The organism is Streptomyces barringtoniae, assembly GCF_020819595.1.
Classification (GTDB): Bacteria; Actinomycetota; Actinomycetes; order Streptomycetales; family Streptomycetaceae; genus Streptomyces; species Streptomyces barringtoniae.
The window spans coordinates 282,060-338,591 of record NZ_JAJHNP010000003.1; the positions used below are offsets into that span (position 1 = coordinate 282,060).

Consider the following 56,532-nt stretch of genomic DNA (forward strand, 5'->3'; position numbering starts at 1 on the left):
CGCGCTGCTGCTGGTCCCCGATGTGACACTGACCCCCGACGGCCCGCTGGAGCGGCACGCGGTGGTGGTGCGGGACGGCGTGTTCCGCGACGTCGGCCCGGTCGAGCGGATCGTCCGGACGCACCCGTCGCTGACCCCGCTGCGGCTGTCCGGGCACGCGCTGATGCCGGGCTTCGTCGACGCCCACCACCATCTGACGCAGAGCTTCGGCGGTGCCCTCGCCTTCGGGGAACCGTCGGAGATCTTCCGCCGGGTGTGGGTGCCGCTGGAGCGCGCCCTGGACGAGGAGTCGGTCTACGTCGCCGCGAAACTGGCCGCGCTGGAGTCCCTGCGGGGCGGTTTCACGACGGTGGCCGAGTCGGGGACCCGGGCCGCGGTGGACGTGGACGTGGTGGCCTCGGCCGTACGGGACGCGGGGATCCGCTGTGTGCTGGGCCTCGTCTGCAACGACGTCTCCGACGGCACCGGAGCGGACGCGGATCCGCAGACGGTGCTCGCCGGCGCCGAGAAGCACCTGGCGCGCTACGGCGATGACGACCTGGTCCGTCCCTCGCTCGCCGTGTCCGTGCCGGAGGCCGCGACGGCGCACACGCTGGCCGCGACGGCACGGCTCGCCGCCGACGCGGGCACGGTCGTACAGATCCATGCGAACGAACACCTCGTCGCCGTCGAGCGCTCGCTGGTCCGGCACGGGCTGCGGCCCCTGGAGTATCTGCACCATGTGGGCGCGCTGGGCCCGCAGTTGCTCGCCGCGCACGCGACGCTGCTCACCCCTGCCGAGGTCACGCTGCTCGCCGACAGCGGCACTGCGGTGAGCTACAACCCGGTGGCCAGCGCGTGGAAGGGCAACGCCGTCGCTCCGGCGACCGCCTTCGCCGAGCGCGGCATCCGGTTCGGGCTCGGCACCGACGGGACCCGCGGGGACGGCTTCCGGCTGACGGACGCGGCGGAGTTCGCCCAGCGGCTCACCTACGGCCTGGCCAGCGGGGACTCCTCCTGCGGCGCCGGCTGGACGTGGTGGGAGCGGGCCACTGCGGGCGGCGCGGACGCGGTCGGACTGGGCCGGCACACGGGACGGATCGCGCCCGGTGCCGCCGCGGACTTCCTCCTCGTCGACCTCGACCGGCCGGAGATGCGGCCGTCCTGGGACCTGCCGTGGGAACTGGTGCGACGCGGCAACCGGGACCAGCTCACCGCCGTGTTCGTCGCCGGACGCCTGCGCCTGTGGCGGGGCTGGCCGCCGGACTGGGACGGCCCGGCGCTGGTCCGCAGGGCCGCCGAGCTGGCCCCGCACGTGGTCCGGCGCGCCGGGGTGACGCGGGCCCATCCGACTTCGGTGGCGGCCCGGCAACGGACGGCGGCGCACGCCGAGGGGACGGCCGGGGACATGCCCCGTCCCGGTGACCGGCGATGAGCGGCGGCACGCTGGCGGTGCTGGCGGTGACCGTCGCGGCGGCCGCCTTCGTGCAGGGGGCCAGCGGCCTCGGGTTCGCGCTGATCGTGGCGCCGGTCGCGGGGCTGCTCGATCCGGGGCTCCTGCCCGTGTTCGTGCTGACCGCGATGATCCCGCTCAACCTGTACGTCACCTGGCGTGAACGGCACAGCCTCGACCTGCGCGGCGCCGGCTGGATCACGGCGGCGCGGCTTGCGGCGACACCGGCGGGGCTGGCGCTGCTGTGGGCGATCCCGGCAGGCTCTCTCGGAGCCGTGGTCGGCGCGGCGACGGTTCTGGCGGCCGTGGTGAGCCTCGTCGTGCCGTCGTTCGTGCCCGGGCGCGGTGCCTACCTGGGCGCCGGTGTCGTCACCGGGCTGACCGAGACCGCGACCGGTGTGGGCGGGCCGCCCCTCGCGCTCGTCTACCAGCACCGGCCGCCCGGCGAGCTGCGGGCCACGGTCGCCGCCTGCTTCCTAATAGGCGAAGTCGCCTCGCTGGCCCTGCTGTTCGTCACGGGACGGGGCCGTCCGGCGGACATGGGCTGGGCGCTCCTGCTGCTGCCCGCGCTCGCGGCGGGAGCCTGGCTCAGCCGCCTCGTGCACCGGCGCCTCGACGCGAAGAGGATGCGCGCCTTCGTTCTCGTCTTCGCCCTGGTGTCGGGGGTGGCGCTCATGGCGGGGACGTGACCCCGACGGCCCCCTCAGCCGTTTCCGAAGCGTCCCCTTCTACTCCGCTCCCGGGGGCCACTGCGCTCCCGGGGGCGTCCCCTCCAAGGCGGTCGGCGGACGCCGCAGGGACGAGGCGCGCGGGACGAGCCGGGGTACGGCGGCGGCCGGGGCCGCGCCCCCGGTTTCCGCCGGCCCGGTTTCCGTCCGCACGGCTGCCGCGTCCGCGGCCGGTCGCGCGCCCAGCCGGGCCAGCAGCAGTTCCACCGCGTCCGCGGCGGCCCGGTCCAGGCCCAAGTCGACGGCGGTGAGCGGGGGTTCGCAGGTGCGGGCGCGCAGCCCGTCGTACCGGGTGACGACCATGACGTCGTCGGGGATACGGCGGCCCGCGTCCCGCAGCGCCCGTACGGCACCGACCGCGAAGGCGTCGACGAGCACGCACAGCGCGTCGATGCCGGGGTGCTCGGCGAGCAGCCCGGCACACCGGTCGTACCCCGCCTGCTCGCCGCCGTCCTCCGGCGCGGTGGCGACGACGGCCGGCCGGCCCTGCGCGGCGGCGATCCGTTCGTAGGCGGCGCGGGCGTCGACCGCGGAGTGCCGGGTGCCCGCGCCGACGATGAGCGCCGGGCTGCGGGCGCCCTGGTCGCGCAGGTGTTCCATGAGCAGTTCGACCACCCTGCCGCCGTGCAGGTCCACATAGGGGGCGTCGTCGTCGGGTGCGGTGGGCCGGCCCAGCGCGACGTACGGCAGTCCGCGCTCGCGCAGTTGGGCCACGGCGGCGTCGTCCGCGGCGGGTTCGACGACGATCGCGCCGTCGATGTCGACGGAGTAGAGCGCGGAGCCCGACTGCACCGGCGGGATCAGCACCAGGGCGTAGCCGTGGACGAGGGCCCGCTCGGCCGCGGCGGCGGCCACCTCCATGTAGAAGCCGAGCCGCGAGGGGCCGCCGGCCACCGCGAACGGCATCGAGGAGGCCAGCGCGATGGCCTTGGCCTGGCCCCTGCGCAGCCGCTGGGCGCGCAGGTTGGGACGGTATCCCAGCTCGGTGGCGATCTTCTTGATGCGTTCGCGGGTCCGCGGGTCGACCTTGCCGATGCCGTTGAGGGCGTGGGACACCGTGGTGCGCGACACCGACGCCGCCGCGGCGACGTCGGCGATCGTGGGCCGACGAGCGCCGTGCGAGGTGGTCATGGGCCCATCTTCGCAACCTCCACCGCGTCGGGGCCAGCGGCCCCTGCCGCTGCCACCGGGACCTCTGCGCGGGTTCGGGCGCGGGTGCACCGGCGCTGCTCGCCGCGCGCTTTCAACGGCTGCGCTCCGCTCACCGGCCGCATCGGGTGCGGACACGCGCCGTGCACGGCCGTGTACACGGACCACGGCCCGGGGCGCCCCTGCCCGTGCGCCGCCGCGCCGGGGCACGGACCGGGGCGTTCCGGGGCGGCGTCGGCCCACAGGTGCCGGCCGTGCCTGGTGAGGCTCGCTTGTTGGTGCGACGCTGAATGAAGGAGGCTGCGACGAGGGGCATCATGGAGGGCCGATGGGACGCGACGTCCCGGCGCTCGTCTTCACCCGCGAGGACCGCCGCCGGTACCGGATCAAGATGCACGCGTGCCTGGACACCTTGGCGCAGATGCTGCGCGAGTCCCGGTTCGAGTCCGAGCGGCCGCAGGTCGGTCTGGAGATCGAGCTGAACCTGGTCGGCGACGACGCCGAGCCGGCGATGCGCAACACCGACGTGCTGAAGGCTATCTCCGACCCCGCCTGGTCCACCGAGCTGGGCCGCTTCAACCTGGAGATCAACGTGCCGCCCCGGCGGCTGACGGCGGGCGGTCCCAACGCGTGGGAGTCGGAGATCCGCGCCGCGCTGAACCACGCGGACGAGCGGGCGAGGTCGGTCGGCACCCGGCTGATCATGATCGGTATCCTGCCCACCCTGCGCCAGGAGGACATCGGCGAGGAGACCCTGTCGGAGAACCCGCGCTACCAGCTGCTCAACGACCAGATCTTCGCGGCCCGGGGCGAGGATCTGCGCATCGAGGTGGACGGCGTGGACCGGCTGCGCACCTACGCGGACACCATCACCCCGGAGGCCGCGTGCACGAGCACGCAGTTCCATCTCCAGGTGTCTCCCGAGGAGTTCGCCCCGTACTGGAACGCGGCGCAGGCCATCGCCGGGGTCCAGGTGGCGCTGGCGGCGAACTCACCGTTCCTGTTCGGCAAGGAGCTGTGGCACGAGACCCGTATCCCGCTGTTCGAACAGGCCACGGACACCCGCCCGGAGGAGATCAAGGTGCAGGGCGTACGGCCCCGGGTGTGGTTCGGGGAGCGGTGGATCAACAGCGTCTTCGACCTCTTCGAGGAGAACCTGCGCTACTTCCCCGCCCTCCTCCCGCTGTGCGACGAACAGGACCCGGAGGAGACCCTGGAGCGCGGCGACATCCCGGAACTCGGCGAACTGACCCTGCACAACGGCACGATCTACCGCTGGAACCGCCCGGTGTACGCCGTCTCCCACGACGTTCCGCACATCCGGGTGGAGAACCGGGTGCTGCCCGCCGGACCGACCGTCGCCGACACCCTCGCCAACGGTGCCTTCTACTACGGCCTCACCCGGGCCCTGGTGGAGGAGGACCGGCCGGTGTGGTCGCGGATGTCGTTCGCCGCCGCCGAGGACAATCTGCACGCCGCCGCCCGGCGCGGCATCGACGCCCTGTTGTACTGGCCCGGGATGGGCGAGGTGCCGGTCCCGGAGCTGGTGCTGCGCAGGCTGCTTCCGCTGGCGCACCGGGGACTCGAGCAGTCCGGGATGGACGAGGCGTGGCGGGAGCCGCTGCTCGGCATCGTCGAGCAGCGCTGTGTGGCGGCACGCAACGGCGCCGTGTGGCAGATGGAGATGTTCCACCACCTCGACGCCACCACGCGCGCCGGCCGCCACGAGGCCCTGCGCCAGATGACCCAGCTGTACATCGAGTACATGCACCTCAACGCCCCCGTCCACACCTGGCCGGTGGACTGAGCCGGCTCAGCGGCGCCCGCTCAGCAGGTTCACCGCGCGGTCGAAGGCCGAGTCGCGGTTCTTCGCGCACTCCGCCTCGGTGAAAACCGGTTCGGGCAGCCGCGGCGCTCACCGTCGCCTGCTCGTCCCGTCACCAGCCCATGTCCCTGGCGGCCTCCTGCTGAGCGGCGGCGATCTCTTCGGCGGTCGAGCCGGTCAGGTCGGTGTCGGTGTCCGACTCGAACCGGGCCGGCAGGTCCGCCGGCGCCTGCTCCTGGGCAGGTCGGTTGTCACGCACACATGTTCCCCCGGTGTCACATGACCGACCAGGAGCCGGGTCCTCTCGCAGGCGTCACCGGACTATCGCACCGGCCCGCACTCGTCGACCTGCACGGTCGGTTCCCCGAGGAACACGCCACGCTCGACCGGGCCGTAGGCGATGTTGAAGGTGTCGAGGGAGTACGACCAGTCCACCATCCCGGAGGCACTGCTGGAGCGGTGGTTGAGCTGCCGGCGGAGCCACTTGCCGGGCTGCAGCCACACCGCCGGCGGCCTGCGGGGCCGGAGCGGCACACCGAAGCCGTTGTGGGCGAACACCCGGAGGCCGCCGTCCCGTTCCCGCAGGCTCACGCCGATGCCGCCGAGATCCGTCCGGCTCTCCCTGGGCTCGAAGCCGTGCCGCTCGGCCACCCACACGATGTGCGCGCCGTCCAACGGCACCTGGGGCAACGGGAAACCGACCGGCACGGCGTTCCGCCGGGCAGCGGCCGCGCCGCCGCGGGACCGCTTGGTCCAGACGGTCCGCACCAACTGCACGGTGACGTCCATGGCCGGACCGCGCCCTACGCGAGCGATCCGGCCGGCCGGCCGCGCTCCTCGCCGGTGCATGGCGGTGCGTCCGGCAGGTGGGCCTTCGCCCACTCGCCCAGTTCCCGGAGCGCAGGCTCCAGGGCGGCACCCGCCGCGGTCAGCCGGTAGGACACGCGCAGCGGCGGGCCCTCGTCGACCTCGCGGAGGACGAGTCCGGCCGCGCCGAGCTCCGCGAGCCGGTCGGACAGCATGCGCTCGCTGATGCCGGGGACGGCCCGGCGCAGGTCGGCGAAGTGGGCGGGCTGTTCCACCAGGACGGCCACGATCGGGCCGCTCCAGCGCTTTCCGAGCAGCTGGAACACACGGGTGATGCCATCGTCCACCCGCTTGCACGCCGCGCTGTCATGAGTCACGTCCGCCGCCATGGGATCAGGGTACTACCTTGCCGTAGGGGGATGAAAAAAAGTAAGTTCCAGTGTTAGAGATAGTCCTGTACGAAAACTCAGCTCCTGCTGAACCGCGGGGACACCCCTGTCCCTTTTGTCTTCTTTTGGAGTCATCATGGCCACCCTGCTGCACATCGACTCGTCCGTGTTCCCGACCGAGGCCTCGGCCTCACGCGCCGTGGCGGAGGCCTTCCGCACGCACTGGCAGGAGCAGCACCCGGACGGCACGGTCGTCTACCGCGACCTCGCGGCACAGCCCGTCCCGCACATCAGCGCCGCCGCGCACACCGCCGGCTTCGCCGACCCGGCCTCGCACACCCCGGAGCAGGCCGCGGCCTTCGCCGAGCGTGTCCGGCTGATCGAGGAGCTGGAGCAGGCCGACGCGGTGCTGATCGGCGCCCCGATGTACAACTTCTCGATCCCCTCGACCCTCAAGGCCTGGCTGGACAACGTGATCCTCTTCGGCCGTACCGCGGGCGAGACCCAGTCCGCGAAGGGCACCCCGGTGACGGTCGTCGCCAGCCGGGGCGGCGCGTACGGGCCGGGCACCCCGCGCGAGGGATACGAATACGTGCAGAACTACCTCACGGCGGTCCTCGCCGACGCCCTCGGTCTGGACCTCGACTTCATCGTCCCGGAGCTGACCATGGCCCCGCAGAACCCGGCGATGACCGAGCTGGTCCCGCTGTACGAGGCCTCCCGCGACCGCGCCCTCGAGCAGGCCGCCACGAAGGCCAAGCAGCTCGCCGAGCGGCTGGCGGCCTGACCGGCCCACCCGCCCCGGCCCGGCGCCACCGTGTACCCGGCGCCGGGCCGGGCCGCTTCAGTCATGTTGAGCTGCCCGCAGGTGGGGCACCGGCGGAAGACCACCTCATGGGGTGAGGGATCCGGGGCGTTCGGCCCCAGCCGCGCCGAGCGCCGGCTCGCCGACCGCGGGTGCCGGAAGCCGTCCCCCTGGGCCGTCTCGACCGGAGTGCGCCGGGAAACCGCCGCCCGGGGGCACAGGCGGCGACCACGGCGCGCACGAGGTGCCGACGGTGACCCGGCTCCGCGCACAGGGGACGCGGCGGAGCTCGGTGCGCACCCGCCCACCACCCGGGCCGACCCGTCCCATCCGCGGGGACCATGGGGCGTGGCAGGCCACGGCCGACACCGGCGCACCACGCAACCACGCAACCACCCGAAGCCCCGGTCTGATGCTGCCGACCGGGCGCTCCTTCACTCCCGTGCGGGCTCCGTCGCATCGCTCAAGTCCTGCGTCCCGGCCGCCCCTTCCGTACGCGTCGCCCCCACCGAGGCCAGCCCCACCGCCACGACCCCCGCCCACTGGGCCACCGCGAGGTGCTGGCTCAGGAACAGCAGTCCGACGAGCGCGCCGATCGCCGGTTCCAGGCTGGTCAGTACCCCGAAGGTGCGCGGGGCCAGGCGGCGCAGCGCCTCCAGCTGGAACGTGTAGGGCACGACGCTGGAGAGCACGGCGACCACCGCGGCCACGGCGAGGGTGCCCGGGTCCAGGAGGCGGGTGCCCGCTTGTGCGATGCCGCAGGGAAGGCTGAGCAGCGCTCCCCAGGTCACGGCCAGCGCGAGGCCGCGGCCGTCGGGCACGCGTCCGGCCAGCCGCTTGCCGATGAGGATGTATCCGGCCCAGCAGCATCCGGCGACGGTGGCGCAGGCGATGCCGGTCGCGTCCAGGGCCGTACCGGTACGGCTGAGCAGGAGGACGCCGGTGGCGGCGAGGCCCGCCCACAGCAGGTCGGGGGCGCGGCGCGAACCGCACAGGGCGATGGCGAAGGGGCCGAGGAACTCCAGGGTGGTGGCGGCGCCGAGCGGCAGCCGGGCGACCGCCTCGTAGTACGCCAGGTGGTGCACGGCGAGAAGGGTTCCGGCGGCGGCCGCGATGCCGAGGCCGGACCGGTCGCCGCGGATCCGGGGCCGCCACAGCGCGGTGAGGGCGAGCGCGGCGATGCTCAGCCGCAGGGTCACGACTCCGGCCGGTCCCACGGCGGGGTAGAGACGGGTCGTCAGCGCCGCTCCGCCCTGCAGGCCGAGGATGCCGCCGAGGACGAGCCCCGGGGCCGGTACGGCGACGAGTCCCCGGCCCAGGGCGAGGGCGGCGCGCGCACGAGGGGTCAGGTACTGGCTGATGGTTATCGGCTCCCGGTACGGCTGTCCTCGCACCCTAGGGCGACGACCCGCCGGTGATCAACGGTGGACCGGGTGGCACGGCCCCGGGCGCCACCGCCTAGCGTGCTGTCATGCGCGTCGACTACTCGCCCGAGTCCATGACGACCGGGGCGTTCTACCGTCTGCTCACCGCCGTGGTCGTACCCCGGCCGATCGCCTGGGTCTCGACCCTCGCGCCGGACGGCGAGACGGCGAATCTCGCCCCGCACTCGTTCTTCACCGTCGCCTGCACCGATCCGCCGGTCGTGCAGTTCACGTCGGTGGGCCGGAAGGACTCGCTGCGCAATGTCGAGGAGACCGGCGAGTTCGTCGTCAACTTCGCCCCTGAGCCGCTCTTCGCCCAGGTCAACGCGACCGCGACCGACTTTCCGCGCGACCGGGGCGAGTTCGACGCCGTCGGCATCGAGCGGGAGCCCTCGCTGCGGGTGCGGCCGCCGCGGGTGGCCGCGTCTCCGGTCGCGCTCGAGTGCACGCTGCACTCGACGCTGCGCCTCGGCGATTCGACGGTGGTGTTCGGCCGGGTGGTGCACGCCGCCGTCCGTGAGGACGTGCTGGTGGGCGGCCGGCCCGACATCGGGCGGCTGCGGCCGCTGTCCCGGCTGGGCGGGAACGAGTGGGGCACGGTCGGCGAGGTCCACGAGCTGGCCCGCGTGCCGTACCGGGACCCCGAGCGCGACTGAGCCGCCCCGCTCGTCAGGCGAGCACCAGCACCAGTGGCACGCCCCGGCACGGCACCAGCCGCATGCCGTCGTGCGCGCCGGGCCGCGCGGCGCTGAGCAGTTCGCCGAAGTCCGGGCCCTTGGTGAGGGAGCCGGCCAGGTGGGCGGGGTCGGCGGAGGCGGCGACCCGGCCCCGGGCGTTGACCAGGTGAGCGGGGCGGGGCAGGCGGCGCAGGAGGGGGAGGACGGCCGTCTCGAAGTGCCGCAGGTAGACGTCGGCGGCGGCCACGCCGGCGAACCGGCCCTGGACGAGGACGGGTTCGGAGAGGGTGAGGCTGTACTCGTCGGAGCAGAGGTAGTCGACGTACGGTCCGGCCACCGCCCGGCGCCCGGTGTCGCGGGGCAGCGCGAACCAGTCCCAGTGCGTGTAGTCGGAGTACGCCGACTGGCCGGGATCGAGGTCGAGCAGGAGCGGGCGTACGTCGCCGTCGGCGCCGGACTGCCACCACTCCAGCCAGGCGGGCACGTCCGCCAGGAGGCCGGGCGCCGCGACGAAGCCGACGCCGGAGACGAGTGCCTCGCGGGTCAGGTGGACGTGCAGTCCGGGGCGCAGGGCGGCGAGGTCGGCGCTGACCGGCCGCCGGTCTTCGGCGACCACCCGGCCGAGCAGGGTTTCGGTGTCGGCGCGGGTGGCGGCGACCGTCTCGAAGACGGCCTCCAGCGCACCGCCGACCTGTGCGGCCACCCACGCCTCCGCTTCCGTGTCGAGGGTGGCGACCCCGGGGCTCCGGCCCATGGTGTCCTCCAGCGGACGGGAACCTGACGCGGCGCGGTCAGAGGGTGAGGCGTACGGCGACGAGCCGCGCCGTCGACTCCCTGACGCACCGCTCGGCCAGCGTGCCGGCCGTTTCGTGGGCCCCATCTTGCACGGCGGAGATCACGGAGCGGTGACAGTCCGCAACTTCTTCACGATATGCGTCGTCGGCCAGGACCAGGCACAGCAGTGCGCCGATCTCCCTCTGCAGGGCGACCTGTTCGCGGGTGAGCCGGGCGGACTGGGCGGCCGCCGCGAGTTCGACGTGGAAACGGCCGTACAGCCGGCTGCGCGCCGCCGCGTACTCGGCCCGGGTCAGCTCCTCTGCGGTACGGCGGAGTTGGCGGAGGTCCTCGGGTTCGGTGCGCTGGGCGGCGAGCCGGCCGGCGGCGCCGGACAGGGCGGCCCAGTGGTCGCCCAGGTCACGCAGTTCCTCGGTGCTCCAGCTGCGCAGCCGGGCCTTGAGGCGGTCGTCGGCGGGGACCTCGGGGAGGGAGACGAAGCTGCCGCCGCCGCGACCGCGGCGCGTGGTGACCAGGCCCTGTTGCCGCAGGGCCATGAGCGCCTCGCGCAGGGTGACCGTGGAGACGCCGAGCTGTCCGGCCAGCTCCGTCTCGCCGGGCAGCTGCTCGCCGTCGGCCAGGAGACCCAGTTCGATGGCATCGCCGATGCGGCGGACGACCGCGTCCACGCGGGCCCGGTTGTCCACCGGGCTGAAGACGGCCCTGCGGGCGCCGCCCTCGATCTCGTGCTGCCTCACGGTCACCACCTCGTGCATTGACTCAAGCTTTACCCTAAGGGGACCTTGAGCTTAGAACTATGACTTCATATGTTTACGGTCAAGCGTTTCGACGTACAGCGCGCCAGAAAGGTTCCCGTATGGAGGGAATTGCGATCCGGCTGCAGAACCTGCGGAAGTCGTTCGGCGAGACGACCGCCGTGGCCGGGGTCGACCTGGAGATCCGGGACGGGGAGTTCTTCTCGATGCTCGGCCCGTCCGGATCCGGCAAGACGACCGTCCTCCGGCTCCTGGCCGGCTTCGAGACACCGGACCAGGGCCGGATCGAACTCGCCGGCCAGGAGGTCACCGGCCTCGCCCCGTTCGAGCGGGACGTGCACACGGTCTTCCAGGACTACGCCCTCTTCCCGCACATGACGGTCGAGCAGAACGTCGCCTACGGACTCAAGGTCCGCAAGGTGCCGAAGGCCGAACGGCTCGTCCGCGCCCGCAAGGCCCTCGCCGAGGTCCGCCTGGAGGGCTACGGCCAGCGGCGTCCGGCCCAGCTCTCCGGCGGGCAGCGCCAGCGCGTCGCCCTCGCCCGCGCACTCGTCGGCCGGCCCCGGGTCCTGCTGCTGGACGAGCCGCTCGGCGCCCTCGACCTGAAGCTGCGCGAGCAGATGCAGGTCGAACTCAAGGCGATCCAGCGGGAGGTCGGCATCACCTTCGTCTTCGTCACCCACGACCAGGAGGAGGCCCTGACGATGAGCGACCGCATCGCCGTCTTCGACCAGGGCCGCATCGCCCAGGTCGGCACACCCGCGGAGATCTACGAGCGGCCGGCGACCCCCTTCGTCGCCTCCTTCGTCGGCACCTCCAACCTGCTCGACGGAGAGGTGGCCCACCGGATCGTCGGCGCCCCGGGCACGTACAACATCCGGCCGGAGAAGATCCGCGTGTTGAAGGAGTCCGCCGAGGCGGACGAGCCCGAGCACGCCACCGCGACCGGAACCGTCGCCGAGGTCGTCTATCTCGGCGACGCCACCCGCTTCCTGGTCGACCTCGACGGCGGCGGCCGGCTCACCGCGCTCCAGCAGAACCTGGAGACCTCCTCCGAGGACGTCGCCGCCTACCGCGGTACCCGGGTCCGCCTGACGTGGCACCGCCGGCACGCCGTCCGGCTGCCCTCCTGACCTCTCCCCCGCCTCTACGTCCCCATGGAGAACGCCGTGCGTCCCACCCGTACCCTGCGCACCGCGGCCTGCGCCGCCGCGCTGCTGCTCGCCGCCGCCTGTGACTCCTCCGGCTCGGGTGGCTCGTCCGCCACCGGGCTCAACCCGCCCGACCTCAAGGCCCCGACGAAGCTCGGCAAGACCGAGGGCCAGGTCAACCTGGTCGCCTGGGCCGGCTATGTCGAGGACGGCTCCAACGACCCCAAGGTGAACTGGGTCGGCGACTTCGAGAAGCAGACGGGCTGCCAGGTCCACTCCAAGGTCGCCGCCAGCTCGGACGAGATGGTCAAGCTGATGAAGACCGGCCAGTACGACGCCGTCTCCGCCTCCGGCGACGCCTCCCTGCGCCTGATCGCCTCCGGCGACGCGGCCCCGGTCAACACCGCCCTGGTCCCCAACTACAAGGACATCTTCACCGGGCTGAAGAACGGCGCCTGGAACTCGGTGAAGGGCCAGATGTACGGCATCCCGCACGGCCGGGGCGCCAACCTGCTGATGTACAACACCGAGAAGGTCAAGCCCGCTCCCACCTCCTGGTCCGCCGTCTTCGACGACGCCGTGAAGTACAAGGGCCATGTCACCGCGTACGACTCGCCGATCTACATCGCCGACGCGGCCCTCTATCTCAAGGCGACCAAGCCCGAGTTGAAGATCAAGGACCCGTACGCGCTCGACCAGAAGCAGTTCGACGCGGCCGTGGCCCTGCTCAAGCAGCAGAACAAGAACGTCGGCGAGTACTGGAGCGACTACCTCAAGGAGGTCTCCGCCTTCAAGAGCGGCGACTCGGTGGTCGGCACCACCTGGCAGGTCATCGCCAACCTCGCCGCCTCCGAGGGCGCCAAGGTCAAGGCAGTGGTGCCCAAGGAGGGTTCGACCGGCTGGTCCGACACCTGGATGGTGTACAGCAAGGCCAAGCACCCCAACTGCGCCTACAAGTGGCTGGACTGGATCGTCTCGCCCAAGGTCAACGCCCAGGTCGCCGAGTACTTCGGAGAGGCTCCGGCCAACTCCAAGGCCTGCGCCGAGACCAGCGACAAGAACTTCTGCACCGTGTACCACGCGGCCGACGAGAACTACTGGAAGCGGATCGCCTTCTGGAACACGCCCATCGAGCAGTGCCTCGACGGCCGCAAGGACGTCAAGTGCGTGCCGTACGCCAAGTGGGTGCAGGCCTGGACCGAGATCAAGGGCTGAGCCGTGGCGACCGACGTGACGACCGCCGCCGGCCGGGGAACCGTCCGGCGGCTGGCCGGAAGCCTGCACCGCAGGCCCCGGCTGCGGCTGACCCTGCTGCTCACCGCCCCGCTGCTCTGGCTCGCCGTCCTCTACCTCGGCTCGCTGGCGGTGTTGTTCGTCTCGGCGTTCTGGACCACGAACTCCTTCACCTCGCAGGTGGTCAAGGTCTGGTCGACGGACAACTTCCACGAGCTGTTCACCACGCCCGTCTTCCGTCAGGTGATCCTGCGCAGCGTGGGTGTGGCGCTCGCGGTGACCGTGCTGTGCGCGGTGATCGCCTTTCCGGTCGCCTTCTACACCGCACGGGTGGCCCGGCCGAGGTGGCGCCCGCTGCTCGTGGTCGCCATCCTGACTCCCCTGTGGGCGAGTTACCTGGTCAAGGTGTACGCCTGGCGGCTCATCCTGTCCGAGGGCGGCCTCGCCGACTGGATGCTCGCGCCGTTCGGGCTGAGCGGCCCCGGCTTCGGCCTGCCGGCCACCGTCCTCACCCTGACGTACCTGTGGCTGCCGTACATGATCCTGCCGATCCACACGGCCCTCGAACAGCTTCCGGCCAATCTGCTGGACGCCTCGGCCGACCTCGGGGCGCGGGCCGGGCGGACCTTCCGCTCGGTGGTGCTGCCGATGGTGCTGCCGTCGGTCGCGGCCGGTTCGGTGTTCACCTTCTCGCTGAGCCTCGGCGACTACATCACCGTGCAGATCGTCGGCGGCAAGACCCAGCTGATCGGCAACCTCGTGTACTCCAACATCGAGCTCAACCTGCCCATGGCCGCCGCGCTCGGCACCGTACCCGTCGTCGTGATCGTCCTGTACCTGCTGGCGATCCGCCGCACGGGTGCCCTGAACAGCCTGTAGGACCTGGAGGAGAACAGCGCCATGCATCTCAGCCGCACCGCGCGCATCGCCCTGCGCACCGGCGCCGGGCTCGGTTTCGCGGTGATCTACGTCCCGCTGCTGCTCGTCCTCGTCAACTCGCTCAATCCCGACCGCAGCGCGAGCTGGCCCCCGCCGGGGCTGACCGGGCGCTGGTGGTCGGTGGCGGTGCACAACTCCGGTGCCCGGCAGGCGCTGTGGGTCTCGGTGAAGGCGGGGCTGGGAGCGACCGCGATCGCGCTGGTCCTCGGCACGCTCATCGCGTTCGCCGTGGCCCGGCACCGCTTCTTCGGCCGTGACACGGTGTCGTTCATCGTGGTCCTGCCGATCGCGCTGCCCGGCATCGTCACCGGCATCGCCCTCAACTCGGCCTTCGGTACGGTCCTGGAACCGCTCGGCGTGGGGCTCGGACTGTTCACGGTGATCGTCGGGCACGCCACCTTCTGCATCGTGATCGTCTTCAACAACGTGGTGGCCCGGCTGCGCCGTACGGCCGCCTCGTACGAGGAGGCGGCCATGGACCTCGGCGCGACCACCTTCCGCGCCTTCGCCGACGTCACCTTCCCACTGGTCCGCTCCGCGCTGCTGGCCGGCGGTCTGCTCGCCTTCGCGCTGTCCTTCGACGAGATCGTGGTCACCACGTTCACCGCGGGACCCGGCATCGAGACGCTGCCGATCTGGATCTTCGACAACATGACCCGGCCGCAGCAGGCGCCGGTGGTGAACGTCGTGGCCGCGGTGCTCGTGCTGCTGTCGGTGATCCCGATCTACGTCGCCCAGCGGCTGTCGGCGGACACGGCGACGTCGAGCCGGGTGTGACACCCTGGACGGCGGACGATCAAGGGGAGACTCATGAGCACAGGGGATGCCTCCGGTCCGGCGCGGGCGGTGCGCGCGTCGTACGAGGCCGCCTCGGCGGTCGTCGCGGGACTGGGTGACGAGGAGTCGTGGCTGCCGACCGGCTGCACCGGCTGGGCGGTCCGCGACCTCGTGTTCCACTGCCTGACGGACGCTCAGCGCGCTCTGGTGGCCCTGCACACGCCGGCGCGGGAGCCGGCGGACCGGGACGCGGTGACGTACTGGCAGGACTGGCGGCCCGACACCGTGGGGGCGGCGAACGGCCGGCGCTGGGTGCGGGTCAACGCGAGCATGTTCCTCGACTTCGGTCAGCTCCAGGGCCTGTATCTGGAGACGCTGGCGGCGGTCGTGCGGGCGGCGGAGGCGGCCGACCCCGCGCGGCGCGTCGGCACGCAGGGTCATGTGCTGACGGCCGGGGATCTGCTGACCACCCTCGCGGTGGAGGCGACCGTCCATCACCTGGACCTGACCGTCCGCCTCCCGCACGCGCCGGGACCGGCACCCGTGGGGCTGGCCGCGGTGCGCACCACCCTGGACGGTCTGCTCGGCCGGCCCGCGCTCCCGGAGTGGAGCGACGCGCACTACGCGCGCGTGGGCACCGGCCGGGCCGCCCTCACCGAGGCCGAGCGCGCCGCGCTGGGCGCTGCGGCCGACCGGTTCCCGCTGTTCGGCTGAGGCGCGACCTGCACCCGTCCTCGGCGGCGGGCGCCGCTCACACGCCCAACACGGGGACACCCGCGGGCGACACCTGCGCGGTGCGGGGCTCGCCGCCCGCGTTGATGGAAGCCTGCGCCCCATGCACACCCCACCGAGCATCAACAGTTACGTCGACCGGGTCACCGCGGGCCCCGGCGGGGCGATGACCGACGAGATCGGCATCATCACCGGCGACCTGACCGTGGCCACCATCCTGCTGGCCGACGGCCACAGCGTGCGCGTGGCCATCCAGCACTCCGGCAGCGACACCTGGTACACGCTCGCCGGCAGCCCCGCCCCCGTGCCCGCCGGGCAACTCGCCGCCTATCACCGGGACCTGCTGGGCCGCATCCGCCGGGGAGGTGGCACCCGCGCCACCTGAGCCGCACACCGGCCGGCGCCCGGTTTCGACACGAGTCCCGGGGGGGAGTCGGTGCCCATGGTCTCGTACGGGCCGGAGCAGCGTGTGCACGTGCCCGAGCTGTGTGCCGCCTGGCGGGAGCAGACGTTCCTGCACTGGGCCTACGCCCCGGAGCGGGTGCAGCGCCTACTGCCGGACGGGCTCGTCGTGGACACGTACGAGGGGTCGGCGTGGGTGAGCCTCACGCCGTTCGTCATGGCCGGCGTGCGCCCGCCCGGGTGCCCGGCCGCGCTGCCCGACTTCGCGGAGACGAATCTGCGGACCTAGGTGCGCGGGCCGGACGGCCGGGACGGGCTGTGGTTCCTGTCCATCGAGGTGGCCTGCCCGGTGATGCTGGTCGCCCGCGCGACAGGGCTGCCGTACCACCCCGGGCGCCTGGCGCTGTCGCGACGCGGGGACCGCCAGATGTACAGCGGTACCCGGTGGCGCGGCGGTCCCCGGTACCGGGTGGCCGTCCGTACCGGCGAACCGGTCCGGCCCACCCACCGGGACGTGTGGCTGACCTCCCGCTGGCGGTGATACTCGCTCCGGCTCGGGATGCTGTGGGAGACGCCCGTCGAGCACGAGCCCTGGCCGCTGCGCGCGGCACGCCTCGACGGGGTCGAGGAGACCCTCACCCGGGCCGCCGGGCTGCCCCCACCCGGCGCGGAGCCGTTGCTGCATTTCTCGGAGGGCGTGCGCAGGGTGCGCTTCGGCCTCTCCCGCCCGGTCCGGCCCAAGCACGGCCGTTGAGGGGCCGTCCGTCCTTTCTGACGTACCTTCAACTCTCCCTGGGACGACTTGCGTTGACTCCCATGAACCGGCAAAGGGCCACTCCCGCACCTTGACCCGGGCGCTGGTCCAGACCAATTATGGACTAGACCATTAGGCCCGTCGGGCCGCACGCGCGCGCCACGTCCACCCAACCTCCGCCCGCCGGCCTGCCGTTCGCATCCGGGAGTTCGCATGACACGTCCGAGACCCGTACGCGCCCTGCTCGCGGGCCTGGCCACCCTGGCCGCCTCCGCGGGACTCGCCCTCGGGACAGGGGGCACCGCACATGCGGCGACCCCGCTGCCCACGCACGTCTTCGCGCCCTACTTCGAGGCCTACAACGGCGACAGCCCCGCCGCGCTCTCCCAGGCCTCCGGCGCCAAGTACCTGACCATGGCCTTCCTGCAGGCCGACACGAAGGGCTCCTGCACCCCGTACTGGAACGGCAACACCAGCACACCCGTCAACTCCTCCGTCTTCGGGGCCGACTTCACCACCATCCGCTCGCGCGGCGGCGACGTGATCCCGTCCCTCGGCGGCTACGCGGCGGACAACGGCGGCACCGAGATCGCCGACAGCTGCACGAACGTGGACTCCGTCGCCGCCGCCTACGAGAAGATCATCACCACCTACGACGTCTCCCGGCTCGACATGGACGTCGAGGACAACTCCCTCACGAACACCGCCGGCATCGACCGCCGCAACCAGGCCATCAAGAAGGTCCAGGACTGGGCCGCCGCGAACGGCCGCTCGGTGCAGTTCTCCTACACCCTGCCGACCACGACGACCGGCCTCGCCGACAGCGGCCTCGCCGTGCTGCGCAGCGCGAAGAGCGCCGGCGCCAAGGTCGACGTCGTCAACATCATGACGTTCGACTACTACGACGGCGCCACCCACCACATGGCGACCGACACCGAGACGGCCGCGAGCGGGCTGCACGACCAACTGGCCGGGCTTTACCCGAATCTGCCGGACAGTCAGCTGTGGAACATGGTCGGCGTCACCGAGATGCCCGGCGTGGACGACTACGGCCCGGCGGAGACCTTCACCACCGCCGACGCGCCCACGGTGTACGACTGGGCGGTCGCCAAGGGCATCAACACCCTCTCCTTCTGGGCCCTCCAGCGGGACAACGGCGGCTGCCCGGGCTCCGGCGCCTCCGACACCTGCTCCGGCATCGCCCAGGACACCTGGTACTTCTCGCACACCTTCGCGCCCTTCACCGGCGGTACGACGACTCCGCCGGCCAACGACTTCTCCGTGTCCGTCTCCCCCGCCACCGCCTCGGTCGACCCCGGCGGCACCGCGACGACGACGGTGAAGACCTCGGTGACCTCCGGCAGCGCCCAGACGGTCGGCCTGACGGTGAGCGGCGCGCCGAGCGGAGTGACCGCCTCCCTCAGCCCGTCGTCGGTCACCGCGGGCGGCAGTGCCACGCTCACCGTGAAGACCGGTTCCGGTACGGCACCCGGCGCCTACGCCCTGACCGTCACCGGCACGGCGGGCTCGACCCGGCACAGCTCCACGCTCACCCTGACGGTCAAGGGGTCCGGCGGCACCGCCGTACTCGGCAACGGCGACTTCGAGACCGGCTCGCTCGCGCCGTGGACCTGTGACAGCGGTGCCACGGTCGTCTCCTCCCCCGTGCACGGCGGCTCCCACGCGCTGAAGACCGCGCCGTCCGCCTCACAGACCGGCCAGTGCGCGCAGACCCTGACCCTGAAGCCCAACACCTCCTACACGCTGCGCGGCTGGGTGCAGGGCCCGTACGCCTACCTCGGCGTCAGCGGAGGCGCGTCGGCAAGCACCTGGGCCTCCTCCTCGTCGTGGTCGAAGCTCACGGTGCCCTTCACGACCGGCGCGTCGGGCACGGTCACGGTGTACGTCCACGGCTGGTACGGCCAGGGCGCGGTCTACGCCGACGACCTCACCCTGAGCTGATCCACCGCTCCGACGGGCCCCGCTCCGACGGGCCCCGCTCGGCGGTGACCGGGCGGGGCCGGCTCATGTGATCCGCCGGCCGGCAGCGGGGGGCGTCAACCGGCGTCCGGCCGCCGTCTTCCGTAGGCTGAAAGGACCGAAGCTCCTCCGGGAGGTCTCCCGAAGGCAGGGGACGGTCGTGATCGAACTGGCCGCGGCGTTCGCCGTCGCGGGCGCGGCGAGCAACGCCGTGGGTACCGCCTTCCAGCGCAAGGCCGCGTCGGCGAGCAGCCGCGGCGGGCTCCGGCTGCTCGCCGAGCTGGCGCGCCGGCCCTTCTGGGTGATCGGCATGTGCGGTGTGGTCTGCGCCGCGCTGTTCCAGAGCCTGGCCCTGGTCAACGGCCCGCTCGCACTGGTCCAGCCTCTGTTCATCCTGGAACTGCCCTTCGCCCTGCTCGTCGCCGCCCCGCTGATGCACAGACGGCTGCCCCACTCGGGCTGGTGGGGCGTCGGCGCCTGCGTCGCGGGGCTCGCCGTGCTGCTGGTCGCCGCCGCCCCGCACGGCGCCGTCGACCACGCACCGCTCAGCCGCTGGATCCCGGCACTGTGCCTGTGCGTCGGCGGGATGGCCGCGGCGGTTCTGCTGTCCGGCCGGGGCCACTCGCCGGCCCGGCGCGCCGCGCTGCTGGCCGCGGCCTCCGCCACGGGCAACGCCCTGACCGCCGCCCTGCTGAAGTCGGCCAGCGGCACCTTCGCCGACCACGGTTTCGCGGCGTTCCTGCGCTCCTGGCAGACGTACGGCTTCGCGCTCGCCGGCGTCGGGGCCGTGATCCTGCTGGAGAACGCCCTCCAGGCCGGTCCGCTGGCCGCGGCGCAGCCGGCCCTGACCATCGGCGACGCCGTGGTGAGCCTGACGCTCGGCATGACCCTGTTCGGGGAACGGATCCGCACGGGCTGGTGGCTGCTCCCGGAGGCCGCTGGCGCCCTGCTGATCGTCGGGGGCGTGCTGGTGCTCAGCCGGGCCGTCCAGCACATCGCCGTGGTGCCGGTCGCGGTGGATGAACGGGACCTGGCGACCTGAGCCGGGCCAGCACCCGGCGCCGCGTCAGCCGTAGGTCCTCCGCACCCAGCAGGCCGAGGAGCGGGATATTGCGCACCCGCCGACCGGGGTCCGCCACGAGCCCGGCACCGCGGACCGGATCGAGCAGCGGCTCGGCAAGCGGCATCACCGTGCGCCGGCCCCAGGAGCGCTCGCAGGAGTGGCCGAAGGGCAGATACCCGGGAGCGGACGCCTCCCGTCGCAGGGACCGGTGATCCACCGGCAGGAGATCTGCCGAATGCGGCCGTACGCGACGCGCGCTGCAGTCGGTCCGGGTGGGCCCGTGCGGCCCCTGCAGGAACCCTGTCCAGCGGTGATCGTCTCTCTACCGTCCCGCGATCCCGTCGATCCACATCTGGAGGCGTTCGCCCTGGGCGGCCATCAGGCCGGGGTCGCGCAGGGTGTTGGTGAGGACGGACATGCCCTGGTAGGCCGCGACGAGCTCGACGGCGAGGGCGGCGGCGTCGGCGCGGCCCAGCTGGGCGAACTGGGACTCCACCCAGTCGAGCAGGGCCTGCATGACGTTGGCCGCGGCCCGGTCCAAACCGTCGTCCCGCTTGTCGAGTTCGGTGGCGAGGGTGCCGAAGGGACAGCCGAAGCGGGCCGCGGTCTCGCGCTGGTCGACCCAGCCCGCGACGAGGGCCTTCAGCCGGGTGGCCGGATCCGGGAGCGTGTCCAGCCGGCCCGTGAGCGCCTCCAGCTGCTCGCAGTGGGCGTCCACCGCTGCTTCGACCAGCTGGTCCTTGGTCTTGAAGTAGTAGTAGACGTTCCCGAGCGGCACCTCGGCGGTGCGGGCGATGTCGCCGAGGGTGGTCTTCTCCACACCCTGCTCATGGAAGACCTGGACGGCCGCCTGGACCAGGCGCTCACGCTTGCCACCCCGGCCGGATCGGCCGGGCCGCGCGGTTCGGGCCGCGGCGGCGGAATCTGAGTCAGTCACCTGACTAAGGATAGACAACGGCTGCGCCACGGACTACGGTCTCGACTTAGTTAGCCAACTAACTCAGTCGAGGAGATGTCATGATCGCTGTCACGGGTGCCACGGGGAACGTCGGACGGGCCCTGGTCGCCACGTTGGTCCGGGCCGGGGAGACGGTGACGGCCGTCGCCCGGCGCATCGGCGTGGAGGACGTGCCGCCGGGTGTGCGGCCCGTCGCCGCCGATCTCGGGGAGCCGCAGAGCCTCACCCCCGCACTGGAGGGCGCCAAGGCACTGTTCCTGCTCGTGGCCGGAGAGGATCCGGGCGGCATCCTGCGCCGGGCCGCCGCGGCCGGCGTGGCGAAGGTGGTGCTGCTGTCCTCGCAGGGCGTGGGCACCCGGCCGGACACGTACACGCACGCGGGACGCTTCGAGGCGGCGGTGGCCGAGTCGGGGCTGCCGTTCACCGTGCTGCGCTCGGGCGGGCTGGCTTCCAACGCGCTGGCCTGGGCCGAGCCGGTCCGCCGGTACCGCACGGCGGCGGCGCCGTTCGCCGATGTGGCACTGCCGTTCGTCGACCCGGACGACGTCGCCGCGGTGGCGGCGGCCGTACTGCGCGAGCACGGCCACGACGGCGCCACGTACACGCTGACCGGCCCGGAGCCCACCACCCCGCGCCGGCGGGCCGCGGCGATCGCCGCCGCGCTCGGGGAGCCGGTGACATTCGTGGAGCAGAGCCGCGAGGAGGCCCGCGCGCAGTTGGTCCGGTTCATGCCGCCCGCCATCGCCGAGGGCACGCTCGACGTCCTGGGCGCGCCCACCCCGGAGGAGCAGGCGGTCGGCGCGGACGTGGCGCGCCTGCTCGGCCGGCCCGCGACCCCCTTCTCCGTCTGGGCGGCACGCAACGTGGCGGCGTTCCGCTGATCCGCACCTCCCAAGAGGGGATCCCCGCGAACCCGCCCGGTGAGCGGCGGGGGTACGGCTGGGATGCCGGGGGGATGAGCGAGGAGACGGGACGCGTCGACGGCGACAGCGTGTGCCCGGGCAGGTACGCAGGTGTCGAGCGCTAGCGCCGCTTCCGGCTCGCCGCCCCGCCCACGCCGTCGGCGGTGACCGCACCCGACTGATCACCGATCACTGTCTGCCGGGCACGCGCCCGAGGCTCCGTCGCGCCGAATCGCCGGACACCACCGCCGAGTTGAAGATCACGCAGGGTCACGGCCGGGCCCGCGACCCGCGAGCCCGTCGAACGCCGGGGCCAGGACGCCTGCCCGGCCGAGTCCCACGCAACGGTCCGGCCCGGGCGCCGTAGAGCCACCGGACGGGTGACGTGCGCGAGGCCGGGCGGCCGCATTGCGCGCCACACCGCATCCGATTAACCAGTTTGTATATTTATCTCCCCTATGGTGCAGGGTGACGGGATTTTCGGCTGAAGGTGTGCGCGCAACGCGTCGCGCCAGGGCGCGGATTGGGATGGTGGCCATGAGCGGGATCAGCCGCCGGACCGTGGCACGCCTCGGTCTCGGCGCCGGCATCGGTGTGGCCGGCGTGTCGTTCGCCGCATGCGGTGGCGGGGGCGGACGGGACGGCTCCCCCGGGAGCCCGGACGAGGAGGGGGTGTACCGGCCGATCGGGGACGGGTCGACGTCGTACACCGGCCGCCAGCCGCACCAGCCCGCCTCGCCCGCGGCCCTCGAACCCGGCCGGACACCGCCGCAGTTCGTGGTGTTCTCCTGGGACGGCGCCGGCGAGCTGGGCACCGGCCTGTTCCCCCGCTTCCTGGAGCTCGCCCGCGCCCAGGGCGCGCACATGACCTTCTTCCTGTCCGGCCTCTATCTCCTGCCGGAGGACAAGAAACGGCTCTACGACCCGCCGAACAACCCGCTCGGCGCCTCGGACATCGGCTACCTCACCGACGCACACCTCAAGGACACGCTGAAGTACGTCCGGCAGGCCTGGCTGGACGGCCACGAGATCGGCACCCACTTCAACGGTCACTTCTGCACCGGCCCCGGATCGGTGGCCAACTGGACGCCGGCGCAGTGGGGTGCGGAGATCGAGCAGGCGAGGTCCTTCGTCAAGTCGTGGCGGACGCACACCGGTTGGCACGACGAACCGTCACTCCCCTTCGACTACGACAAGGAGCTCGTGGGCGGCCGCACCCCCTGTCTGCTCGGGCAGGAGAGCCTGCTTCCGGTGGCCCGTGAACTCGGCTGGCGTTACGACGCCTCCTCACCGGGCGGGCTGCAACGCTGGCCGCGGAGGCGGGGCGGCGTCTGGGACCTGCCGCTGCAGAGCATCCCCTTTCCCGGGCACACGTTCGAGGTGCTGTCCATGGACTACAACATGCTGGCGAACCAGTCCAAGACCACGACGCGGGCGCCTTCCTACAACTACCCCTACTGGCGGGCCCAGGCGACACAGTCGTACCTGGCCGGATTCCAGCGGGCGTACGAGACCAACCGGGCGCCGCTGTTCATCGGCAACCACTTCGAGCACTGGAACGGCGGCATCTACATGGACGCGGCCGAGGAGGCGCTCCGGCAGATCGCCGGCCGGGAGGACGTGCGTCTGGTCTCCTTCCGGCAGCTCGTCGACTGGCTCGACGCCCAGGACCCGGAGATCCTCGCGAAGCTGCGCAGCCTCGAGGTCGGTGAGAAGCCGGAGGGCGGGTGGAGCGCGTTCCTGCGCCCCGAGAAGCGCGCAGGAGGCGGGGCGGGCAGCGACGGGCAGCGGACGGAGCAGCGCTGAACGGCCGTCCCGTCAAGCACCTGTCCACCACCACCCGGTCAAGGCCACTTACCGCCGACTGGACTTCGTCGGGGCGGAACCACGGGCGGCCCGTCCGGCCGAGAGGTGGTCGCCGGGGTGAGCGACTCGCTCGCCGGGCTGGCCGCGTTGCGACGCGGCTTGCAGGAGGCCCGCAGAACCGGCCGCACGCTGATGGCCGTGCGAGCCTGGGAACCGCCCGAGGGCGACTCTCTCTACCGACGCCGGCCCGAGCCCTCGTGGGCCCGGCTGTCGGACGCCGAGGCAGGTCGGCGGCTGGACCGGGCCTTCGAACCGGCGGCCGGCGGGCCCCCGGCCGGCCCGCGGATCGTACGGCGGATCGTCAGGGACCCCGCGGGGCCGGTGCTCTGGTCGCATCGTCCCCGGACGAACTGCTGGTCCGGCATGGCCAGACCGCGGGGCCCGGCGGCCCGGCTGCACCGCAGGCCGGTGCACCGGCACATCCCGGCCCGGGCCCGGTGCGAGGTCCTGGTCGTGGCCGGCCCCCGGCTGCTGCCGCGCGAGGCGAGGATCCTGCCCCGCGCCGGACAAGGGAAGCGTCGGGGCAGGGCGACGGGCCTGGTGACGTGAGCCCGGACGGGCCCGTGCCGTGGGCCCGCCGTGACGCGGGTGGGATCAACCGGCGTGGCGGCGGGCGTCCACCTCGATCTCGATCTTCATACGAGGATCGGCGAGGCCGCACTCCAGCATGGTGGCGGCCGGGCGGACGGCGCCGAAGCAGCGGCGCAGCACCGGCCAGCAGGGTTCGAAGTCCGCGCGGTCGGGCAGCAGATAGCGCACCCGCACCACGTCGGCGAAGGTGCACTTCGCCTCGGTGAGCGCGGCCCCGATGTTGCGCAGGCACTGCTCGGCCTGCTCCACGACGTCGTCCGAGATCGTCATGGTGGTGTAGTCGAACCCGGTGGTCCCGGACACATGCACCCAGTCGCCGTCGACCACGGCACGGGCGTAACCGATCTGCTCCTCGAAGGTCGAGCCGCCGAGGATGGCGCGTCGCTCTGTCATGCGCGGAACGCTAGGTGAGCTGCGCCGATACGTCTAATACGGACTTCTGGATGAGCTGATATCTCTGGGGATATGGACCGCCCGGAACTCCCGCTCCCCCAGCTGCACGCCTTCGTCGTACTCACCGAGGAACTGCACTTCGGCCGTGCCGCCGCCCGCCTGGGCATCGCCCAGCCCCCGTTGAGCCAGCAGATCCGCCGGCTGGAGGAGAGGGTCGGGTACGCGCTCTTCGACCGTGAACCGGGACGCGTCCGGCTCACCCCGGCCGGCGGTGCGCTGCTGCCGGCCGCCCGGCAGGCCCTGGCCGGGCTGGCCGACGGGCTGGCCGCGGCGCGGGCCGTGGGCAGCGGCCGGTCCGGGCGGCTGCGGATCGGCTTCGCCGCCTCACTGGCCCTGACCGTCCTGCCGGGCCTGCTCCGCGACTTCCGCCGGCGGTTCCCCGACGCACATCTCGACATCCGCGAGATGACCACGGCGCCGCAGCTCGACGCCCTGCGCGACAGGACGATCGACATCGGCCTGCTGCGGGAACCCCCGGCCGATGTGTCCGAGCTGGGTTTCCGGACCGTGTTCAGCGAACCGTTCGTGGCCGTGCTGCCGGCAGCCCACCCACTGGCCGCCCAACGGACGGTGCGGCCCGCGCAGTTGGCGGACGAGCGGTTCGTCCTGCTGCCGCGCGCCGTCGGCCCGCAGTTGTACGACCGGATCACCGGCCTGTGCGAGGAGGCGGGGTTCACGCCGCGGATCTCGCAGCACGCGGTGGAGTGGCAGACGGTGTGCGCCCTGGTGGAGACGGGGCTGGGGGTGTCAGTGGCGCCGGCGAGCATCCGGCGCATCCGGCTCAGGGGCGTGGCCTTCCGTCGGATCGCCCCCGGCACGGCTCGTACGCGGGTCGCCGTCGCATGGCGCACGAGCGACCGCAATCCCCTGATCGCGCCCCTGCTGGAGACGATCGACCGGAACCCGCGGTCCGCGCCCCGAACGCGGCCGCGTGCCGTCACCCCTCCGGCCGCACCGGATGCCTGCTCATGATCGAGACCCGGTTGAAGGCGTTGATGGTGACGGCCACCCAGATCACGGCCGCCGTCTGGTCGTCGGTGAGCACGTCCCGCGCCGCCGCGTAGGCGGCGTCCTGCGCTGCGGCGTCCGCGGCGGCGGTGGTCGCCTCGGCAAGCGCCAGGGCGGCCCGTTCGGCCGGCGTGAACAGCTCGGTCTCGCGCCAGGCGGCGAGCACGCCCAGGCGCTCCGGGGTGTCACCGGCCCGCAGCGCGGCGCGGGTGTGCACGTGCAGGCAGTAGGCGCAGCCGTTGATCTGCGACACACGGAGGTTGACCAGCTCCACCAGGGTGCGGTCCAGGCCGGCCTCGGCGGCGGTCGCCCGGACCGCCTCCGACGTCTGCACCAGCGCGTGGTACGCCTTGGGGCTCTGCTTGTCGATGAAGATCCGCCGCGTGGCGCCGGCCGTGACGGGACTGCTCAACCTGGACTCCTCCGGCTGCGGTGGCCGACCACCCTGATTGTTGAATCCAAAACTATCACGACCTGGCGCTCGCCGGCCTCGTCACGAACAGCGTCTCAGGCGTCACCGCGCCCGCGGCGAGCGGCCGGGCCGAAATTCCCTCGCCGCCCGATGTCCGATGTGCCAGGCTTGCGGAAGCAGCCCTCTGTGACCAAGGAGCCGACCGATGCGCCGACAGTTCATGTCCCACACGAAAGGAATCGCCATCGACCTGAAGGACATGACACTCTGTGCGCACCACCTCTCGCACCCTGAACCTGGGGATCCTGGCACATGTCGACGCCGGTAAGACGAGCCTGACCGAGCGGCTGCTGTACGCGGCCGGGGTCATCGACGAGATCGGCAGCGTCGACGCGGGCAGTACGCGGACCGACACGCTGGAGCTGGAACGCCGCCGTGGCATCACCATCAAGACCGCGGTCGCCAACTTCCCGCTGGGCAGCGGCACTTCGGCCGTCTCGGTGAATCTGGTCGACACCCCTGGACACCCGGACTTCATCGCCGAGGTCGAACGCGTCCTCGGCGTCCTGGACGGCGCGGTGCTCGTCGTCTCCGCCGTGGAGGGCGTGCAGCCGCAGTCCCGCGTGCTGATGCGGACACTGAAACGGCTCGGGATCCCCACGCTGCTGTTCATCAACAAGGCCGACCGGCGCGGCGCCGACGACGGCCGCGTTCTGCGCGAGATCGAGCGCAGGCTCGCCGTACCCGTGATCCCCATGGGGCGGATCGTCGGCGGCGTCGGCACGGCCGAGGCACGGGCCGTACCCTTCGCTCCCGAGGACACCACCTTCACGCAGCGCCTCCTGGACGCACTCAGCCTCCGCGACGACACACTGCTCGGCGCGTACGTCACCGACGCGCGCTCCGTCACGTACGAGCGGCTGCGTGCCGCGCTCGCCGCGCAGACCCGCGCCGGGCAGATCCATCCGGTCTACGTCGGCTCGGCGATCACCGGCACGGGAATCGCCGAACTCATCGAGGGCGTGAGGGAATTCCTGCCCGCGGGGCGGGGCGATGCCGAAGGTCCGCTGTCGGGGCGGGTGTTCAAGGTGGAACGCGGCGCGAGCGGCGAGAAGATCTCCTACGTCCGGCTGTTCTCCGGCGAACTCGGAGTCCGCGAGCGCGTGCCGGTCGCGGGGCGCGAGGGCAGGGTCACGGACCTGGCCGTCTTCGACCGGGGTGCGGTGGAGCACCGGAGGTCGGTACGAGCCGGTCAGATCGCGATGCTGCGCGGTCTCGCCGACGTACGAATCGGGGACGAGATCGGGCGGGAGCCGGACGACCGCCCGTACCAGCACGTCTTCGCGCCGCCTTCGCTGGAGACGGTCGTGGTGCCCGCCGACCGTGCCGACAAGGGCGCGCTGCACCTGGCCCTGACCCAACTCGCCGAGCAGGACCCGCTGATCGGGCTGCGCCAGGATCCGGAGGGCCAGGATCTGTCCGTCTCTCTGTACGGCGAGGTGCAGAAGGAGGTCCTCGCCACCACTCTGGCGGAGGAGTACGGGCTCGCGGTCGCGTTCAGGGAGACCACCCCGATCTGCGTGGAGCGCGTCACCGGGACGGGAGCGGCGTACGAGATCCTCGACCACGACGGCAACCCCTTCCTGGCCACCGTGGGTCTGCGCGTGGAGCCGGGCCCCGTCGGCGGCGGGGTCGTCTTCCGCCGCGAAGTCGAGCTCGGCTCGCTCCCGCTGGGCTACATGCGCGCCGTCGAGGAGACGGTCCACACCACGCTGCGGCAGGGGCTGTACGGCTGGCAGGTGCCCGACTGTGTGGTGACGATGACCCACTCGGGCTTCTGCAGCATCCGCAGCACCGCCGGCGCGTTCCGGGGCCTGACCCCGCTGGTCCTCATGACGGCGCTGCACCGGGCCGGGACCGTCGTACACGAACCGATGCACCGCTTCCGCCTGGAGTTCCCGCAGGACGCCTACGCGGCCGTGTCGCCGGCGCTGGGGCGCCGCCGCGCCCTCGCGGACCCGCCCGTGGCGCTCGGGGACGCGTACGTCGTCGAGGGCCACGTCCCCGCGGACCAGGTGCACGGCCTGGAAGCCGAGCTGCCCGAACTCACCGGCGGCGAGGGCGTCCTGGAGACGGCCTTCGACCACCACCGCCCGGCCACGGCTCCGCGAACCCGCAGACGCACCGACCACAACCCACTGCACCGCGAGGAATACCTGCTGCACGCGCATCGGAGGGTGTGAGTGGCCGGGGCCTGCCGCAGGCGCTCGTGGAGGCGTGAACCCGTGCGGCTCGCCTGCGGCCGGCACACCACCTCTGTGCTGCGACCCCGCCTTGCCGGTGGTCAAAGCCGGCGGAGCCGGGAGGGGCCGGGCCGGCTCGGCTCACGCCGACGGGCTGATGAGCTCGTCGGCGACCCACCGGGCGGCCTCGGCGGGGTACGGCGACGGCAGTCCGAGCACGATGTGCCGGAAACCGGCGTCGACAGCCTCGCCGATCGCGTCCCGGGTGCTGGCGGGCCGGTCGTACGACACGGGCAGGTGGATCGAGCGGATGACCGCGGCCGGGTCACGGCCGATCTCGGTGCAGTAGCGGTCCAGCAGCGCGCTGCGGCCGATGATGTCGCCGATGTCACCACCGCCGGGGATGTTCCACAGGTCGGCGTGCTCGGCGACCACGCGCAGCGTGGCGGACGAGCGGCCGCCGATGAGGATCGGCGGGTGGGGGCGCTGGACGGGTTTGGGGTTGCCGAAGGCTCCGGTGAGCCGGTGGTGGGTGCCGTGGAAGTCGAAGGGCTCGCTCTCCGTCCACAACCGCCGGATCACCGTGCAGGCTTCGGCGAGGCTCGCCACGGCGTGCGCGGAGTCGTGGAAGGGCAGGCCGTGTGCCTCGTATTCGCGCCGGGCCAGGGCATGGCCGGGACGTGAACCGACGCCGATGCCGAGGTCGAGCCGTCCGCCGGAGACGATGTCGACGGTCGTCGCGATCTTGGCGAGCATCGCGGGCGGCCGGAACCGGTTACTGGTCACGAGCACGCCGATGCGCAGGCGCCTGGTGTGGGCGGCGAGGGCCGAGAGCAGTGTCCAGCCCTCGTAAACCGGGCCGTCGGGATCGCCGAAGATCGGCATGAGGTGGTCGAACAACCAGGCGTGCTCGATCTCCGCGATCGCGTCCGCCTCGCGCCAGACCCGCAGGACGTCGTGGTAGTCGACCTGCGAGGGGGCGGTCATGATGCCGAAGCGAGGCCGGGATGTGTGCGTCATGAGCTGTTGGTCCTTTCGGCAAGCGGCAGTCGGAGGTCCGGGGCATTGCCGCGGCGCATACGGCGGTCACCGGCGCCGCAGTGCCGGCTCGAGCAGCGCGGGCGGGGTGTCGTGCTTCTCCTCCGGGGCCAGGTCGAGCCCGGGGGTCACGATCTCGTCGATGGCATCGAGTACGTCGGCGGACAACACGATGTCGGCGGCGGCGAGTTGGGCGTCCAGGTGGTCCGGTGTGCGAGGGCCGATGAGCGCGCTGGTCACCGCCGGATGCGCGGTCACGAAACCGAGCGCGAGCTGGATCAGCGTGAGACCGGCCTCGTCGGCGACCCCGGCCAGCCGCTCGACGGCTTCGAGCCTGGACCTGTTGGCGGGGACGCCGATGTCGAAACGTTGCGGCATGAACGCCGAGCGGTTGGTGGTGATGTCCCGGCCCGCGCGGACCGCGCCCGACAGCCAGCCCGAGGCCAGCGGGCTCCACACCAGCACACCGAGCCCGTACTCCTCGGTCACGGGCAGCACATGGCTCTCGATCCCGCGCTGCAGGACGGAGTAGCTGGGCTGTTCGGTGACGTAACGGCTCAGGTGGTGTTCGCGGGCGGCCCACTGCGCCTGGACGATGCGGTACGCCGGGAAGGTCGAGGAGCCGAAGTAGCGGATCTTTCCAGCGCGTTGCAGGTCGGTCAGCGCCGACAGCGTCTCCTCGTCGCTGGTGTTCGGGTCCCACCGGTGGATCTGGTAGAGGTCGACGTGGTCCACACCGAGGCGGCGCAGGCTGTTGTCCAGCGCGGTGACCAGCCAGCGGCGCGAACCACCCCGGTGGTTGCGCTCGTCGCCCATGGGCATGGCGGCCTTCGTCGCCAGCACGATGTCGTCACGGCGGCCCTCGACGGCCTTGCCGACCATCTCCTCCGACTCGCCGTCGCCGTACATGTCGGCGGTGTCGATGAGGTTGATCCCGCCCTCGAGAGCGGCGTCGACGATGGCCGTGGCCTCGTCCTGGGTGGTGCGTCCGATCCTGCCGAAGTTCATCGCGCCGAGCGCGAGGGAGCTGACCTGCACGCCGGTGCGGCCCAAGGTGCGGTACTGCATGACCTGTCTCCTTGCTGCGAGGGGGAAGCGTCGTGGAAACCGATGACGAGAAGGGGTGTGTCGGAGTCCGGTTGCGGGAGCGGCAGCGGGAACGTCGCGGCGATGGCACGGCCGGCCCTGGCGGGCCCGCCTTGGCGGTCGGCCGACGCTCTGACACCATGAGTAAGCGGAACATCGTTCCGGTAATGACGATACGGAACACGGTTCCGTTTAGCAAGCCACGGCTGTGAAGGGAGCGGCGCTGTGAACGACAGCGGCGAGGAGACGGGGCGCGCGGCCCGGTCCAGGCGGAGCGACGCCCGGCGCAACAAGGAGACGCTGCTCGAGGCGGCCGCGGCGGTCTTCGTCACTTCGGGTGTGGAGGCGCCGGTACGCGACATCGCCGCCCGGGCCGGGGTCGGGGTGGGAACGATCTACCGCCACTTCCCGACGCGTGCGGATCTCATCATCGCCGTCTACCGGCACCAGGTGGAGAGCCTGGCCGAGGCGGGCCCCGCGCTGCTGAAGACAACTCCCACCGCCCACGCCGCACTCGGGCAGTGGATCGGCCTCTTCGTCGATTTCCTGGTGACCAAGCACGGCCTCGCCGCCGTGCTGAAGTCCGACAGCGCGGGCTTCGACACGCTGCACGCCTACTTCCTCGACCGGCTCGTCCCCGTCTGCACCGAACTGCTCGATGCCGCGGCCGCCGCCGGCGAGATCCGCTCCGACCTGCAGGCCTACGAGCTCATGCGGGGTGTCGGCAACCTCTGCATCGGCGCTGAGAGCGATCCCCGGTACGACGCACGCCGGCTGGTGGAGCTCCTGGTCCAAGGCCTGCGCACCTCACCCGCCGACCGGCCCGGCGGGTGAGGGTGGCGGGCCTCCGCATGGCCTGAGGCACGCCACCCTCACGGCTGCGTGTACGGCATCCGTATGCTCCCGCCATGAAGTTCTTCCGGTCGCGTGGCCGAAACGATGCGGAAAAGACCGCGACATCGCCGTTGGCCCAGGCCATGAGCCTGTACATGGACGGGCGTTACGCCGAGGCGGAGGCCGAGGCCCGCGCCGTGGCGGAGGCCCGGTCGGTGCTGCGTCTCGATTCCTACGCGCCGCTGGCCCTGAGCGTCGCCGCGCTCGCGACGTGTGCCCAGGGCCGCCATGCCGAGGCACTTGCCGCCTACGACGAACTGCTGCCGGTGTTCGGCAGGACGTTCGGCGCCGAGCATCCGCAGACGCTCAAACTCCGCTCGGACCGCGCGCAGACACTGGTCAGACTCGACCGGTATGCCGAATGCGAGGCGGAATGCGCGGCCGTCGCCCGGATCGCCGACCGTGGTGCGGGGTCGCTGATGCCACTCACAGCGGGGGCCGCCCGCAACGGACTGATCTTCGCCCTCAACAAGCAGGGCCGCCACGAAGAGGCGGAGGCGCTCGCCCGCGAGACGCTCGCCGCCCATCCCGCACCGAACCGGCTGACCCTGGTCCTGCGACTGGGCCTGACCCGCGCTCTCAACGGTCAGGGCCGCCACGAAGAGGCTCTTGCCGAGGCCGAACGCGCCGAGGCGCTGCGCCGGAAAACACCGGACAACCTCTCCCGCACGGAGACCGGAGCTGTCGAACTGGCCTTCGCCAACGCCCTGTTGGGACTTGGCCGCACCGCCGAGGCCCGTACCCGGGCCATGGCCGCCCACGGCGCCTGCCGGGCCGCGTTCGGCCCGGACCATCACCGCACCATCGAGGCCCGGGCGCTGCTCGACCGTATCGACGGCACGTGAGAGGCGTGCGACGACCGTCGAGGGCGGCGGTCGACCAGCCCCTACGGACAACCCTGAGGGTCAAGATGGGGGCTTGCCCCTGATGTGCGGGTGCCGACGTGTCGTCAGGCTTGATCCATGCCGAATCATCTCCCGACCACCCCGCGCAGGGGCACCCGACGACGAGCACGTGCCGCCTGCGCCGCCGCCGCGCTCTTGACGCTGACCGCGGCGCTGCCCGCCGCCGCGGCCACCCGCGCCGTCCCGGCGCCCGTCGCGCCGAGCCCGTCGCCCGCCCGCCCCCTCTCCCTTCCCGCCCCGAGCGGCCGGTTCCGGGTCGGGGAGGTGGACCTGCATCTGGTGGACCGGTCACGGCCCGACCCCTGGCACTCCGGGCAGGGCCTGCGGGAGCTGATGGTCAGCGTGTACTACCCCGCGACACACACGGCCGGCCGTCCGGCGGCCCCGTACATGGTGCCTGCGGCGGCCGCCCACTTCGACGACGTCACCGCGAACGACTACCTCGGGCTCCACATCCCGCCCGGCCGGGCGGACTGGGCCCGCACCGTGACCCACGTGACCCGAGGCGCCCCCGTGGCCACCGGGCGCAGTGGGCGGCTTCCGGTGGTCCTCTGTTCCCCGGGGCTGGGCGAACCACGCACCTGGGACACGACGTTGGCGGCCGATGTCGCCGGCCACGGCTATGCCGTCGTCACCATCGACAACACCTATGAGTCGCCCGAGGTCCAGTTCCCGGACGGTTCGCTGGCCACCATGCCGCCACCGCCCTCGACTCCCCACGCGATCGACGCGTACATACGCAAAGCACTGGCCGTCCGGGTCGCGGACACCCGCTTCGTCCTGGACCAGCTCCAGGCGATGAACAGCGGCCGGAATCCCGACGCGGAGGGACAGCCGCTGCCTCAGGGCCTGGCCGGGGCGCTGGATCCGGCCGGGGTGGGCATGTTCGGCCATTCGATGGGCGGTACCGCCGCGGCGCTGGCCATGGACGCCGACCACCGGATCACCGCGGGCATCGACATGGACGGCAACCTGACCTACATCGACGGTTCGCTGATGCCCGTCGCCCGGCACGGCCTCGACCGGCCCTTCCTGCTCCTGGGCAAGGACGGCGACACGGACACCGGCCCCGGCTGGCAGTCGTTCCGCGCCCACACCCCGGGGTGGAACCGTCAGCTCACCCTGCGCGGCTCCGCGCATGGCTCGTTCACCGATGCGGAGGCGCTCGTGCCGCAGCTGCATCTGCGGCCGTGCGAGCGGGAAGACGACATCGGCACCATCGACCCGGCCACCGCGATACGCACCAACGAGGCCTACGTCTCCGCGTACTTCGATCACTGGCTGCGCGGAGGCAGCGGCCACCTGCTGGAGGGACCGTCTCCGAAGTACCCGGACATGGTGTTCGTGAAGTGACCTCGGCGCCGCCGAGAAGGCCGGGAAGAGGGAGCGGGAGGATCACAGGACTGACAGGGGGGAAGCATTACGGGCACTGACAGGAGGGAGCGGCGTAACGCGCCAGCTGGTCCTTGACCCACGGGTCGAACACCGCCAGGCGGTGCCGCGCGGCGGGGTCGAACCTCGCCAGCTGGCCGGCGACCCACGGATCCATGCACTGCAGACCGCGCCGGTGGTGCCCGGCGTGGCCGACGGGCACCACCGTGGCGCCGACGGCCGTGTGTCCGGTCGCCCCGGGAGCCGCCGCCGTGGCGGCGGCCGCCGCGGGACTGCCACCCGCGAGGAGCGCGCCCGCGGCCATCGCGGTGGCAGCGCCGGCCGCACCCGCGTTCCGTATCAGCTTCTTCATGGCCTTCTCCTTCCGGTAGGGCCGATGCCGGCAGGGGCAGGCCCAGGATCGTCCGTCCCTTGCCGGAAGGGGCGTCTACCCCGCAAGTCGCGCCCCATTCGTCCCCCGGGTTCGTGCCGAGAACGCGGCGTGCGCCACTTTCCCGAGGGCTTCCGGCTGAGTGCGGCCGACCTCGCGCACGCTCACGGGGTGCCGGCCGTACCCCCACTGCGCCCGATCGACCTGACCGGCTGACGTGGAGGCGCTTGCCGGTGGGAGTTGTCCTGCTGTCCTGCCTCCGGTGCGCCCGATGCGGCCGCGGACGCTGTGCTGCCCGTGGCCGCGGGATTATGGTGGGCCGTCACTTGCGTCCGCACAGAGGGGAACCGATGGAGCCCGGGACCAGGATCGTGCGACATGCCGCCGTCTGCGCGGCAGCCCTTCTGCTCTGTACCGGCCTCACCACCACGGCATCTGCCGAGACGATCACGGCATCCGCCGACAACACCACAGTGTCCGCCGACAGTGCCACGAGCGGCGCGGACCCGCTCGCCGTCCAGCTCGACGCCTACTGGACGCCGGCCCGCATGGAAGCAGCGCTGCCCGTCGCCCCCTTCAAGGGCAACGGGGCCGGTACGGCGGAGACCGGGGCGTCCCCGGCCGTGGACGGTCCCCGGCCGGGCGAGTACATCCCGCCCAGCAGGAGCTTCGACGGCATCCCCCAGGCCGGCACGTTCTTCTGGACGGACGCCACCGGTACCGGCCGGACGTGCAGCGGCTCCGTCGTGCGCAGTCCCGGCCACGACCTGGTCCTGAGCGCCGGCCACTGCCTGAAGGGCTACGCGGGCACCTCGCCCGAGCGGCACCTGGCCTTCGTGCCGCAGTACCACGACAGCCTCAAGCCGTTCGGGATCTTCCCCGTGCGCGTCAACGGCGTCTACGTCCCGCAGCAGTACTACGACCTGGGCGAACACGCGGGCGCCGCATACGACTTCGCCTTCGCGACCACCGAACCCAACCAGGACGGCACACGTCTGGAGGACGCGGTCGGCGGAGTGCGGCTGCTCACCGGGACCGGCTACTACCACGCCCCGGTACGGATGATCGGCTACCCGGCGGGGGCGGAGAAGCCGCTGGAGTGCTGGAGCTGGACCACCCGGTGGGACAGCGACGACCCGGCCGACCCGGGCACGTTCCCGCGCATCGCCTGCGACGCCTTCGTGGGCGGGACGAGCGGCGGACCCATGCTCGTGCCCTGGCCCGGTGGATGGGCGGTCGTCGGAGTGATCGGCGGCTACCACACCGGCGGCAACACCCCTCAGATCTCCTACAGCGCCTACTTCGGTACGGCCACCGAGGCGCTCTACCGTGCGGCGGTCACCGGCGCCCCACCGGCCGGGCCAGGCCTCACCGCCGGTTGACCGGGGGGGGCGGGGGCGGTCATCGGCAGGCGCAACCGGGTCAGAAACCGGTGCGTGCACGTTGAGTGCCATGACCGCGTCAGCGTGGCACGATAGTGACGCATATCACCCTATCGAGGGGGTGTAACCATGGCCGTGTCAGAGGCGACACCCGGCCCGAAAACACACAAACCCGGACTTCGGCGTGAGATCGGCTTCGTCGGCCTGATCTGGGCCTCGGAGGGATCGATCATCGGATCCGGATGGCTGTTCGGCGCACAGGGCGCCCTGGCGGCCGCCGGGCCGGCGGCGATCATCTCCTGGGCCATCGGCGGCGTCGCGATCCTGATCCTGGCGCTCGTGCACGCGGAGCTCGGGGGCATGTACCCGGTCTCGGGTGGCACCGCGCGCTTCCCGCACTACGCCTTCGGCGGCGCGGCCGGCGCGTCGTTCGGCTGGTTCTCCTGGCTGCAGGCCGCCACGGTGGCGCCCATCGAGGTGCTGGCCATGATCACGTACGGCCAGCACTACTCCTGGGCGAGCGGCTGGGAGAAGGTCAAGGGCGGCGAGCACGTCCTGACCCCGCCGGGCATCGCCGTCGCGGTCGGACTGATGGCGGTCATCACCGCCATCAACTTCCTCAGCATCCGGCTCCTGGCCCGCACCAACAGCGCCGCGACCTGGTGGAAGGTCGGCGTCCCCCTGCTGACGATCTTCGTGTTCGCCATCGCCCAGTTCCACACCGGCAACTTCACCGCGGCGGACGGTTTCAACCCGTACGGGGCCAAGGGCATCCTGTCCGCCGTGTCCACCAGCGGCATCATCTTCGCGCTGCTGGGCTTCGAGCAGGCCGACCAGCTCGCCGGCGAGAGCGCCAACCCGAAGCGGGACATTCCGCGGGCGGTGATCGGGTCGATCCTGCTCGGCATCCTGATCTACATCCTGCTGCAGGTCACCTTCCTGGGCGCGCTGCCCGCCTCCCAGATCGGCAGCCACTGGGCCAACTCCGCGTTCACCGCGCTGAGCGGGCCGTTCGCGCAGGTCGCCACGCTCATCAGCCTGGGCTGGCTGGCCACCGTCCTCTATCTCGACGCCGTGATCTCCCCCGCCGGCACCGGACTGATCTACATCACCGGCTCCTCCCGGGTGTCGTACGGCCTCAGCCGCAACGGCTATGTGCCGTCCGCGTTCGAGAACACCAACCGGCGCGGTGTTCCCTGGGTGGGTCTGATCACCGCCTTCGTGGTGGGCTGCGTCTGCTTCCTGCCCTTCCCCAGCTGGCGTTCCCTGGTCGGCCTGATCACCAGCGCCAGCGTGCTGATGTACGCCGGTGCCCCGCTGTCCTTCGGGGTGTTCCGCAGCCGGCTGCCCGAGGCCCACCGTCCCTACCGGCTGCCCGCCGGCGGCGTGATGTCGCCGCTCGCCTTCATCGTCGCCAACCTGCTGATCCTGTGGTCGGGTTGGACCACCGACTGGAAGCTCGGCGTCGCCATCCTGATCGGTTACGTCATCCTGGTGGCCAACCGGGTGTTCAAGATGAACCCCATCACTCCCCAGCTCGACCTGCGCGCCGCTCAGTGGCTGCCGGTCTACCTGGTGGGCATGGGGCTCATCGTCTACCTCAGCGACTTCGGGCCGCTCAAGCACCCCTGGTTCCCGCTGTGGTGGGACATCGGCGTCACGGCCGCGTTCAGCCTCCTCATCTACTACTGGGCCATGGCGGTCGCCCTGCCCGGCGAACAGATCCAGCACCTGATCGACCAGGTCGTCGTACCGGAGGAAGCGGACATCGTCTGACACCTGGCGTACCACCCATGGCGGCCCAGGGGCGACCCGCTGTCAGCCCAGCCGGAACTTCTGGGCCGCCGAGCCGTTGCAGTCCCAGATCTGCAGGCGCGTCCCGTTCGCCGTCGCACCATTGGGAGAGTCCAGACACCGCCCCGACTGAGGATTCAGCAACGAACCATCACCCTGCTGCACCCACTTCTGCCCACCCACACCATTGCAGTCCCACAACTCCACCTTCGCACCATTCGCCACCCCGTTGCCATTGACGTCCAGACACCGGCCCAACGTGCGCAGACTTCCGTCGGCGAAATGCGTCCAGTGCTGGTCGACCGCCCAGGACTGGCAGTCCCACAACTGCACGGCCGCCCCGTCCGTGCCAGTGTCGTCGGCCGCCACGTCGACACACTTGCCACCAGGTCCCGCGATCGGGGCACCCCCGTCGACCGAGAACTTCTGGGCCGCCGAGCCGTTGCAGTCCCAGATCTGCAGGCGCGTCCCGTTCGCCGTCGCACCACCGGGAGAGTCCAGACACCGCCCCGACTGAGGATTCAGCAACGAACCATCACCCTGCTGCACCCACTTCTGCCCACCCACACCATTGCAGTCCCACAACTCCACCTTCGCACCATTCGCCACCCCGTTGCCATTGACGTCCAGACACCGGCCCAGCGTGCGCAGACTTCCGTCGGCGAAATGCGTCCAGTGCTGGTCCTCCGCGTACGACTGGCAGTCCCACAACTGCACGGCCGCCCCGTCGGTACCCGTGTCGTCGGCCGCCACGTCGACACACTTGCCACCAGGGCCGGTGATGGTGCCCTGGGGGCCGTTGGGGACGTCGGTCTCACCGGAGTAGCCGACGGCGACGATGTTCGCCTGGACGGCGTTCTCGGCGGCGTCGCTCGGGTAGCCGGAGACCATCACGCCCTCGAAGAACGTGCCCATGTTCCAGTTGCTGTTGTCACCGCCCGTGCCGAGGATGATGCCGCCCTCCTGGTGCATGGGCCGGTAGCCGCCGCGGGTGGGCAGGGCGCCGTCCCACCAGGTGGTGAGTGCGCCCGACTGTGCGTCGCCGCCCTTGAGGGCGTACCGCGTCTGCCCGTCGTTCTTGAGCACGGCGGTGACGAAGGTGCCGGCGTTGCCCCGGTTGGCCGTGTTGGAGCCGTTGTCACCCTGGAACATGCCGTTCTCCAGGTCGGCCTCGACCCAGGGGCCGGAACCGGTGCACGGTGCGAAGTAGCAGGTGGTGGCGAGGCTGACCGCGTCCATGTGGCCGTTGCCGGTGTCGGCCGGTGTGCTCTCGGCGTTGCCGTAGTCGAAGCAGCAGGCGGAGCCCACGTGGGTGCCGCTGGCCACCATGTAGGCGCCCTCCGGCTGTCCGTTGACGGCGACACCTGAGGCGGCGCCCGTGTACCGGTAGCCGACTCCCGGCGAGATCCACACGCCGTACACCTTGTGCCCGCCTGCGGTGACGGCGATCTCGGAGGCGTCCGCTCCCCGGTCCGCGCCCATGCCGGAGGTGCCCGTCGGGCCCGGGGTGAGGTCGTTGTGCCGCGAGGTCTGGTCGTAGATCTTCGTGATGGCGCACGTGGTGTCCGCGCAGAACGTGTCCTGCCGGCCGGCGTCGGCGTAACCGCCCGGGGAGAGCAGGCCGATGTCGGCGCCGGCCCCGTCCGAGACGCGGGTGACCCGGTACAGCGGGCCGTCGTAGGACGAGAAGAGAGCGCGCACCGTGCTGTGCGCGGCGACGCAGGGGGTGCCGGCGGCGCCGTAGATGTCACAGGGCAGCGAACCCGCGGCCTGCGTCGGTCCGGGCAGGCCGAGCAACGCGCCCAGGACGAGGCCGATGACGGCCAGGAGCGACGCGACCGATCTGGGGCTTCCACGCATGCTGGACTCCTCGATGGGTTGACCGGGGCTGGGAGCAGTCGAGTTGGAGCGCCGGGACGGCAGTTGCGGAACGTACGCACCGTGGTGGTTGCCGTCAAGATTTGTTGCTTTGGCCTTATGAAAAGTTTTGGACTTGGGCCAAGTTGATGGCTGCTCACTCTGATGCGACGTCATGTCAGGCGGACGGCTGGTTCTGTACCGCGCGTCCTTGACAGCAGGGGCTGCAGCGGCAATTTTCGGGACAACGTTGTCGAAGGGACATGGTCACGATGGTGCCGTTCCGCCTTCTGTCCGTGCTGGCCACTGGCGCCCTGCTCGTCGGCGCCGCCCCCGCCCACGCCGATCCCGTCTCCCTCGCGCCGGTCGCCGATCCGGCCTCCGTCGTCGATCCGTTCATCGGGACCTCGCACGCCGCCGACGACTTCCCGGGGGCCGACACCCCGTTCGGGATGGTCCAGTGGAGCCCCGACACCAGCCCGCACCGGCCCGACGGCGGCGGGTACGAGTACGCCGACTCGGCCATCACCGGATTCGGCCTCACCCACATCGCGGGACCGGGCTGCCGGGCCGCCGGCGACATCCCGGTGCTGCCGACCGTCGGTGCGGTCGACCCCCGCGCCACGGACGGCTTCTCGCACGCCAACGAGTCCGCGACGCCCGGCTCGTACACGGTGACGCTGGACAACGGCGTCAGGACGGAGCTGACCGCCACCACCCGCAGCGGCATGGCCCGGTTCACCTTCCCGTCCACCAGTCAGGCGAACCTCCTGTTCAAGCTGACGGACAGCGAGAACGGCGACAGCGCCGCCGAGTTCGACGTGGTGAACGACAGAGAGGTCAGAGGCAAGGTCACCAGCGGCAACTTCTGCGGCGAGGGCAACTCCTACACGGTCTACTACGACATGGTCTTCGACCAGCCGTTCCGCCACAGCGGCACCGCCCTGGCCGCCGCCACGCCCACCACGCCCAGGAGCAACGCCTCCCCCAGCGCGCCCGAGGCGCCGAACAAGCCGACGCTGCACGGCACCGTGCCCCGTACGCCCCGCGCCTTCGCTCCCCGGGCGAGCGGCTCCGACGGTTACGTCACGTTCGACACCACCACCCACCGGGCCGTTCAGGCCAAGGTCGGCATCTCGTACGTGTCTTCCGCCGGCGCCGTGGGCAACCGGCAGGCGGAGAACGGCGGCTGGGACCTGGACAAGGTGCGCGGCGCTGCGCACAACGCCTGGAAGTCCCTGCTCGGCCGGGTGCGGATCGCCGGCGGGACACCCGACCAGCAGACCGTCTTCTACACCGCGCTCTATCACGCGCTGCTGCATCCGAACGTGATCAGTGACACCAACCGCCGCTACCCCGGCTTCGACGGCAAGGTCCACACCGTCGACCCCGGCCACGGCGCCGCCTACGCCAACTACTCGGGCTGGGACGTCTACCGCTCGCAGGCCCAGCTCGAGGCCCTGCTCGCGCCCCAGACCGCCTCCGACACCGCCCAGTCGATGGTCGACGACTACCGCCAGACCGGCCTGTTCCCCAAGTGGTCGGAGAACAACGGGGAGACCCATGTCATGGTCGGCGATCCGGCGGACGAGATCATCGCCGACTACTACGCCTTCGGGGCCAGGAAGTTCGACACCGCCACCGCGCTCAAGGGCATGATCGCGGAGGCCACCGTCCCCAACGACAACCGCCCCGGTCTCGCCTATCTGGAGCAGCTGGGCCGGCTGCCCAGCAACGGCAAGTACGGCTGCTGCAACTTCTACGGCGCGGCGTCCACCACGCTCGAGTACGACTCGGCCGACTTCGCCGTCTCCGCCCTCGCCGGCGCCCTCGGACACACCGCGGACCAGCACCGGTTCGCGGACCGGGCGCAGGACTGGCAGAACCTGTTCGACTTCGGCAGCGGTTTCATCCGGCCGCGCGACGCCTCGGGCAGCTGGACGGCCGGCTTCTCGCCGACGTCGGGGAAGAACTTCGTCGAGGGCGACTCCTGGCAGTACACGCCGATGGTGCCGTTCAACGTGCACGGACTGGCGACCGCCATGGGCGGAGACGCGGCCCTGGCCAAGTACCTCGACACGGACCTGTCCTCGCTCACCGGCGCCGGCGGATACACCGACCTGGGCAACGAGCCCAGCCTCAACATCCCCTGGGAGTACGACTACATCGGCCGCCCCTATCAGACGCAGAAGGTCGTCCGGCAGGTCCAGGACCAGATCTGGACCGCCGGCCCGTCCGGTCTCGCGGGCAACGACGACCTGGGCGAGATGAGCTCGTGGTACGTGTGGTCCGCCCTCGGCATGTATCCGGAGACGCCCGGCACCGCCGATCTGGCCCTGGGCAGCCCGCTGTTCAGCCAGGCGGTGATCACCCTGCCGTCCGGCCGCACCCTCACGGTCAACGGCACGGGCGCCGCGGACGACGCCCCGTACGTGCAGTCGGCCACCTGGAACGGTACGGCCTGGAACGCGGCGCACGCGCCCGACGGCGCCCTCACCGGCGGCGGCACCCTCACCTACGTACTCGGCACCTCGCCCAACACGTCCTGGGCGTCGGACCCCTCCGCCGCCCCGCGCTCCTACCCGGGCGCGCCCGGGTACACCGACGTCGGGACGTCGGCCGACACCGCCGCGGCCTCGGCCAACTTCGACGGCGCGGGCTACAGCTACTCCGCGCACGCCCTGGCCACCGCGGGAGTCACGCCCGGCTCGAAGGTCACGGCCAACGGGGTCACGTTCACCTGGCCCGACGTGGCACCCGGCGCTGCGGACAACTACCAGGCGAACGGGCAGACGGTGCGGACGTCCGGCTCCGGCAGCATCTCCTTCCTGGGTGCCGCCAACAACGGCCCGGTGTCCGGCACCGCGACGGTCGCCTACACGGACGGCACGACGCAGTCGGTCCCCCTCGGTCTGTCCGACTGGACGCTGAGCGCGGGCGCCGCCTCACCGCGTCCCGACAACACCGTCGCCGTGACCATGCCCTACCGCAACCGTGCGGGCACCGCGTCCGACAGCACACAGACGTATGTGTTCGCCACGGCACCGGTGGCCCTGAGCCCGGGCAAGACGGTCAGCGGCGTGCGCCTGCCGTCCGATGTCGCCGCCGGGGGCCTGCACGTCTTCGCGATCGGCTTCGGCAACGCCTCGTCGGCACGGGGACGGGGCTGACCGCCGGAACATGCCGTTGAGTGGAGCAATCACGGGGGTACGGGGGCGCGGCACACCAGGCTGGAAGGGTGAGGCACGGACGGATCGGACATGAACCGGAGGCGCCGGCAGCCACGGAAACGCGGGTGCCGGCGCCTCCGGCATGGTTGCGCTGGCTGCCGGTGCTCTACGTCGTGGCCGTGCTGCTGCTGGAGCCGGCCACGCCCGTCGAGTGGCCGGTGAGCTTCGCGCTGATCGCCGTGCCCGTCCTGGCCGCCTTCGCGTACGGGCCCGTGGCCGTCGGTGCCGCCACGGTGTTCGCCGTCGGCCTGGAAGCGGTGCTGGCCGGCACTCCCTGCTGCGCGGGCCGGGAGGCCGGCTATCTGTGGGACCGGCACTACGTCGCCTCCTACATCTGTACGGCCCTGGTGGGCGGTATCGGCGCGATCCTGGCCGAACACCGGATCCGGCGTGAACGCACGCTCGCCGATGTACGGTCCGTGGCCGAGACCGCGCAGCGGGTCCTGCTGCGCCCCGTACCGCACCGGATCGGCAACCTGCTGCTGGAGAGCCTGTATCTCTCCGCCGCCGCGGAGGCCCGGATCGGCGGTGACCTGTACGAGGCGGTCCCCACCCGTTTCGGGGTCCGTCTGCTCATCGGCGACGTGCGGGGCAAGGGACTGCTGGCGGTCGAGACCGCCGCCGCCCTCCTCGGGGCGTTCCGCGAGGCGGCCTTCGACGCACCCGACCTGCTCGCCCTGACGGACCGCGTGGACACGAGCATGAGCCGCCGGGCGACGCAGCTCGGCGGCACCGAGACGAGCGAACGGTTCGTCACCGCGGTGTTCGCCGAGGTCCCCACCGAGGAGCACGTCGTCCGCATCGTCAACTGCGGTCATCCGCCGCCCGTCTCGCTGCGGGCCGGCGAGGTGCGCGAACTGGACAGCGGGCGGCCGGCGCCGCCCCTGAACCTCGGCATGCTGGTCGAGGACCCGTACCACCTGGACGCCTACCCGTTCCGGCCCGGCGATCAGCTGCTGCTGTACACGGACGGTGTCACGGAGACGCGGGACGCGGCCGGCGCCTTCTACCCGCTGCTCGACCGCCTCCGCTCCTGGGGTCCGCTTCCCCCGAAGGAGCTGCTCGCACGGCTGCACGACGACCTGCTGGCCTACAGCAACGGCCTGCAGGACGACACCGCGGCGCTCGCGGTCTGCCTGCTGCCCGAGGAACCGTCGCTGCCCGGGGAACCGCCGGCGCAGCCGTCTGCCCAGTGAGCGCGGCCCGGTCAGAAGGCGGTGTGGGCGAACCAGTTGTCGAGGACCGCGGTCCGTCCCGAGACCTCGAAGGCGGGGTCCTGGTACGACCGCCGCCCGTAGAGGAGGAGCAGCAGGTCCGCCGCCTGACCCCGTACCGCCGCCGTGACCGGCTCGGACTCCTCGGCATCGCGGCCCACCGGGCGGAAACCGTCCGGGTCCAGCCGCATCCGCCACTCCTCACCGGGGTCGCCTTCGGCGCCCGTGCTGCGGAAAGCGAGGGTCTCGCCGTCACCGCGCAGCTTCGTCACGCCCGGGGCGAAGAGTCCCGCGTAGGGCAGGTTGACGAGGAACTCGTCCACGCCGTCCGCCGCGAGCGCGGGGTCGATGTCCGAGGTCAGGCCGACGGCACGCTCGGCGTCGACCCGGTGCACCAGCGTCTCGAACAGCATCCGGCGGGCCCAGAACCGCGCGTGGCGGTCCTCGCCCCACACCCACATCGGTGCCTCGGGATCGGTGTCCCGCAGGACGGCCGCCACACCGGGCACCCCCGCCGCCACCCAGTCGGGATAGTCCCGCGCGTTCTCCGGCAGCCCGAGCTCGAGTTCGCGGCTGCGGGGAGGCTCCCGCACCAGCCGGGTCAGCAGGGTGCCGAACCAGCGCTGCAGCGATCCGACGTGCCGGGCGAGGTCGGCCAGAGTCCAGTCGGGGCAGGAGGGCACCGCGGTCGCCGGGTCGGCGCCCCGGACGACCTCGCAGAAGCGCAGGGTCTCGCGGGCCACGGCCTCGCGGTAGGTGTCGTACGGCAGCGGATGCCCCGCCCTGTGTGTAGTCATCGGCTGCTGCCGTCCTGTTCTGTCCTCGGCACGGATTCCGTCACGGTCAGTCTGGATGCTGGAGTCCACTCGAAGGCAAATCCGGGTTCGGCGGGATCTCCTGGTCGGCCCAGATGATCTTCCCGTCGCCGGTGTACCGGGCGCCCCAGCGCTGGGCGAGCTGGGCCACCAGGAACAGCCCGCGGCCACCCTCGTCCGTGCTCCTGGCGTGCCTGAGCCGGGGGGCCGTGCTGCTGGCGTCGTGGACCTCGCAGGTGAGGCGGGAGTCCCGGAGGAGCCGCAGCCGTATGGGCGTGGCGGCGTAGCGGATGGCGTTGGTGACGAGTTCGCTCACGACGAGTTCGGTCGTCATGGCGAGTTCTGCGAGGCCCCAGTCCTCGACCTGGCGGGTGGCGAGGGCGCGGAGGGTGGCGACGGCGGCCGGGTCGGGTGGTACCTCCCAGGAGGCGACCTGGTCGGCTCCCAGGGTGTGGGTGCGGGTCAGGAGCAGGGCGATGTCGTCGGGCTGGGGCACGGGCACGAGCTGCCGTACGACGGACGTGCACAGCGTGTCCAGGTCGTCCCCCCGGCCGGCGAGGACCTCCCCGAGCCGGGCCATGCCCCGCTCCACGTCGTGGTCGCCGCCCTCGATCAGCCCGTTGGTGTAGAGGCCGAAGAGGCTGTCCTCGGCCAGTTCGATCTCGCCGGACTCGAAGGCCATGCCGCCCAGCCCGAGCGGGGGCCCGGCGGGGATCTCCGGGAAGTAGGCGTGTCCGTCCGGTGCCACGACGACGGGCGGCGGGTGCCCGGCCCGGGCCATCGCACACCGCCTGCTGACCGGGTCATATACGGCGTACAGGCAGGTCGCGCCGATGAAGGTGCTGCGGGCGGCCGTACCGGCGGCCGCCTCCTCGTCGCTCAGCCGGAGCACGAGGTCGTCGAGATGGGCGAGCAGGTCGTCGGGGGGCATCTCCATGACGGCGAGGGTCTGCACCGCGGTGCGCAGCCGGCCCATGCTCGCCGCCGCGCCGATGCCGTGGCCGACCACATCGCCGATGACGAGGCCCACCCGTGCACCGGACAGCGGGATCACGTCGAACCAGTCGCCGCCGACGCCCCCGGAGGGGTCCGCCGGCAGATAGGAGGAGGCCACCTCCAGCGCTGTGCCGCCGCTCAGGGCGGGAGGCAGCAGGCTGCGCTGCAGAGTGATCGCCGCCGTGTGCTCCCGGGTGTAACGGCGGGCGTTGTCGACGCACACCGCCGCGCGCGCCACCAGTTCCCGGGCCAGCAGGACGTCGTCGGGCCCGAAGGAGACCGGGTTGAGCGACCGGACGAACGTGGCGAGGCCGAGGGCGGTGTTCCGGGCCCGCATCGGCACGGCGATGAGCGAGTGCATGCCGTACTCGCGCATGCGTTTCGTCCGCACCGGGTCCCGGGTGGCCCACTGCTCGTCGGAGGGGTCGAGGACCGGGATGAGCAGAGGTTCGCCCTCGGTGAGCAGGTTGCTGTCGTGGGGCGGCGGGATGAAGTCGACCCTGCCGCCGATCATGACGACAGCCTCGGGGGTGCCCTCGCGCACCGAGCGCTGCGCCGCCCGGCGCATCACGGGCCTGGCCGGGGCGGGGCCCGCGTCGGTCAGCCACGTCCCGTGGCCCTCGGTACTGAGCACGGGTTCCAGCAGGTCGACGATGACGAAGTCCGCGAAGCGGGGGACGACGAAGTCGGCGAGTTCCTGGGCGGTCCGCATCACGTCGAGCGTGGTGCCGATGCTGGTGCCCGCTTCGTTGACCATGGTCAGCAGTTGCCGGGTGTTCCACCGCTCGGTGACGTCCTGGACCATGTAGCAGACGCCGGTGATGGCGTCGGCGGCGTCGACCAGGGGGAAGAACGAGGCCGAGTAGGCGTGCCGGCGGTGCGGGTCGGCCCAGCTCCAGCCCGTGTACTCGTGGTCGGTCACCGGCAGGCCCGTCGCGAGCACCGTGCGCATCAGGCTCTCCAGGGTCTGGCCCTCCAGCCCGGGCAGCAGCTCGCTCAGCCGCCGTCCGAGCCGTTCGTCCCGGGGGACCCCGCCCAGCCGTTCCAGGGTGTCGTTCAGCCAGACGTAGCGCAGATCGGTGTCCATGACGGCCATGCCGACCGGTGAACGGGTCAGGAACCCGTCCAGGACCGACAGGCCCATGCTCCACCGCTGACGCGGTTCCCGGGCCGACACCAGGAAGCACTCGCTGTCGCCGATGCGGAACGAGGCCGAGACCCGCAGTTGGACGTCGAGACTGCGGCCGTCGCGGTGCCGTACGGCTATCTGCCCGCTCCAGCCGTTTCCGGCGCGGCACCGCTCCACGACGCCGGCGAGCCGTGCGGGATCCCCGGGCATGGCGAGCAGGCGCGCGGCGGAGGCGCCCGCGACGTCCCGTGCCGCGTGGCCAAGGAGTGCCTCGGCGCTGCGGGTCCAGCCGACCACGACGCCGCGTTCCGAAATCACCGCAGCCGCGTCGCTGGACGCATCGAGGAGATCACCCGGTCCCGGCGGCGTGGCTGCGGCGAAGCCCTCTGGCGCAGATTCCATCAGTTTCACCCATACACCACTATGAGCCTGATTGTCCGTGGTGCGCACGGACACGGCGGGAGGCGCCGGCCCGGCCCCGGATGCGGCGGCTCCGCCCCGGATGCGGCGCCCTGCGGTTGGGCGGGGCCCGGGCCGGAGGGACCATGGGGGGAAGGGACCATGAAGCACCGGTCGACGGCGTCCGCGCGTGCCCACCCGGCCGGTGGAGGTGAACCGGCATGGCAACGGACTCCTTGGCAGCCGGCCACGAGGAAGACGGCGACGGGACGCCCCGGCCGACCGGGCTGCTGGACGTGCTGAGCGTGGCCGCGGTGGCCATGGACATGCGTGGCCGCATCGTCTTCTGGACCCCGCAGGCCGAGGACCTCTTCGGCTACTCGTCGCAGGAGGCCCTCGGCAAGCCCGCGGCGCGCCTGCTCGTCCACCCGGAACATCTGCAGGCCGTGCAGGGTCTGTTCGCGGAGGTGCTCGAGACGGGTCGGGGCTGGGCCGGCGCGTTTCCCGTCCGGCACAAGGACGGCAGCAGCCGGCTGACGGAGTTCCGGACCATGCGGCTGCTGGACGACCTCGGGGACGTCTACGCGCTGGGCATCGCGGCAGATCACACCCTGCTCCAGCGCGTCGAGACCGACCTGGCCCTGTGCGAGCGGCTGATCAACCAGTCCCCCATCGGTCTGGCCCTCCTGGACCCCGACCTTCGGTACGTCCTGGTCAACCCGGCGCTGGAGCGGATCGACGGCACGCGCGCCGAGGACCACATCGGCCGCCACCTGAGGGAGACCCTGCCCTTCCCGGACGTCGACACGGTCGAGTCCGCCCTGCGTCAGGTGCTCACCACCGGTACGCCCCTGCTGGACCAGTACCACGTCGGCCGGCCGCCCGCCGATGCCGGCCAGGAGCACGCCTGGTCGCTGTCCTTCTACCGTCTGGAGGATCCCGGCGGCCGGGTGCTGGGCGCGGCCGTCTCGGTCGTGGACGTCACCGAGCGGCACCGCGCGGCGGCCGAGGCCGACCGGGCGCGGCGGCGCCTGGCGCTCATCGCGGACGCCTCCGCGCGGGTCGGCACCGCGCTGGACGTGGAGCAGACCGCCCATGAACTGGCGGAGATCGCGGCGCCGGCGCTGGCCGACGTGGTCGCCGTGGACGTCCTCGACTCCGCCCTGTCCTGCCGGCGTGTGCGCAGACCGGACAATGGCCCGGAGCTCTTCCGCGCCCTGGCCCTGAAAGCGGCCCATCCCACCCCCGCGCTGCGCGCCGCCGACCCTCCCGGCAACATCGCCGCCTACGAGGGGGACCGCCTGGTCACCCTGTGCGTCCACACCGGGCGGCCGGTTCTGGTACGGCACGTCGGGCCGCACGATCTGCCGCGCATCGCCAGGGACGCCGCGTCCGGCGCGCTGCTCGCCGAGGCCGGCGTCCACTCGTACCTCGCCGTGCCGCTGATCGCCCACGGCGAGGTGCTCGGCGCCCTCGACCTCAAGCGGACCCGCAATCCGGCGCCGTTCGACGACTACGACGTCGTCCTGGCCGCCGAACTCGCCGGCCGGGCCGCCGTCGCCATCGACAACGCCCGCTGGTTCCAGAGCGTCCGCAACACCGCCCTGACCCTGCAGCGCAGTCTGCTGCCCGACCACTCCCCGCACCACACGGGCCTGGAACTGGCCTCCCGCTACCAGCCCGCGCAGGCCACCAGCGAGGTCGGCGGCGACTGGTACGACGTCATCCCGCTGACCGACGAGAAGACCGCCCTGGTGGTGGGTGACGTGATGGGCAACGGCATCGACGCGGCGGCCACCATGGGAAGACTGCGCACTGCCACCTGCGCCTATGCCGATCTCGACCTGGACCCCGCCGCGGTGCTCCAGCACCTGGACAAGATCACCTGCGATCTGGAGCACTACATCGTCACCTGCCTGTACGCGGTGTACGACCCCACGGCCGGGCAGTGCACCATCGCCAACGCCGGACACATGCCGCCCGCGCTCGCGCGGCCCGGTGACGCACCGAGACTCCTGGAACTGCCGGCCGCGGCACCGCTCGGCGTCGGCGGCGTCCGGTTCGACACCACGACGGTCGCCCTGCGCCCCGGTGATGTGCTGGTCCTCTACACCGACGGCCTGGTGGAGACCCGTCAGCACTCCATCGACGACCGGCTCGACGTCCTGCTGGACCTCCTGGACGAGCCGAACCGGCCACTGGAGGAAACCTGCGACGTCCTGCTGTACGGCCTGCGCCACCCCGACGACCACGACGACGTGGCCCTGCTCGTCGCCCGGGCCCTGTAGGCCGGGCCGCACGGTGCGGTTCGGCCGGCGTCCGGCGCCCTACTGTGCCGTCGACTCCCCTGAAGCGGCCGTGGACGGCCGGTCGGCGGAGCCGCGCACGAGCAGCAGCAGCGCGTCGACCAGGTCGTCCACGGGGCTGCCGGTGGCCAGCCGCCGCAGTTGCAGGCCCATCACCAGGGCGACCGTCGTGGCGGCCAGGCGTTCCGCGTCGGGGACGCCCAGCGCGGTGAGGATCCGGGCGGCGAGCAGGTCGTAGGCGCGGAAGGCCTCGGCCGCCGCCTCGCGCAGGCGCTCGTCACGCCCGGCGTGGAGGTACAGCTCGAAGGGCGCCAGATGGGCGCTGTCCAGGGCCGAGCCGCAGGCCACCTGGCCGGCCATCGACGCCGCGTCCTCGACGTCCAGGCCCTCCGTCTGGCACTGGTCGGCCAGTTCGGTGAAGTGCCGGGCCTCCTCGCGCACGAAGTGCAGCAGGCTCTCCCGCAACAGTTCGTGCTGGGTCTCGAAGTGGTAGGTGACCGAACCGAGGGACACGCCCGCTTCCTTGGCGATCCGCCGGTTGGTGACCGCCGCGACTCCGTCCTCGCCGATGATCCTCAGGACGGCGGTGATGATGCGCTGGCGCATCGGAGCGGTAGGGGCGGCATGCGGCATGGCCTGCATTCTTCCATCACCGGGTCACCTGGGCTGTGGACAGGGCCGCTCGGCCTCCCTATTGTTCGTTCGAACGAACAGGAACTGGAGGCTAGTCGTGCACATTGCCGGGTCAACCGTTCTGCTCACCGGTGTCACCGGCGGCATCGGCGGCGCGCTCGCCGCCGAACTGTCCGCCCGCGGCGCCCGTCTCATACTCACCGGCCGCCGCCTCGAAGCGCTCGAACCCCTCGCCGATCGTTACAACGCCCGGACCGTCGCCGCCGATCTGGCCGACCCCGACGATGTGCGGCGGCTGGCCGAGGAGGCCGCCGGCACGGACATCCTGATCGCCAACGCGGCCCTGCCGTCCAGCGGCGACCTCCTCGACTACACACCGGAACAGATCGACCGCGCCCTGGCCGTGAACCTGCGGGCGCCGGCGATGCTCGCCCGGCTGCTCGCTCCGGGCATGGTGGCCGCCGGGCGCGGTCACTTCTGCTTCGTCGGGTCGCTGTCCGGCATGGCCGCCACCAAGTCGTCGTCCCTGTACACCGCGACGAAGTTCGGACTGCGCGGCCTCTCGCTGGCCTTCCGCCAGGATCTGCACGGCACGGGCGTGGGCGTCTCGATCGTCCAGCCCGGTTTCGTACGCGATCTGGGCATGTTCGCCAAGACGGGCTCGGCGACGCCCGGCGGTGTCCGCACCGTCTCGCCGGCGCAGGTCTGCAAGGGCGTGACGCGGGCGATCGAACGCGATCTCGCCGAGGTCAACGTGGCACCACCCGAGCTGCGCTTCCTCACCAAGGTCGCGTCACAGTTCCCGGGGTTCGCGGAGCGGGTGCAGCGGCTGGCCGGGGCGGAGCCGACGGTGAAGGCGATCGTGGCGGCGCAGCGCGCGAGCCGCTGAAACGGCCTCTTGTCAGGCACTCCACCGCCATGGCAAGATCCGTCGAGTTCTACAGCGCATCCGACCACTCGTCACGAAGGACTGAGGTCCATGGTTCCGGCGTCCCCCAGCGGCCGCCGTCGGTACTGAGCCACCTGCCCAACGGCAGTGCTCCGCAGTACCGTTGACGTTTCCTCACGGCGGCCCGACGACGTGGTGTCCCGTACACCGCTCGCCTCCTTGCAGAGGTCGTTCCCTTGTGCCAGCCCACACCGTGAGGTCTTCATCGTGCGCACCGATGTCCAGAGCTTTGCCGTCGCCCACCTCCTGCGCCGCCCGGCGGCACGTGAAGTAGGCGGCTTCGTCGTGGGGTTCGATCCCTCGACGACCAGCCCGTACGTCAACTACGCCACCCCCTTCCCCGGCGCCGAGCCCACCGACCGGGACGTCGCCGACCTGATCGACGCGTTCCGCGAGCGCGGGCTCAAGCCCCGGCTGGAGTTCGCCCCGGACACCGCCCCCGCCGTGGAGCCCGCCCTGCGCCGGGCCGGTTTCGGCACGGAGGCGGTGCACGAATACCTGGTCTGCACGCCCGCCGCGCTGGCCGTGCCGGGTTCCGGCCACGGCGCGGCGGGCCCGGTCGAGGTGGAGGCCCCCGCCACGGAGGCGGACTACACCGCGATCGACAGCGCGCTGTCGGAAGCCTTCGGCGGCGAGTGGGGCCCGTCGCCGGAAGGCGCGGCCCGGTTGCGGCGTACCGAGGAGGGCGGCGGAGCCGTCCGGTTCGTCCGCGCTCCCGGCGGAGGCTGCGCCGGCGGCGCGATCTGCTCGGCGCCCGCCGAGGGCACGGCGGAGCTGGCGGGCGTGGGCACGCTTCCCGCGTACCGGGGGCGCGGCATCGCCGCCGCGGTCACCGCGACGCTGGCCGGGACCATGTTCGGCCGGGGAGCTCGGACCGTGTGGCTGGAGTACTCGGGCGAGGGCTCCCGCCGCGTGTACGAGAGGGTCGGCTTCCGGCCCGGCGGCACGCGCCTGTACATCTCACTGGACGCGTGACCTCCGGGACCGGCGGACACGCAACCTCCGGGGCCAGCGGGCCCGCAACCTCCGGGGCCGACCGGGACCGGCGGACACGCAACCTCCAGGGCCGACGGACACCTGACCACCGGGACCGGCGGACACGCAACCACCGGGACCGACGGACCCGCAACCTCCGGGGTCGGCGGGCCCGTGTCCTCCGGGGCCGACGGGCGGCCGCCGGCCGGCTGGGAGCTGGACCGTAACTTCCGGCACCGACGGACGCCTGACCACCGGGACCGGCGGACGCGCAACCTCCGGGACCGACGGACGCGCGACCTCCGGGGTCGGCGGGCCCGTGTGCTCCTGGGCCGGCGGGGCCGGGTGCTCGCCGGTGCGCGACGTCAGCCTTCACCGGGGAGCGGGTTGTCCTTGACGAACCGGCGGATCTCCTCCGTGAGCGCCGCCGGGTTGTCCAGCTGGACCAGGGTGCGGGCGTCGGGGATCTCCACATGGCGGGCGTTCGGCAGCAGTTCGGCCAGTCGGCGGCCCGTCGCGGGCGGCATCATGCGGTCCTCGGCGCCCCAGGCGACCAGAGCCGGGCGGGTGAACTCCGGGAGGTTCCGGGCCGCATCCAGGTAGCAGTCCTTGCGCGTCGCACGCAGGAACTTGGTGAAGTCCCGGCGGATGTGACGGTTGGTCAGCAGAGGGCCGTACCAGCGTGCGACGAGTTCCTTCGGGAGCCGCTTCTTCGTCATTCCGCCGAGCGAGGTCTGCATGCGGGCGAGGAAGGGGAAGCGGAAGGACTGCAGGAGGAGGAAGACGCCACCGGGGATCCGGCGGGCCGCGTCCAGGATGCGGCCCTGGACACCGGGCGGGTAGTTGTCCAGGGCCTCGCACGAGGTCAGGACGAGCCGGGCGATGCGTTCGTCCCGTACGCCGACGAGGAGTTGGGCCGTACCGGTGTCGTTCTGGACGAGGGTCACGTCCCGCAGGTCGAGGCGGTCCAGGAACTCGGCCAGCAGGCGGGCGATGCCGTGCGCGGAGAGGTCGGCGTCCTGCCGCATGGGGCGCCGGTGGCTGCCGAGGGGCAGCACGGGGACCAGGACGCGGAAGTCGGGGCGCAGGGCGGAGACGACGTCGGCCCAGACCGAGTCGTCGAAGCCGAGGCCGTGGGCGAGGACCACGGTGGGGCCGTCGCCTGCCGTGTCCTGGTATTCGATGGTTCCCGCGCTCAGCTCGATCTCCGGCATGCCCGCGCCTCCGCTCCGGTCGGCCGCCTCGACTGTCTCTTGATAGATCGTTCTAGTGACAGAATAGGCGGCGACCGCCCTTTGGCAACAGCGGCTTCCCGGAGGTGTCACCGTGAGCGACGGCAAGGCCATCAGCACGCATGAGACCCGGCAGCGCATCGTGAACGCGGGCACCGAGCTGTTCCGGCGCTCGGGTTACACCGGCACCGGGATGAAGCAGATCGCCGAGGCCGCGGAGGCGCCCTTCGGCTCGATCTACCACTTCTTCCCCGGTGGGAAGGCCCAGCTGGGCGAGGAGGTGATCCGCACCTCGGGGGCCGTCTATCTGGGGCTCATCACGGCGCTCATGGAGCCGTACGAGGACCGGGTGGCGGCCACCGCCGACGCCTTCACCGCCGCGGCCGACACCCTCGCCGAGCTGGACTTCGCCGACCCGTGTCCCATCGCGACGGTCGCGATGGAGGTGGCGAGCACCAACGACGCGCTGCGGCGGGCCACTTCGGAGGTCTTCGGCAGCTGGATCGACCACCTCGCCGCCTACTACGCCGAGGGCGGCATCCCCGGGCCCGCCGCCCGGGAGACGGCGAGCTCGGTCATCGCCCTGCTGGAGGGCGCGTTCATGCTGGGCCGGGCCGCGCGCAGCACCGAACCGGTGCGGGCCGCGGGCACGGCGGCCGCGGCGATCGTCCGCGCGGCGCTGGCCGGGGCGTGAGCCGTACGGCCGTCAGGTCCGCGGGTCCGCCCAGTGGAGGTCGCGGAGCAGGGCGATCTCGGCTCCGTGGTGCAGCACTTCCTGGTTGACCCACCACACGATGTCGAGGAAGGGCTCCTCCGCGTCGCTGCCGTACGGATAGGTGCAGTACCCGACCGTGTCCAGCGCCGTGTCGTCGGCGCTCACCAGGGCCTGCCGCCAGTCGGCGACGGCGGTCTTCAACGCCGCGATCGCGCCCGCGGCGTCCCCGCTGACCGGGTGCTTCTCCCTGGTCGCCGAGCGGCTGCCGGTGGTGTGGTCGGCGCGCAGGGACAGCATCTCGGTGAGGTGGCTCAGCCGCCAGGCGAGGGTCGTGACGGGCGGTGGCCAGGGGTGCGGGTACGGTGCGGCGTCCCGCCCCCACGGACCGCCGCCGGCCAGGGACTCCGCCCGCGGCCCCGGCCCGTCGCTACGGCGCCGCACCGTCCAGCAGCCGGGCACCGGTTCCCAGAAGTACTCCTCGTCGGTCAGCGGCTCGACCCTGGTGTCCCCGCCGTCGCCGCTGTCCATGACGGGCCCGGCCAGCCGGCGCAGCAGCCGCTCGCACGCGAAGTCGAACTGATCCAGCAGCGGGACGAGTCGGGGCGGTGCTGTCGTCATCGGACACTCCTGTACGGACGGACCGGGCCGGTGGGGCGGACCTGTGCCGACCGGCCAGCCTGGCACAGACGCCCCGCGGACGCCCGCCCTTTTCCGGCGCACGCCACTCCCCTAGCCGCGGTCCGCGTACCGGTCGGTTGCCGCGACCAGCGCCTGCGCCATACCCGGCGCACCGGCGTTGTGGCCGGTGTCGTCGACGATCACCAACTCGCTGTCCGGCCAGGCCCGCTGGAGTCGCCAGACGATGCCGAGGAGGTTGCCGAAGTCGAGGCTTCCCTGGACGAGGGTGCCGGGGACGCCCTTGAGCAGGTGGGCGTCGCGCAGGATCACGCCTTCGTCGTTGCCCTCGCCGAGGAAGTGGTCGTTGCCCCAGTAGTGCGTGACGGTGCGGGCGAAGCCCATGCGGAAGACGGGGTCCTCGTAGCGGGCGACGGAGCGCGGCGGCGCGGGGATGGTGGCGGTCTCCCAGTCGGTCCAGGCCCGGGCGGCCCGTTCGCGCACCTCTGGATCGGGTGATTCGAGCAGCCGGTTGTAGGCGGCGGCGAGGTTGCCGTCGCGCTCGCCGGCCGGCACCTGGGACCGGAACTCGGCGAAGGCGTCCGGGAAGATCCGCCCGAGCCCGCGGGTCAGCAGCTCCACCTCGGCGTTCGACCCGGTGGCGACGCCCGTGAGCACCAGTTCGGAGACCACGCCCGGGTGGGTCTGCGCGTACCGCAGCGCCAGCACCGACCCCCAGGACACGCCCCACACCAGCCACCGCTCGATGCCCAGATGCCGGCGCAGCAGTTCCAGGTCGGCCATGACATGGGCCGTGGTGTTGACGCTCATGTCGGTGTCGTGGCGGCTCGCGTGCGGTGTGGACCGGCCGCAGCCGCGCTGGTCGAGCAGGACGATCCGGTAGGCGGCCGGGTCGAACAGGCGCCGGGGGTACGGGGTGCACCCGGATCCCGGTCCGCCGTGCAGGACGACGGCGGGCTTGCCGCCGGGGTTGCCGCAGGTCTCCCAGTAGACGCGGTTGCCGTCACCCACGTCGAGCATGCCGTGCTCGTACGGTTCGATCTCCGGATAGAGGGCCATCCGGGCACCGTAGCGGCTCCCCAGCTGCCTGCAACGGCCGATCCGCGACATCCACGCTCACAGCTGCCGCCGTACGCCCGCCTCCCGCTCCGCCTGGTGCAGTTGGTGGCCGAGGTCGCCCTGCAGGGACGTACGGGCGCGGCCCCGGCGGCCCAGCGGGAGGACGATGCGCTGGGCGGTGTCCTCCAGGAGCAGGGCGAAGCCGCCGTACAGGGCGAAGGCGGCCAGGGCCACGCCGGTCCAGCCCGCCGCGGTGCGCAGGACGGCCGCGCCTCCGGCCTCGTACGCGCCGGTCAGGGTGAAACGGCAGGCTCCGATCAGCAGCAGCGCGGCGAACAGCGGCTTGCCGGGGACGGCGGCGGCGCTCAGCACGAGCATCAGCGGGGCGACGCTCAGCAGGAACACCGCCAGCCCGGCACTGGGCCGGCCCGGCGGCCCGGAGAGGGTGACCAGCGCGGTACCCGCCCAGGCGCAGCCCAGCACGGACAGGCCGCGGGCCGCGCCGCTGTCGCGGGCCAGGAAGGCGAACAGACCGGAGAGCAGTTCGAGGGGCACGACGAACACCAGGACCAGCAGCATCACCGGCCGGCTCTGGTCCAGGGGCACCCACTGCAGTTGCACGGCGCTGAGCAGAATGCTGCCGGTGCCGAAGCCGAAGAAGCCCAGCGGAAGGCTGCTGGCCAGCGGCCTGAGCATGATCCTCGTCAGGGTCTCGGGCCGCCGCGGCCCGGCGTCCGTGTCGTACGTCCGCGCTGCTGGTGGCGGCATCCGGATCACCCGTCCCTCGGGCCCGAGCCGTGGTTCTGCATGGTCGTACGACACGGGGTACCCCGTTCTCCGCGGTGTCCTCGGCCTTTCCGCTCCCGCTGATCGCGCCCGGGCCCCGGTGGCGTCTGTTGCAGAAGCGCCCCGGAATTGTCCGTGATCGGTAACAGACGGATCCTGCGCTCAACCCCGGCCGTCCTGACAGGTGCACGGATTACAGGTGCACAACAACACAGGGACACGGCACGAACGGGGCGGGGCATGGCGCGGCACGGTGGGCGGGGTTGGTACGGCCGGATGGTTGCGGCGGCGGTCGGGGTCACCGCGGTGGCGGCCGCCACGTCGGTGTGGACCGCGCAGGCCGGTCAGTCGGGCGGCGGTTCGGCCGGGTCGGGCGACCCGGCCCGGCACGCGGCGCCGAGGACGGTGACCGTGTCATCCGAAATCGCCCATGCCTCGGACGGGGGCGCGCACGCGGTCAACATCACCATCGACGACGGCCCGGACCCGG

51 protein-coding genes and 1 pseudogene (2 of these 52 running past the window's edge) are annotated in these 56,532 nt (G+C 72.2%); 31 read left to right on the forward strand and 21 right to left on the reverse strand.

The features are described from left to right. Both LMU33_RS06135 and LMU33_RS06140 read left to right on the forward strand, forming a co-directional pair. On the forward strand, nt 1-1,414 hold the 3' portion of the coding sequence (locus LMU33_RS06135) for an amidohydrolase family protein (protein WP_228618030.1). 35 nt of this gene lie to the left of the window's left edge; the window shows 1,414 of its 1,449 coding nt (coding positions 36-1,449); its start codon lies off the left edge, out of view; it ends in the stop codon at nt 1,412-1,414. Beyond that, the gene (locus tag LMU33_RS06140; RefSeq protein WP_228618032.1) at nt 1,411-2,121 is read left to right on the forward strand and encodes a sulfite exporter TauE/SafE family protein; all 711 of its coding nucleotides are present in this window, start codon (nt 1,411-1,413) and stop codon (nt 2,119-2,121) included. Before LMU33_RS06135 ends, LMU33_RS06140 begins: the two co-directional genes overlap by 4 nt. Before the next feature lie 39 nt (nt 2,122-2,160). Here LMU33_RS06140 and LMU33_RS06145 read toward each other — a convergent pair whose 3' ends face one another. Beyond that, complete coding sequence (locus LMU33_RS06145; protein WP_228618033.1) at nt 2,161-3,291, reverse strand: substrate-binding domain-containing protein; 1,131 nt, start codon at nt 3,289-3,291, stop codon at nt 2,161-2,163. Between the two features lie 346 nt (nt 3,292-3,637). Here LMU33_RS06145 and LMU33_RS06150 point away from each other — a divergent pair, with 346 nt between their 5' ends. Continuing rightward, entirely contained in the window at nt 3,638-5,116 is a 1,479-nt protein-coding gene (locus LMU33_RS06150; protein ID WP_228618035.1) for a glutamate-cysteine ligase family protein, read from the forward strand. A 130-nt stretch (nt 5,117-5,246) separates the two neighbouring features. Here LMU33_RS06150 and LMU33_RS06155 read toward each other — a convergent pair whose 3' ends face one another. From LMU33_RS06155 to LMU33_RS06165, 3 genes are all read right to left on the reverse strand, one after another. After that, nucleotides 5,247-5,393 (reverse strand): hypothetical protein, encoded by a 147-nt coding sequence (locus LMU33_RS06155; RefSeq protein WP_228618037.1) that lies wholly within the window; start codon nt 5,391-5,393, stop codon nt 5,247-5,249. A gap of 62 nt (nt 5,394-5,455) precedes the next feature. After that, nucleotides 5,456-5,923 (reverse strand): hypothetical protein, encoded by a 468-nt coding sequence (locus tag LMU33_RS06160; RefSeq protein ID WP_228618038.1) that lies wholly within the window; start codon nt 5,921-5,923, stop codon nt 5,456-5,458. A gap of 14 nt (nt 5,924-5,937) precedes the next feature. Then, a complete protein-coding gene (locus LMU33_RS06165; protein ID WP_228618040.1) occupies nt 5,938-6,330 on the reverse strand; it encodes a winged helix-turn-helix transcriptional regulator in 393 nt (130 codons plus the stop codon). 136 nt (nt 6,331-6,466) lie between these two features. On the opposite strand from LMU33_RS06165, the gene LMU33_RS06170 reads away from it, so the two are divergent. Continuing rightward, entirely contained in the window at nt 6,467-7,117 is a 651-nt protein-coding gene (locus LMU33_RS06170) for an FMN-dependent NADH-azoreductase (RefSeq protein WP_228618041.1), read from the forward strand. Nucleotides 7,118-7,569: 452 nt separating this feature from the next. On the opposite strand, the gene LMU33_RS06175 is transcribed toward LMU33_RS06170, so the two are convergent. Further along, on the reverse strand, nt 7,570-8,529 hold the full coding sequence (locus LMU33_RS06175) for an EamA family transporter (protein ID WP_228618042.1): 960 nt from the start codon (nt 8,527-8,529) through the stop codon (nt 7,570-7,572). Nucleotides 8,530-8,606: 77 nt separating this feature from the next. Here LMU33_RS06175 and LMU33_RS06180 point away from each other — a divergent pair, with 77 nt between their 5' ends. Beyond that, nucleotides 8,607-9,215 (forward strand): flavin reductase family protein, encoded by a 609-nt coding sequence (locus LMU33_RS06180; RefSeq protein WP_228618044.1) that lies wholly within the window; start codon nt 8,607-8,609, stop codon nt 9,213-9,215. 13 nt (nt 9,216-9,228) lie between these two features. On the opposite strand, the gene LMU33_RS06185 is transcribed toward LMU33_RS06180, so the two are convergent. Together LMU33_RS06185 and LMU33_RS06190 are read right to left on the reverse strand one after the other, a co-directional pair. Next, nucleotides 9,229-9,990, reverse strand: a complete 762-nt coding sequence (locus LMU33_RS06185) for a cache domain-containing protein (protein WP_228618045.1) — start codon at nt 9,988-9,990, stop codon at nt 9,229-9,231. Between the two features lie 37 nt (nt 9,991-10,027). Then, nucleotides 10,028-10,768 (reverse strand): FadR/GntR family transcriptional regulator, encoded by a 741-nt coding sequence (locus LMU33_RS06190; RefSeq protein ID WP_228618046.1) that lies wholly within the window; start codon nt 10,766-10,768, stop codon nt 10,028-10,030. A 119-nt stretch (nt 10,769-10,887) separates the two neighbouring features. On the opposite strand from LMU33_RS06190, the gene LMU33_RS06195 reads away from it, so the two are divergent. The 9 genes and pseudogenes from LMU33_RS06195 to LMU33_RS06235 all read left to right on the forward strand — a co-directional run bounded on the left by LMU33_RS06195 (nt 10,888) and on the right by LMU33_RS06235 (nt 19,796). Continuing rightward, a complete protein-coding gene (locus LMU33_RS06195; protein ID WP_228618048.1) occupies nt 10,888-11,919 on the forward strand; it encodes an ABC transporter ATP-binding protein in 1,032 nt (343 codons plus the stop codon). Nucleotides 11,920-11,955: 36 nt separating this feature from the next. Next, nucleotides 11,956-13,152 (forward strand): ABC transporter substrate-binding protein, encoded by a 1,197-nt coding sequence (locus LMU33_RS06200; RefSeq protein WP_228618049.1) that lies wholly within the window; start codon nt 11,956-11,958, stop codon nt 13,150-13,152. A 3-nt stretch (nt 13,153-13,155) separates the two neighbouring features. After that, entirely contained in the window at nt 13,156-14,049 is an 894-nt protein-coding gene (locus LMU33_RS06205; protein WP_228618050.1) for an ABC transporter permease, read from the forward strand. A gap of 21 nt (nt 14,050-14,070) precedes the next feature. Further along, nucleotides 14,071-14,886 carry an ABC transporter permease gene (locus tag LMU33_RS06210; protein ID WP_228618052.1) on the forward strand — a complete coding sequence of 272 codons (816 nt, stop codon included), beginning with the start codon at nt 14,071-14,073 and terminating at the stop codon, nt 14,884-14,886. 33 nt (nt 14,887-14,919) lie between these two features. Continuing rightward, nucleotides 14,920-15,600, forward strand: coding sequence for a maleylpyruvate isomerase N-terminal domain-containing protein (locus tag LMU33_RS06215; protein WP_228618054.1), 681 nt, complete (start codon nt 14,920-14,922; stop codon nt 15,598-15,600). Nucleotides 15,601-15,721: 121 nt separating this feature from the next. Then, a complete protein-coding gene (locus tag LMU33_RS06220) occupies nt 15,722-16,003 on the forward strand; it encodes a hypothetical protein (RefSeq protein WP_228618056.1) in 282 nt (93 codons plus the stop codon). A gap of 57 nt (nt 16,004-16,060) precedes the next feature. Then, nucleotides 16,061-16,774: pseudogene (locus LMU33_RS06225) on the forward strand (YqjF family protein). 213 nt (nt 16,775-16,987) lie between these two features. Continuing rightward, nucleotides 16,988-18,736 carry a carbohydrate binding domain-containing protein gene (locus LMU33_RS06230; RefSeq protein ID WP_228618058.1) on the forward strand — a complete coding sequence of 583 codons (1,749 nt, stop codon included), beginning with the start codon at nt 16,988-16,990 and terminating at the stop codon, nt 18,734-18,736. Nucleotides 18,737-18,914: 178 nt separating this feature from the next. Beyond that, nucleotides 18,915-19,796, forward strand: a complete 882-nt coding sequence (locus LMU33_RS06235) for a DMT family transporter (RefSeq protein ID WP_228618060.1) — start codon at nt 18,915-18,917, stop codon at nt 19,794-19,796. A 343-nt stretch (nt 19,797-20,139) separates the two neighbouring features. Here LMU33_RS06235 and LMU33_RS06240 read toward each other — a convergent pair whose 3' ends face one another. After that, nucleotides 20,140-20,754, reverse strand: a complete 615-nt coding sequence (locus tag LMU33_RS06240) for a TetR/AcrR family transcriptional regulator (protein WP_228618062.1) — start codon at nt 20,752-20,754, stop codon at nt 20,140-20,142. 80 nt (nt 20,755-20,834) lie between these two features. On the opposite strand from LMU33_RS06240, the gene LMU33_RS06245 reads away from it, so the two are divergent. From LMU33_RS06245 to LMU33_RS06255, 3 genes are all read left to right on the forward strand, one after another. Continuing rightward, the gene (locus LMU33_RS06245; protein WP_228618064.1) at nt 20,835-21,656 is read left to right on the forward strand and encodes an SDR family oxidoreductase; all 822 of its coding nucleotides are present in this window, start codon (nt 20,835-20,837) and stop codon (nt 21,654-21,656) included. 558 nt (nt 21,657-22,214) lie between these two features. Further along, nucleotides 22,215-23,483, forward strand: coding sequence for a polysaccharide deacetylase family protein (locus tag LMU33_RS06250; protein ID WP_228618065.1), 1,269 nt, complete (start codon nt 22,215-22,217; stop codon nt 23,481-23,483). A gap of 117 nt (nt 23,484-23,600) precedes the next feature. Then, nucleotides 23,601-24,092, forward strand: a complete 492-nt coding sequence (locus LMU33_RS06255; protein WP_228618067.1) for a universal stress protein — start codon at nt 23,601-23,603, stop codon at nt 24,090-24,092. A gap of 45 nt (nt 24,093-24,137) precedes the next feature. On the opposite strand, the gene LMU33_RS06260 is transcribed toward LMU33_RS06255, so the two are convergent. Beyond that, a complete protein-coding gene (locus tag LMU33_RS06260; RefSeq protein WP_228618069.1) occupies nt 24,138-24,527 on the reverse strand; it encodes a RidA family protein in 390 nt (129 codons plus the stop codon). Nucleotides 24,528-24,599: 72 nt separating this feature from the next. Here LMU33_RS06260 and LMU33_RS06265 point away from each other — a divergent pair, with 72 nt between their 5' ends. Further along, on the forward strand, nt 24,600-25,559 hold the full coding sequence (locus tag LMU33_RS06265; protein WP_228618071.1) for a LysR family transcriptional regulator: 960 nt from the start codon (nt 24,600-24,602) through the stop codon (nt 25,557-25,559). On the opposite strand, the gene LMU33_RS06270 is transcribed toward LMU33_RS06265, so the two are convergent. After that, a complete protein-coding gene (locus LMU33_RS06270) occupies nt 25,525-26,007 on the reverse strand; it encodes a carboxymuconolactone decarboxylase family protein (RefSeq protein WP_228618073.1) in 483 nt (160 codons plus the stop codon). The two genes, LMU33_RS06265 and LMU33_RS06270, sit on opposite strands and share 35 nt — an antisense overlap. 269 nt (nt 26,008-26,276) lie before the next feature. Between LMU33_RS06270 and LMU33_RS06275 the strand changes: the two genes are divergently transcribed. Then, a complete protein-coding gene (locus tag LMU33_RS06275; protein ID WP_228618075.1) occupies nt 26,277-28,250 on the forward strand; it encodes an elongation factor G in 1,974 nt (657 codons plus the stop codon). 141 nt (nt 28,251-28,391) lie between these two features. Here LMU33_RS06275 and LMU33_RS06280 read toward each other — a convergent pair whose 3' ends face one another. Next, complete coding sequence (locus tag LMU33_RS06280) at nt 28,392-29,270, reverse strand: LLM class flavin-dependent oxidoreductase (RefSeq protein ID WP_228618077.1); 879 nt, start codon at nt 29,268-29,270, stop codon at nt 28,392-28,394. A gap of 66 nt (nt 29,271-29,336) precedes the next feature. Then, nucleotides 29,337-30,356, reverse strand: coding sequence for an aldo/keto reductase (locus LMU33_RS06285; protein WP_228618078.1), 1,020 nt, complete (start codon nt 30,354-30,356; stop codon nt 29,337-29,339). Nucleotides 30,357-30,599: 243 nt separating this feature from the next. Between LMU33_RS06285 and LMU33_RS06290 the strand changes: the two genes are divergently transcribed. The 3 genes from LMU33_RS06290 to LMU33_RS06300 all read left to right on the forward strand — a co-directional run bounded on the left by LMU33_RS06290 (nt 30,600) and on the right by LMU33_RS06300 (nt 33,526). Then, a complete protein-coding gene (locus LMU33_RS06290; protein WP_228618080.1) occupies nt 30,600-31,208 on the forward strand; it encodes a TetR/AcrR family transcriptional regulator in 609 nt (202 codons plus the stop codon). Between the two features lie 155 nt (nt 31,209-31,363). After that, on the forward strand, nt 31,364-32,113 hold the full coding sequence (locus LMU33_RS06295) for a tetratricopeptide repeat protein (protein ID WP_308280756.1): 750 nt from the start codon (nt 31,364-31,366) through the stop codon (nt 32,111-32,113). Between the two features lie 117 nt (nt 32,114-32,230). Next, on the forward strand, nt 32,231-33,526 hold the full coding sequence (locus LMU33_RS06300) for an alpha/beta hydrolase family protein (RefSeq protein ID WP_228618084.1): 1,296 nt from the start codon (nt 32,231-32,233) through the stop codon (nt 33,524-33,526). Between the two features lie 67 nt (nt 33,527-33,593). On the opposite strand, the gene LMU33_RS06305 is transcribed toward LMU33_RS06300, so the two are convergent. Beyond that, entirely contained in the window at nt 33,594-33,917 is a 324-nt protein-coding gene (locus tag LMU33_RS06305; RefSeq protein ID WP_228618086.1) for a hypothetical protein, read from the reverse strand. Between the two features lie 368 nt (nt 33,918-34,285). Here LMU33_RS06305 and LMU33_RS06310 point away from each other — a divergent pair, with 368 nt between their 5' ends. Then, nucleotides 34,286-35,317 carry a trypsin-like serine peptidase gene (locus LMU33_RS06310; RefSeq protein ID WP_228618087.1) on the forward strand — a complete coding sequence of 344 codons (1,032 nt, stop codon included), beginning with the start codon at nt 34,286-34,288 and terminating at the stop codon, nt 35,315-35,317. Between the two features lie 129 nt (nt 35,318-35,446). Next, entirely contained in the window at nt 35,447-37,093 is a 1,647-nt protein-coding gene (locus LMU33_RS06315) for an APC family permease (protein ID WP_228618089.1), read from the forward strand. Between the two features lie 42 nt (nt 37,094-37,135). Here LMU33_RS06315 and LMU33_RS06320 read toward each other — a convergent pair whose 3' ends face one another. Then, on the reverse strand, nt 37,136-38,971 hold the full coding sequence (locus tag LMU33_RS06320; protein ID WP_228618091.1) for an arabinofuranosidase catalytic domain-containing protein: 1,836 nt from the start codon (nt 38,969-38,971) through the stop codon (nt 37,136-37,138). 260 nt (nt 38,972-39,231) lie between these two features. Between LMU33_RS06320 and LMU33_RS06325 the strand changes: the two genes are divergently transcribed. After that, nucleotides 39,232-42,138, forward strand: a complete 2,907-nt coding sequence (locus LMU33_RS06325; protein ID WP_228618093.1) for a lectin — start codon at nt 39,232-39,234, stop codon at nt 42,136-42,138. 125 nt (nt 42,139-42,263) lie between these two features. Beyond that, the gene (locus LMU33_RS06330) at nt 42,264-43,394 is read left to right on the forward strand and encodes a PP2C family protein-serine/threonine phosphatase (RefSeq protein ID WP_228618094.1); all 1,131 of its coding nucleotides are present in this window, start codon (nt 42,264-42,266) and stop codon (nt 43,392-43,394) included. An 11-nt stretch (nt 43,395-43,405) separates the two neighbouring features. Here the strand turns inward: LMU33_RS06330 and LMU33_RS06335 are convergent, their stop codons facing one another. Both LMU33_RS06335 and LMU33_RS06340 read right to left on the reverse strand, forming a co-directional pair. After that, nucleotides 43,406-44,209, reverse strand: a complete 804-nt coding sequence (locus LMU33_RS06335; protein WP_228618096.1) for a maleylpyruvate isomerase family mycothiol-dependent enzyme — start codon at nt 44,207-44,209, stop codon at nt 43,406-43,408. 46 nt (nt 44,210-44,255) lie between these two features. Next, entirely contained in the window at nt 44,256-46,754 is a 2,499-nt protein-coding gene (locus LMU33_RS06340; protein ID WP_228618098.1) for a SpoIIE family protein phosphatase, read from the reverse strand. A gap of 218 nt (nt 46,755-46,972) precedes the next feature. Here LMU33_RS06340 and LMU33_RS06345 point away from each other — a divergent pair, with 218 nt between their 5' ends. Beyond that, a complete protein-coding gene (locus LMU33_RS06345) occupies nt 46,973-49,039 on the forward strand; it encodes a SpoIIE family protein phosphatase (RefSeq protein WP_228618100.1) in 2,067 nt (688 codons plus the stop codon). A gap of 39 nt (nt 49,040-49,078) precedes the next feature. On the opposite strand, the gene LMU33_RS06350 is transcribed toward LMU33_RS06345, so the two are convergent. After that, nucleotides 49,079-49,690, reverse strand: a complete 612-nt coding sequence (locus LMU33_RS06350) for a TetR/AcrR family transcriptional regulator (RefSeq protein WP_228618101.1) — start codon at nt 49,688-49,690, stop codon at nt 49,079-49,081. Between the two features lie 97 nt (nt 49,691-49,787). Between LMU33_RS06350 and LMU33_RS06355 the strand changes: the two genes are divergently transcribed. Next, the gene (locus tag LMU33_RS06355; RefSeq protein ID WP_228618103.1) at nt 49,788-50,579 is read left to right on the forward strand and encodes an SDR family NAD(P)-dependent oxidoreductase; all 792 of its coding nucleotides are present in this window, start codon (nt 49,788-49,790) and stop codon (nt 50,577-50,579) included. Nucleotides 50,580-50,846: 267 nt separating this feature from the next. Then, nucleotides 50,847-51,614: a GNAT family N-acetyltransferase gene (locus LMU33_RS06360; RefSeq protein WP_228618104.1), complete on the forward strand. Its 768-nt coding sequence runs from the start codon at nt 50,847-50,849 to the stop codon at nt 51,612-51,614. A 365-nt stretch (nt 51,615-51,979) separates the two neighbouring features. Here LMU33_RS06360 and LMU33_RS06365 read toward each other — a convergent pair whose 3' ends face one another. Further along, on the reverse strand, nt 51,980-52,828 hold the full coding sequence (locus LMU33_RS06365) for an alpha/beta fold hydrolase (protein ID WP_228618105.1): 849 nt from the start codon (nt 52,826-52,828) through the stop codon (nt 51,980-51,982). A gap of 112 nt (nt 52,829-52,940) precedes the next feature. Between LMU33_RS06365 and LMU33_RS06370 the strand changes: the two genes are divergently transcribed. Beyond that, nucleotides 52,941-53,540 (forward strand): TetR/AcrR family transcriptional regulator, encoded by a 600-nt coding sequence (locus LMU33_RS06370; RefSeq protein ID WP_228618106.1) that lies wholly within the window; start codon nt 52,941-52,943, stop codon nt 53,538-53,540. 12 nt (nt 53,541-53,552) lie between these two features. On the opposite strand, the gene LMU33_RS06375 is transcribed toward LMU33_RS06370, so the two are convergent. The 3 genes from LMU33_RS06375 to LMU33_RS06385 all read right to left on the reverse strand — a co-directional run bounded on the left by LMU33_RS06375 (nt 53,553) and on the right by LMU33_RS06385 (nt 56,024). Beyond that, nucleotides 53,553-54,179, reverse strand: a complete 627-nt coding sequence (locus LMU33_RS06375) for a DinB family protein (protein ID WP_228618107.1) — start codon at nt 54,177-54,179, stop codon at nt 53,553-53,555. Nucleotides 54,180-54,290: 111 nt separating this feature from the next. Then, nucleotides 54,291-55,256 carry a prolyl aminopeptidase gene (pip, locus tag LMU33_RS06380; RefSeq protein ID WP_228618108.1) on the reverse strand — a complete coding sequence of 322 codons (966 nt, stop codon included), beginning with the start codon at nt 55,254-55,256 and terminating at the stop codon, nt 54,291-54,293. A 57-nt stretch (nt 55,257-55,313) separates the two neighbouring features. Next, nucleotides 55,314-56,024 (reverse strand): GPR1/FUN34/YaaH family transporter, encoded by a 711-nt coding sequence (locus LMU33_RS06385; RefSeq protein ID WP_228618109.1) that lies wholly within the window; start codon nt 56,022-56,024, stop codon nt 55,314-55,316. Nucleotides 56,025-56,282: 258 nt separating this feature from the next. Here LMU33_RS06385 and LMU33_RS06390 point away from each other — a divergent pair, with 258 nt between their 5' ends. Then, nucleotides 56,283-56,532, forward strand: the 5' portion of a protein-coding gene (locus tag LMU33_RS06390) for a polysaccharide deacetylase family protein (RefSeq protein ID WP_228618110.1). Its footprint extends 524 nt past the window's final position; 250 of the gene's 774 nt are visible here — the first part of the coding sequence; its start codon is at nt 56,283-56,285; its stop codon lies off the right edge, out of view.

Coding starts and splice junctions, on each gene's coding strand:
- LMU33_RS06300 (WP_228618084.1), top strand. CDS start 32,231: ATGCCGAATCATCTCCCGACCACCCCGCGCAGGGGCACCCGACGACGA.
- LMU33_RS06250 (WP_228618065.1), top strand. CDS start 22,215: ATGAGCGGGATCAGCCGCCGGACCGTGGCACGCCTCGGTCTCGGCGCC.
- LMU33_RS06180 (WP_228618044.1), top strand. CDS start 8,607: ATGCGCGTCGACTACTCGCCCGAGTCCATGACGACCGGGGCGTTCTAC.
- LMU33_RS06340 (WP_228618098.1), bottom strand. CDS start 46,754: ATGGAATCTGCGCCAGAGGGCTTCGCCGCAGCCACGCCGCCGGGACCG.
- LMU33_RS06365 (WP_228618105.1), bottom strand. CDS start 52,828: ATGCCGGAGATCGAGCTGAGCGCGGGAACCATCGAATACCAGGACACG.
- LMU33_RS06230 (WP_228618058.1), top strand. CDS start 16,988: ATGACACGTCCGAGACCCGTACGCGCCCTGCTCGCGGGCCTGGCCACC.
- LMU33_RS06245 (WP_228618064.1), top strand. CDS start 20,835: ATGATCGCTGTCACGGGTGCCACGGGGAACGTCGGACGGGCCCTGGTC.
- LMU33_RS06325 (WP_228618093.1), top strand. CDS start 39,232: ATGGTCACGATGGTGCCGTTCCGCCTTCTGTCCGTGCTGGCCACTGGC.
- LMU33_RS06165 (WP_228618040.1), bottom strand. CDS start 6,330: ATGGCGGCGGACGTGACTCATGACAGCGCGGCGTGCAAGCGGGTGGAC.
- LMU33_RS06150 (WP_228618035.1), top strand. CDS start 3,638: ATGGGACGCGACGTCCCGGCGCTCGTCTTCACCCGCGAGGACCGCCGC.
- LMU33_RS06305 (WP_228618086.1), bottom strand. CDS start 33,917: ATGAAGAAGCTGATACGGAACGCGGGTGCGGCCGGCGCTGCCACCGCG.
- LMU33_RS06315 (WP_228618089.1), top strand. CDS start 35,447: ATGGCCGTGTCAGAGGCGACACCCGGCCCGAAAACACACAAACCCGGA.
- LMU33_RS06320 (WP_228618091.1), bottom strand. CDS start 38,971: ATGCGTGGAAGCCCCAGATCGGTCGCGTCGCTCCTGGCCGTCATCGGC.
- LMU33_RS06280 (WP_228618077.1), bottom strand. CDS start 29,270: ATGACGCACACATCCCGGCCTCGCTTCGGCATCATGACCGCCCCCTCG.
- LMU33_RS06295 (WP_308280756.1), top strand. CDS start 31,364: ATGGACGGGCGTTACGCCGAGGCGGAGGCCGAGGCCCGCGCCGTGGCG.
- LMU33_RS06145 (WP_228618033.1), bottom strand. CDS start 3,291: ATGACCACCTCGCACGGCGCTCGTCGGCCCACGATCGCCGACGTCGCC.
- LMU33_RS06265 (WP_228618071.1), top strand. CDS start 24,600: ATGGACCGCCCGGAACTCCCGCTCCCCCAGCTGCACGCCTTCGTCGTA.
- LMU33_RS06375 (WP_228618107.1), bottom strand. CDS start 54,179: ATGACGACAGCACCGCCCCGACTCGTCCCGCTGCTGGATCAGTTCGAC.
- LMU33_RS06160 (WP_228618038.1), bottom strand. CDS start 5,923: ATGGACGTCACCGTGCAGTTGGTGCGGACCGTCTGGACCAAGCGGTCC.
- LMU33_RS06350 (WP_228618101.1), bottom strand. CDS start 49,690: ATGCCGCATGCCGCCCCTACCGCTCCGATGCGCCAGCGCATCATCACC.
- LMU33_RS06220 (WP_228618056.1), top strand. CDS start 15,722: ATGCACACCCCACCGAGCATCAACAGTTACGTCGACCGGGTCACCGCG.
- LMU33_RS06185 (WP_228618045.1), bottom strand. CDS start 9,990: ATGGGCCGGAGCCCCGGGGTCGCCACCCTCGACACGGAAGCGGAGGCG.
- LMU33_RS06215 (WP_228618054.1), top strand. CDS start 14,920: ATGAGCACAGGGGATGCCTCCGGTCCGGCGCGGGCGGTGCGCGCGTCG.
- pip (WP_228618108.1), bottom strand. CDS start 55,256: ATGGCCCTCTATCCGGAGATCGAACCGTACGAGCACGGCATGCTCGAC.
- LMU33_RS06210 (WP_228618052.1), top strand. CDS start 14,071: ATGCATCTCAGCCGCACCGCGCGCATCGCCCTGCGCACCGGCGCCGGG.
- LMU33_RS06335 (WP_228618096.1), bottom strand. CDS start 44,209: ATGACTACACACAGGGCGGGGCATCCGCTGCCGTACGACACCTACCGC.
- LMU33_RS06310 (WP_228618087.1), top strand. CDS start 34,286: ATGGAGCCCGGGACCAGGATCGTGCGACATGCCGCCGTCTGCGCGGCA.
- LMU33_RS06345 (WP_228618100.1), top strand. CDS start 46,973: ATGGCAACGGACTCCTTGGCAGCCGGCCACGAGGAAGACGGCGACGGG.
- LMU33_RS06285 (WP_228618078.1), bottom strand. CDS start 30,356: ATGCAGTACCGCACCTTGGGCCGCACCGGCGTGCAGGTCAGCTCCCTC.
- LMU33_RS06385 (WP_228618109.1), bottom strand. CDS start 56,024: ATGCCGCCACCAGCAGCGCGGACGTACGACACGGACGCCGGGCCGCGG.
- LMU33_RS06195 (WP_228618048.1), top strand. CDS start 10,888: ATGGAGGGAATTGCGATCCGGCTGCAGAACCTGCGGAAGTCGTTCGGC.
- LMU33_RS06140 (WP_228618032.1), top strand. CDS start 1,411: ATGAGCGGCGGCACGCTGGCGGTGCTGGCGGTGACCGTCGCGGCGGCC.
- LMU33_RS06260 (WP_228618069.1), bottom strand. CDS start 24,527: ATGACAGAGCGACGCGCCATCCTCGGCGGCTCGACCTTCGAGGAGCAG.
- LMU33_RS06170 (WP_228618041.1), top strand. CDS start 6,467: ATGGCCACCCTGCTGCACATCGACTCGTCCGTGTTCCCGACCGAGGCC.